Genomic DNA, 57,671 nt, shown 5'->3' with positions numbered 1-57,671 from the left:
GGACGCCCTGGCGGAGGCGGCCCGCGCCCTGGTCGGGGAACTGGCCGGCCCCGTCCAGGAGACCACGGGCCTCGACCTCGGCCCCGAGGTGCGCCTGGTGCTGGTGGACCCCGACGGGTTCGCGCAGCGCCGAGAGGCCTACGTGCGCCGCGTCTGCGAGACCGTCCTCGCGGGCGACGCCCTGGCGGCCGTCGCGGACCCGGCCAAGCGCGAGAAGGCCGAGGCGGCGCTGCGCAAGGGGTCGGCGTCGGCGGACTCCGACCGCAGGATCACCTGCGTGCCGTCCGGGCGGGTGGTCCAGGACGAGGACGGCCGGTGGGTCGTCCTGCTGGCCCCGGCGCTGCTGGCCGGCGCGCCCCAGCGGGCCCCGCTGCGGGCCGTGCTGACGCACCTGCTCACCCACCAGGCCCAGATCCGCGCGGGCGGCCCCCGGCCCGGCGCCGACGCGGTCGAGGCGCTCCTGCTGCACCGGACGTCCGGCGGCACCCGGGAGGACGACCCCGTCCTCGGCGCCCTGTGGGAGGGCCACGCCCGCTGGGCGACACGCCGCCTGCTGGCCCGCGACCAGGCGGGGGAGCGGCCGACGGCCCGGGCCGCCCGTCTGCTGTCCCGCCTGCCGGGCGTGCGCGCCGAGCCGGACACCCACGACCAGGCGGTGCGGTTCGTGCACAAGCTCGTCGACGCGGGCGGGACGGAGACGGTGAACCGGATCTGGACGGACCGCTCCCTCGTCCCGACCCGCCGCGAACTCACCGACCCCGACCGCTGGCTGACCCGCACCGGGCTGGAGCCGCGGGAGGACGGTTCGCGGGAGGACGGTCCGGAGGCTTGATCCAGGGGCGGTCCCGCAGCAGGTGCGTGGGCCCGTCGGCGAGGCCGCCGCGCCGACTGGCGTGGTCGTGCCCGCCGTTGAATCCGCGGTGCGTGAGGTCGCAGCCGCGCGCCGGGAGGGCGTCGCGCAGGTGGCGGCTCCGCGCGGGAGCTCCGCTCCTGAAGCCCCACCTCGACGCAGAACGGCGCCGCCCGGCGCTCGTCGGCCGCGGCCCTCCCCGCCCGCCGTCCGCCCTCGCGTGGCCGCCCCCGACCATCCCTCGCTCCGCCCGACGTGATGACCTGTTGCCCCGCCAGGCCGCGACGACGAGCTCGTTCACTCGTTCGATGGGTTTGGTTTCCGCAGGTCGGGAACTCCGGGCCCGGGGCGTCGGGTTGTCAGTGGGCCTCGCTACGTTCCTCCCATCGCTGACCGACAGGTGGGAGGAGAACGGCCGTGGCATGGGTGGAGACGAGTGCGGGCGGGTATCGCGTCGCGCTCGACGGGGACGGCACGGTGCTGTGCCGGAACGCGGCGGGGCGGCAGCTGAAGGCCGTGCCGCCGAAACTCGGCGACGACCCGGTGGTCACCCAGCTGCGGCAGCTCGCCGAGTGGCTGGGGGCGCACGAGCGGCGCTGCCTGGAGGACGTCGAGCGGTGGATGGTGCGCTCACTGCCCGTGCCCGCGGCCGTGGTCACCGCGGTCTGGGCCGACGAGGCCTGGCGCGGCGTCCTGCGGGACGTGGTCGTCACCGGGCCCGACGGCGTGGTCGCCGGCTTCCTGCGCGACGCCGACGCCGAGCGCGGGCTCGGGCTGGTCGACCCGGACGGCGACACCGTGCGCCTCACCGACAGCGAGATCCGGATACCCCACCCCGTCCTCCTCCCGGAGCTCGACGACCTGCGCGAGTTCGCCGTCGAACTCGGCGTCTCCCAGCGGGTCCAGCAGCTCTACCGGGAGGTCTGGCACCGGCCGGAGGAGGTCCCGGGCGGCACCGAGGTCACCACCTACGCGGGCGGGCGCTACAAGGAGCTGCGCGAGCTCGTCGGGCGCTGTGCCCGGCTCGGCTACCGGGTGCGCGGCGGCAGCGCCGTCGTGCCGGTGACGGAGGACGGCCGCACGGTCGAGGCCCGGCTCTGGGTCGGCGACTACTACGAGTACGACGCGTGCGAGACGGGCCCGCTCAGCTGGGCGGGGCCGGACGGCCGGGCGCTGCCGCTGGCGCAGGTCGGTCCGGTGGCCTGGTCCGAGGGCATGCGGATGGCCGCCGCACTGTACGCCGGCCGCACGATCGAAGGGGAGGAAGCGGCATGACCGCCAAGAGCCTGAACGCCCGACCGGACACCGACCTGCACGAGCGCCCGCACGAGCGGCTCCTCGACGCCGGCGCCGTCCTCCCGGCCGGCACCGTGCCCGGCGCGGGCCGGCCCGACAGCGCCGCGGACGTGCTCACCGCCCGCACCTACACCCACCCCGCGCTCGACGGGCGCCGGATCGTCCGCCTGGTGCCCGGCGCGCTCGGCCCCGCCGAGGACCTGGCCGTCGACTTCCTCGGACTCGCCCCGGACACCGAGCCCGCCGAGGTCGGCCAGGTGCGGCAGGAGGCGCTCGGCTTCCCCGCGTGGGCGCTGGTCCACGACCCGGCCAACGGGCACCACGCGCTGGCCCTGGTCAAGGAGCTGGAGCGGCTGGCCCGCCAGGCCCGGTCCAAGCCCGGCGCCGCCAAGGACGGCTTCGACGCGCTCGCCGGGCGCCTCGGCCGCGCCGTGCCGCACTTCCTGCCCACCTTCTGCGAGGAGGTCGGCCGGATCTTCCTCGGGGTCGGCAACCAGACCTACGCCGCGAGCTGGTTCGGCAAGGCCCGCGAGGCCGAGCGCACCCACGGCCTTGAGGTCGACGAGGAGCGGCTGCGCGCCGTCTTCCTGGAATTCGCCCTGGCCGGCGCGCTCACCGTCAAGTCCCTGCGCCAGTACGTGAAGTCGCTCGCTTCCCGGCTCGACCCGCCGACCGCCTGGCAGCGCTTCCGCCAGCTGTGCACCGAGCGCGCCGCCGCCGGCATGGCCCCCTACGCGGGGGTCGCCGAGGACGCCCGCGCACTCGTCAAGGCCGCCGGGCTGGACCGGGAGGAGCACGAACAGGCACTGCTCGCCGAGCTGTTGGCGGCGCCGGCGGCCAACCGCGCGCCCGTCGCGTTCTGGAAGTCCTGGCACGGCGCCCTCGTCGCCCTCGGCCAGCGCGACGAGGCGGTCCGGGTCCGCCTGCTGGAGCTGATGCCCACCGCGGGCGGCAACTCCGACGCGTCCGCGCACGACGCCGCCTGGCTCGCCGTGCTCGCCGCGACCGGCGCCGAGGCCCTGCTCACCGGCCCGCGCGACGAGGCCGCCGAGCACACCGCGGACACCGAGCCCGCCGCCTGGCTCCGCCGCTGGGCCGACCACCTCGGCCGCGGCTGGGGCTCCCCGCCCCCCTGCGCCGCCACGGTGGCCCTCGCGGGCCGGATGGCCGAGCGGCTGCGCGCCGATGGCGTCCCGGTCGACGTGTTCACCGGCATCCGCCACAGCACCACCCAACTCGACCTGCTGGAGCGGTTGCTGGCCGACGGCGTGCCCGTCGCCGACCCGCCGGCCGGGCTCGGCTTCGACCTCACCGGCTGGGCCCGCCACACCGGCTCCACCGGCCCCGGCCTCGCCGCCGTCGCGGCCGACCCCCGCTTCCGGCCCGTGCTGCGCGCCGCCACGCCCGCGGCGTGGGAGACGGCCGTCCAGCAGCAGGTGCCCGCCCTGCCGCTGCTGCGCGAGCTGTTCGCCGAATGGGCCGAGGAGCGCGCCGCCGAGGTGGTGGCCGCCCGCGGCCTGGCCGGCGCCGCCGACCTCGTGCGCATGCTCTCCCCGTACCGCACCGTGCTGCGGGCGATCGCCCCGGACGCCGCCGAGCGGATCGCGGGCCTCGACGTCGCCGGGCTGCTCGCCCGCGCGCTCGGCGCCGGCATCCTCGACGAGCTCGGCTGGCCCGCCCTGGAGGAGGCGCTCGACAAGCTCGCCGACCCGCCGACCTCCGGCACCGGCCAGGACGACCACCCGGAGAAGGCCCCCGGCGCCCGCACCCTCCAGGGCCTCATCATCGAGGACGCCTGGCCGCACCTGATCCTCGCCCGCCTGGACCGCGCGATCGTCGTCGGCCCGCAGGGCATCGTGCTGGAGCACACCCTGCGCCTGCCCAAACTCGAACGCTGGAACCGCCCCCGGCTGCGCTTCGTCGACGGTGAACTCCTCGTGGTCTGGCAGGAGGAGCGCAAGCAGCGGGCCTACTGGTCGGGCCGCCCGGCCGAGGTGTTCGAGCTCGGCGGCGAGACCATCGCCTGGTACTTCTACGGCGACCGGAATCCCGAAGCCCCGTCCCTCCCGCTGCCCGGCGGCGGACGGACCACCGGCGAGCGCCCACTGCACACCGGCGACACCCGGATGCCCGCCGAGCACCGCGTCCTCGGCGACGGCACCGGCCACTGGACACTGCGGCAGGGCCCCGAGGGCCCGGTGCTGCACGAGTTCGACCCGTCGACCGGCACCCTCGGCCGCACCGCCGAACCGCCGGTGATCGCCGCCTCGGCCGCCGCCGGCGCTCTCGACCTCGACCGCACACGGCTGCTGCCGGTCCAGCCCGGACTGGAGCACACCCCGCTCGGCACCGACGGCACCGTGCTCGGCAGCTGGGTGCGCGTCGATGCCGGGCGCACCGTCACCACCGTCACCGCCGACGGCCGGACGATCGTCCTGCCCCTGTACGGCGGCCACCCGAACGTCGTCCCCGTCGGCCGGCTCGCCCTGCCGGGCACGACTGGCGCGAACGCCCCCACCGGCGCGAACGGCACGCCGGGGGAGACCTCCGAGACCGCCGCGACGGGCCCGATCGTCACCAGGTCGATCCGCGACCACCTCGCCCTCGCCCTGCCCGACCTCGGCACCGACACCGGCGACACCGCCGACCGCGCCCGCACCGTCGACCTGAGTCCCTGCCGCCCGGGCGACCTCCAGGCCGCCGGCACCGGGCTCGTCCCGCCGCTCGACCACTGGCACGCGCTCCGCCCCCGCGACGAGGCCGGCTCACACGTGCTGCGCGCCGTCACCCCGGAGCAGGCCGCCGCGCTGATCGACATCGCCTGGCCCGCCGACATCGAGCCGGTCCCCGAGGCCGAGCAGCGCTGGATCACCGTCCAGGGCGTGCGCCGCAAGCTCGCCCACGGCAGCGGCGCCCGCCGCAGGCTGCCCGTCCACGCCGTCGGCGCCGCCCTGCCCGGCATCACCGACGCGCGGCTGCTCGCCGGGGTCGCCGGGCTCGCCCGGATCGCCGCCGAACTGCTCGACCGCGTCGCCCGGTTCGTCCCGCAGCCCGAGGCCGAGGCCCGCCCCTCCGCCGCTGCGCCCGCCGAGCACCGGCCCGACCACGGACGCGACGCCGAAGTCCAGGCCGCCGTCCGCGGCTGGGTGCCCGACGTCGACCGCTACGGCTCCTCGTGGGGCGCCCCCAGCACCTGGAAGGTGATGAACAACCTGCGTTCCGTCACCGCCGTCCTCGCCGACCCGCCCCCGGCCACCGCCGAGGGCTGGAGCAACCCCACCTCCGTCGACCTGAAGGGCGGCGACGTCCACCACGCGTGGCTGCTCCTGCTCGGCCGGCTCCACCTCCTCGCCCAGGCCGCGGCGTCCCCGCTCACCGAACCCGCCCACCGCTCCACCCTCGTGCTCCTGCTCGGCGAGCTCACCAAGGGCCCGCTCGCCGACCGCGGTGCCACCCTGCGCCAGATCGTCCTCAGCGAGCCCATCGAGCGCACCACCACCGGCCGACCCGCCACCCACCGCCAAGGCCAGGTGCTGCGCCATGGCAACCGCACCGTCGTCATCCTCGGCCACCGCAACAACCGTGGCGACCAAGCGCACTGGCTGGCCGTCGACCACGACCCGAGCGGCGAGTTCGGTCCGGTCGACCACTTCACCACCATCGAGGAGCGCGGCACCGAGGAGCGGCTCAGTGCCGCCTGGATCGCCAAGTTCTGGCGGGTCCTCGCCCTGCGCCGACCCGTCCCCGCCGACCCGGCCCGGGCCGCGGCCTTCGGCGAGCTCACCGGCATCGGCACGGCCCGGGCGGCCCTGGTCCTCGCCGCGGCGCCCGCCCTCTTCCAGTGGCACGGCCCGGTGCTGCCCGCCGACCGGCTCCAGGAGTTCGGCCTCAAGGCCGCCGAGGCCACCGCCGCCCGCGACTGGCTGCGCCGGCGCGAGCGTGCCGGGCTCGACCAGGTCTGGGCCGCGCTGCTGCCCGCCGACCCCAAGACGCTCTGGACCGACGGCCCCGAGCTCGCCGCCGGGGCCGAGGCCTGGATCCGGCACTTCGGACGGCTCGTCACCCTCCCCGACGACGCCCAGGCCACCGTCACCGGCGTCGACATCGAACACGTCGAGGTCGTCCTCAACCCCGACCGGACGCCCTGGCTCAGCCGCACCACCACCTTCCGCCTCACCACCACCCCCGACGGGTCGGCGAAGCAGATGGTCGCGGCCGACCCCTCCGCCGTCCCCGGCTTCGGCGTGCTGCGCGGAGCCATCGACGCCGTCCGCTGGCTCGTCTACCACCTGCCCGCCGACAGCCCGCTGCGCCCGCTGTTGCCGCGAGCCGCCACCGCTCTGCGCGAGCGCCTCGCCGACCCGGAGCTCCTGTTCGACTTCAACCTCTTCCAGACCGCCAAGGGCCAGTCGCTGGCCACCGTCCTGCGCTCCCACTTCGGCCTGCCCGCCGAGGGCGGCGCCGACGCCGACGGGCTGGTCCGCTGCGGCCCGGCCCTCGTCCTCGCCCCCAGCGGCGGCGGCATGGAGCGGGTCCTGCTGCGCCCCGCCGGGCTCACCGGTGCGAACGACCAGGTGCTCGAGCTGCTGGAGGGGCTGGGCGCGGGCTACGGCCTCGCCGACGAGCTCGCCGCCATCGCGGCCATCCTCGGCGGCGAACCGGAGAACCTGGCCGCCCGCACGGAGCCGGCCGGCTCCGCCGAGGGCGACGCGAGGTGGCTGCAGAACCCGCAGTTCTCCGTCCCCGCCCTCGTCACCGAGGCGGCCCGCACCCACGGCCTCGGCGAGGACGCCGCCGCGCTCTACCTCCAGCTACTCGCCCTGCCCGACCCCACCGACCGCAACGCCGCCCGCTGGACGGGCTGGAAGCCCGCCCGGCTCAAGCGCGCCCGCGCCGAACTCGCCGCCACCGACCTCGTCATGGAGGCCAAGCGGGCCCGGGCCGGCCGCACGCTCTTCCTGCCCTGCGGCTGGCAGGAGGCCCGGGCGCCCGCCCTTCCCGCCGAGACCTGGAAGGCCGCCTTCTACGAGCTGGCCTCCCACCGGCCCGCGCTGCCGCACCAGCCCGTCCCCGAGCTGTTCGCCCGGGCCTGGCAGCGGACCGTCGACGGCGACGCCCCCGGATACGAACAGCTCCAGACCGCCAAGCGCAGGAAGGCCCGCCGATGACTGCCGACACCACGACCGCCCCCGCCCGGCAGATCACGCCGCCCGAGGAGAAGTACGCCGCCGAACTGGAGTTCCTCGCCGCGCACGACTCCGGCCCGCGCCCGCCCGGCTGGCGGCTCACCCCGCGCGCCGTCGTCACCTTCGTCCTGGGCAGCGACGGCGAGAAGCTCAAGGCCGGCCGCAGGAGCCTCGCCATCGAGCGGAAGTTCGTCGGCGAGCGCGCCCTCGTCGAGCGCTGCGTCGTCACCCTCGCCGGAGAGCGCGGCCTGCTGCTCGTCGGCGAGCCCGGCACCGCCAAGTCGATGCTCTCCGAACTGCTCGCCGCCGCCGTGTGCGGCACCAGCGCGCTCACCGTCCAGGGCACCGCCGGCACCACCGAGGACCAGCTCAAGTACGGCTGGAACTACGCCCTCCTGCTCGCCAAGGGCCCCAGCCGGGAGGCCCTCGTGCCGTCCCCGGTGCTCACCGCGATGACGGCCGGTGCGGTCGCCCGGGTCGAGGAGGTCACCCGCTGCCTGCCCGAGGTGCAGGACGCCCTGGTCTCACTGCTCTCCGAACGGCGCGTCGCCGTCCCCGAGTTGGCGGGTACCCCGGACGCCCAGCTGCACGCCGCCCCCGGCTTCACCCTGATCGCCACCGCCAACCTGCGGGACAAGGGCGTCAGCGAGATGTCCGCGGCCCTCAAGCGGCGGTTCAACTTCGAGACGGTGGGCCCGATCGCGAGCCTCGCCGCCGAGGTCGACCTCGTCCGCCGCCAGTCCACCGCCGCCGTCGCCCGCGCGGGCGCCCCGTTCACGGTGGACGACGCCGTCCTCGACGCCCTCGTCACCGCCTTCCGCGACCTGCGCACCGGCCGCTCCACCGAGGGCTGGGACGTCGAACGCCCGTCCACCGTGATGAGCACCGCCGAGGCCGTCTCGGTCGCCACCGCCCTCGGCGTCACCGCCGCCTACCTGCCCGACGGCGGCGACCTGCTCGGCCGCCTGCCCGGTCAGCTGATCGGCGTCGTGCGCAAGGACGACCCGGCCGACGCGGCCCGCCTGCTCGGCTACTGGGACGGCCCGGTCCGCCGCCGCGCCGAACAGGGCGCCGCCACCTGGCGCACCCTGTGGGACCTGCGCCCGGCACTGGAGGCGTGAGGCCATGAGCAGCGCGGTGATGCCCGAAACCCCCGCCGGTGCCGGCGACTTCGACGGTCCCGGCGACCCCCGCCGGGCCGTCCAGGAGGCGGCGGCCCGCCTGGCCGCCGCCGGCACCGAACGGCCCGGGCCCTACCTGATCGGCGTGCGGCACCACGCGCCGTCCCTCAGCGCGGTCGTCCCCGCGCTGCTCGACGCCGCCCGGCCCGAGGCGGTGCTGGTCGAACTCCCGGCCGAGTTCCAGCCCTGGCTCGGCCACCTCGCGGACGAGGCCACCGAGGCCCCGGTCGCCCTCGCGGCTGCCCCGGCCGACCCGTCCGCCCCGGCCGACCCGTCCGCCGAGACCGCGGACGGGCTCGCCTTCTACCCGTTCGCCGACTTCTCCCCGGAACTCGCCGCCCTGCGCTGGGCCCGGCGCAACGGCGTCGAGGCCATCGCGTGCGACCTGCCGCTCGCCCACCGTGCCTCGGCACGCCGGTCCGAGGCCGGGCGCGACGTCGAACCCGGAGTCACCGACGCCCTGCGCCGGCGGCTCACCGGCCGCGACGGCGACGGCGACCTGTGGGACCGCCTCGTCGAGACCGCCGCCCCCGGCTCCACCCCGGAGGCCGTCCGCCGGGCCGCCCTGCTGGTCGGCTGGGCCATGCGCCGCGACGCCGAGACCGGGCCCGGCGTCGACCCGTACGACCTGCGGCGCGAGGCCTGGATGCGCACCCGGATCGCGGCGGCCAGGGCCGGCGGGCGGCGCGTCGCCGCCGTGATCGGCGCCTTCCACGCACCGGCGCTGCTCGACGGGCCGCACGCCACCGAGGAGTTGCCCGCCGCTGACACCCCCTCCCACGTCGTCTCCCTCATCCCGTACACCTACCCGCTCCTCGACGCCCGCTCCGGCTACCCGGCCGGCATCCGCGACCCCGAGTGGCAGCACACCGTCCTCGACGCGGACGGCGACCCGGACCGCCTCGCCGACGCCCTCACCACCACCGCCGTCCGCATCACCGAGGCCCTGCGCACCCAGGACCACCCCTGCGGCCCCGCCGACGCCCGCGAGATCGTCCGCCTCACCGGCGACCTGGCCCGCCTGCGCGGCCTCGCCGCCCCCGGCCGCGGCGAACTCGTCGAAGCCGTCCAGACCGTCCTCGCCCAGGGCGAACCCCTCGGCCGCGGCCGGGCCGTCGCCCGCGCCCTCGAACACGTCCTCGTCGGCACCCGCACGGGCCGCGCCACCCCCGCCGCACCGCGCAGCGGCCTCGCCCCCGCCGTCGAAACCCTCGTCGCGGCACTCGGCCTGCCCGGCCCCACCGACCCGGGTCCGCGCGAGCTGCGCCTCGACCCGCTGCGCAGCGCCCTCGACCGCCGCCGCGGGATCCTCCTGCACCGCCTCACCGCCTGCGGCGTCCCCTACGCCGACCCGGTCGACACGACGGGCCCGGACGGCACCGAAACCCTCGGCACCCGCTGGCGCCTCCACTGGACCCCGGCCACCGCCGCGATGCTCACCGTCGCCGGCACCCGCGGCGTCACCCCCGCACAAGCAGCCGAAGGCACCCTCCGCGACCGCCTCCGCCGCGAACAGCAAGCCGACGGTCCCACCCCGCACGACGTCATCCAGGGCTTCACCGAAGCCGCCGCCTGCGCCCTCCCCACCCTCACCGGCACCCGCCTCACCCAACTCGCCACCACCCTCCCCACATCCGGCACCCTCCCCGACCTCCTCGACGCCCTCACCACCCTGGACCGGCTGGCCGCCGGCCACTTCCCCGTCGCCCTCCCCCCGGCGGGCGACCGGTCCGGGCCCGCGGGGGAGCCCGCAACGGAGGCCTCACGACCGGCGACCGCCGGCGTGTCGCAGCCCGACGCCCACGCCTCGGGCCGTCTCCAGCTCGGGGGCACCGCGATTCCTGCTTCCGCCGACGGCCGTCGGCCGGGCAACACCTCGACCGAGACCGGCGCCCCCGGCAGCCTCCACACCTCGTCGGCTGCCGTCAGCGGGCTCCTGATCGCCGCTGCCGTCCGGCAGTTGGAGGGGCTGAGCGGCTCGGACGATCCGGCGGACGCGCGGGCGCTGGTGGAGCTGGCGCGGCGGGCGGACCTCGACGGCGGGGTGCGGCTCGCGTACGTGCTGCGCGAACTCGCCCACAGCGGAAGCCCGTTGGTGCGAGGCGCCGCCGGGGCCGTCCGGGTGCTGCTCGGGCAGGAGCCGGCCGTCGAGCTCGGCCGCCGGGCCGCGTCGTGGGTCGACGGGGCGACCGGGCCGCAGGCCCGCCACGCCCTCGGGCGGGCGCTGGCCGGGCTGTTGACGGCCGCCGAGGGGCTCTTCGCCACCGCGCCCGAGGCGCTCGAACCCGTCCTGGAACGGATCGTCTCCCTGCCCGACGAAGCCTTCCTCGACCGACTGCCCGCCCTGCGCGGCGGCTTCGACACGCTCAGCCCCGCCGCCCGCGACCGGCTGCTGGCGCTCGTCGAGGAGCGCCTCGGCACGCGCCTCGCCGCGCTGCCCGACACCGTCCCGCCCGCCGTCCTCGCGAGCTGGGCCCGAGCCGACCTCGCCGCCCGCACCGCACTCGGCGAACTCGGCCTGCTCCCGGCAGCGGCAACCCCACCGGTGGTCACCCCGACCGCCACCCCGGAGCCCCCGCTGCCCATCCCCGTCCCCACCCCCGCGGTCGACCACGCCCTCGCCCCCGCCGAGCGCTGGCGCCTGCTCCTCGGCCGCCCCGGCAATGCCGCTCGCACCGCCCGCTGCACCCGACTCGCCAGCGCCCTCGACGAGTTGTACGGCACCGGCCGCGGCGAGGGCGCCGGCCCCGACCTGGACGCGCGGAACCGCCGGGGCGGACGCGAGGCCCCCTACCCCGGCGTCCGCGAGTGGGCCGAGGAACTCGCGGCGCTGTTCGGCCCGGGCATCCGGGAGGAGGTCCTGGCGGCGGCCGTCGCCCAGGGCCGCACGGACGCCCTGGAGGCGCTCGACCCGGACGCCGTCCGCCCGTCCGTCGAGCTGCTGCGCACTGTCCTGGACCACGCCGGCGGCCTGCCGGAGGCCCGCGTGGCCGGCCTGCGCCCGCTGGTGCGGCGCCTGGTGGACGAGCTCACCCGCGAACTGGCCACGCGACTGCGCCCGGCGCTGACCGGCATCAGCGTGCCGCGCCCGAGCCGCCGCCCGGGCGGCGGGCTGGACCTCGACCGGACGATCCGCGCGAACCTCGCCACCGGCCGCCCGTCCCCGGACGGCGGCACCGTGATCGTGCCCGAGCGGCCGGTGTTCCGGACGCGGGCGCGGAAGTCGGCGGACTGGCGGCTGATCCTGGTGGTGGACGTCTCCGGTTCGATGGAGGCGTCGACGCTCTGGGCGGCGCTCACCGCCTCGATCCTGGCCGGGGTGCCCTCCCTGAGTACGCACTTCGTCGCGTTCTCCACCGAGATCGTCGATCTGACCGAGCGTGTGGAGGACCCGCTGAGCCTGCTGTTGGAGGTGCGGATCGGCGGCGGCACGAACATCGCGGCCGGCCTGCGCCACGCGCGGGGACTGGTGACGGTGCCGTCGCGCACGCTGGTCGCCGTGATCAGCGACTTCGAGGAGGGCGGCCCGATCGGCGCGTTGCTCGCGCAGACCCGGGCGCTCGTCGACTCCGGCGTGCACGTGCTCGGCTGCGCCGCACTGGACGACACGGGCACGGCCCGGTATTCGACGGCGGTCGCGGGCCAACTGGTGGCGGCCGGCATGCCGGTGGCGGCGCTGAGCCCGCTCGAACTGGCCCGCTGGGTGGGGGAGAAGGTGCGATGACGACACGGTCCATCAGTTGGCCGTCCGTGCGGCCGGAGGTGGTCGCCGAGGTGGTGGCCGCCCTGAGCGCCCGGCTGCAGAAGCGGCTGGACGGCGCGGCGGAGAAGCTGGCGGAGCGTCCGATGACGCGCTCCGGCGACGAGTGGCGGGTGGAGGTGGACGAGGAGACCGTGCTCGTCCTGCGCGCCCCGGGCGGGGTGCTCGCCGGTCCGTCCGACGTGCACTGCGGCTGCCTGCTCGCCCCGGCGTGCGTGCACCGGGCGGCGGCGGTCTCGCTCTGCCCGCTGGCCGATGCCACGGCCGAGCCCGAGCCGACCGAGCCGACCGCGTCGACGGCGCCGGCCGCACCGACCATGCCGACGGCGTCGACGGCGCCCTCCGAACCCGCCGCCCCCACCGAACAGGTGGCGGACGGCGACGCCCTCACCCCGGCGGAGCACTCCGCCGCCCGCCACCTCCACCGTGCCGCGTCCACCGTCCTGGCGGCGGGCGTGAGCGGGGCGGGAGCCGTGGCGCAGGCGGAGCTGCTGCGGGCGGCCCACGGGGCCCGCGTGGCGGGACTGTACCGCCCGGCCGCGGCGGCGGTCGCCGTGGCGACGCGACTGCGCGCGGCCCGCTCCGGTGCGCCGGACCACCGCCTCGCCGACCTCGTCGCCGACCTGCGCGAGCTCCTCACCCTCACCCACCGCCTCACCGCGGGCCCGGGCTCCGGCCACGCACGAGGCCCGGTCGCGGAGCTGCGCGGCACCGCCCGCCAGGCGTACCGCGACGCAGGTGCGCTGCGGCTCCACGGGCTGTTCGCCGAGCCGGTGCTGACGGCCACGCACGCGGGCGTTCTCAGCTGGGCGGTGGACGCGGACGGCCGGCTCAGCACCGTCGCCGAGGTGCTGCCGTACACGGACCCGGATTCGGACGCGGCCGCCGCGGAGGCCGTCGGGGCTGGCAACCGGGCGGTCCGGCTGGGCGACGCCTCGCTGAGCCACCGTGAGTTCACGCGCGCCGGGCTGGCCGTCCAGGGCGCCACCAGGTCGGCGAGCGGACGGCTCGGAGCGGGCGCCGCCGTCCGTGCGGTCCGGACCACGGGCGCGGCGTGGACGGCGGAGCCGGCCGCCGCCCTCTGGGCCGAACCGGTGGCCGCCCAGGTGGAGCGGGCACTCGCGGCACAGGCCCTGCCCTACGAGACCCGCCCGGCCGGGAGCGACCTCCTGTTCCTGGACGTCACCCTGCTGGGCCCGACAACCGCCGGCTCCGCCGCCGACGCCTCCCGCACGGACGCTCCCGGCGCAGCACCGCGCCTCCTGGCACGCTGCGGCGAGGACGGCCCGGTGGTCGCCCTGCGCGCAGCCCACGACCACCCGGGGCTCGCCCACCGCGCGAACCTGGCACTGCTCGCCGCCGCCCCCGGCCTGCGACTGCGCGTGATCGGCCGCCTGGAGCGCGCGGCCCGCCCCGAACTGCGCCTGCTCGCGATCGGCACACCCGCGGTCGGCACAGCCGCCGACACCCCGACCCTCACCCTGCCCGCCGACCGGGCCGGCCGCGTCAACCTCGGCCTCGAACGCCTCCAGGCCGCCGACGTCACCGCGGCCACCGCCACCCCCGACATCCCGTCCGCCCATCCCCTCGATCCACCCGTACACCTGCTCACCCGCCGGATCGAGCAGGCCGTCACGTCCGGCCGCAACGCCCTCGCCCCGAGCCCGGGCACGACCGCCGCCGACGGCGCCCGACTGCGCGAGGCCGGGCTGGCCACCGCCGCCGACCTCCTCGACGCACTGCGCGCCGCCGCGGCCGACCACCGCCGCGACGTCTTCGGCCGGGTGATCCCCGACGACCACGGCGCCTTCACCACCGCCTGGCTAGCCGCCGCCCGCTACGCCGAGTCCCTCGCCACCGCCCTCTGCCTCGCCGCCTGGAACCCGCCCGAGGCACACACATGACAAGTCCACCCACCCGCCCCGCCCGCATCTTCCGTACGCCTCGCACCGCCTGCGGCTCCCGGCCCTCCCGGCCCTCCCGCGACTCCCGGCCGGCCTGTGGCTCCTGCGTGTCCCGAATCGTCCGCGCCGGACATATAAGGGCAGGTAATTGCGCAGAGGGATAATCCGCGTCAGCTGCCATACTTGAACGAAGGAGACCGAACCGCGCGAGAGGGAGTCGAGCCATGGGGATCCGCGATGATGCCGCCGAGATCCGGGCCGGCGGCTGGCGCACGCTCGCCGCGCTGCACGGGTTGATCGACACGGCGCTGGAGAAGGCGCTCCAGGCGGGGCACCGGCTCTCGGTGGTCGAGTACACGGTGCTGGACGCGCTGTCGCGCCAGGACGGCTGGCACATGCGGATGCAGCAACTGGCCCGGGCGGCGGCGTTGAGCAGCAGCGCGACCACCCGACTGGTGACGCGCCTGGAGGACCGCGGGCTGCTCAGCCGCTATCTGTGCCCGGACGATCGCCGCGGGATCTACACCGAGTTGACGCCGGAGGGCCGGGAGCTGCTGACCGCCGCTCGCCCGGTGCACGACGCGACCCTGGAGGCGACGTTGGCGCAGGCGGCCGAGGTCCCGGAGCTGGCCCCGCTGGTCCGTGCACTCGCGGGCCTGGAGTCGTCCGGGCTCACGCCCTCTGCGCGCGCCTGATCGGGCAAGGACGCGGCCCGGGCGCCGACGCACCCGGAGCCGTCACCGCCGACCGGCGAGGGCGTCCTGGCGGACGCGGTCGAGCAGGGCGAGCAGCAGTTCCTTGCTGGACGCCCGTTCCCGGACGTCGCAGAGGACGACCGGCACCTCGGGGCCGAGGTCGAGGGCGTGGCGGACGTCCTCCGGGGTGGCCTCGCGGCGCCCGTGGAAGCAGTTGACGCCGATCGCGAACGGGATGCCCCGCTGCTCGAAGAAGTCGACCGCGGCGAAGCTGGTTTCGAGCCGCCGGGTGTCGGCGAGGACGATCGCGCCGAGGGCGCCGAGTGCGAGGTCGTCCCACATGAACCAGAACCGGAACTGCCCGGGCGTGCCGAAGAGGTAGAGCACCAGGTCGTCGCGGACGGTGATGCGCCCGAAGTCCATGGCCACGGTGGTGGTGGACTTGTCCTGGACGCCTTCCAGGCTGTCGACCCCGATGCTGGCGCGGGTCATCCGCTCCTCGGTCTGCAGGGGTTCGATCTCGCTGACCGAGCCGACCATGGTGGTCTTGCCGACGCCGAAGCCGCCGGCGACGAGGATCTTCACCGCGCCCGGAACGAGGCTCTGGGGCGTCAATTCGGCCTCCTGGGAGGGGAGTGGGAGTTGCGGGGTGAGGGGCCGCCGCCGGTTCAGAGCCGGCGGACCCCCTCGATCACGGCCTGGATCAGCGAGATGTCCGGTGCCTCGGCGAGCTGGACCGGGGCACGGGTGAGGATCAGCCGGGCCTCGGCCAGGTCGTCGAGGAGCACCTTGACCACGCTCACCGGGAGGTCGAGCGCGGCCGCGATCTCGGCCACGGCCAGCGGCCGTTCGCGGCACAGGTCGAGGATCGCGGCCGGTTCGGGGGGCAGCCGGCTGGTGTCGGTGCGGGGGTCGGCGGTGACCACGAGGGTGATCAGCGCGAAGCCGTCACGGACCGGGCCGGTGCGCCCGTTGGTGATCGCGTAGGGACGGACCAGATGGCCTGCGTCCTTGTCGAAGAACCAGGCCTCGTCGGCGTCGGCGGTCACGCACCGCCACCCGCGCCGACCTGGCCGGCGTCGCTGCGCGGCGCCGCGGTGAGGTACTGGCCGACCTGCTTGACCAGCATGTTGATCTCGTAGGCCATCAGCCCGGCGTCGACCTGCTCGCTGGTGAGCACGGCGAGGCGGGCTCCCTGCCCGGCCGTGGTGACGAACAGGAACAGCTGGTCCATCTCGATCACGGTCTGCCGGACCCGTCCGCCGTTGAACCGGTGGCCGGCGCCGCGGGCGAGGCTCTGCAGGCCGGAGGCGACGGCGGACAGGTGCTCGGCGTCGGCCCGGTCGAGGCCCTGGGACATGCCGACCAGCAGGCCGTCCTCGGAGAGGACGATGGCGTGCCGGGTCTCGGGTACCCGCGCCACCAGCTGGTCCAGCAGCCAGTTGAGGTCGCGCTGGGTGTCGGTGTGCTGCGTCATCACTGCTGTTCCTTGACTTCCTTGGCGGCGGGAGGCGCGGCTGGTGCGGAGGGTGTGGCGGGTGCGTTCGGCGCGTCCGGTTCGGGTTCGGCCGCTCGGGCGGTCCGGGTGCCGCGCTGGATGGCGGCCATGGTGGCGCGGGAGCGCTGCGGCGACGGGCCGTCGGCCTCACCGCGAACGCCGCCATCGCGAGCGCCGCCATCGCGAGCGCCATCACCGCGAGTGCCGTCGCCGTACCCGGTGTCGCCGTAAGCGCCGTAAGTGTCGTATTCGCCGTACCGGGGACCGGCCGGAGCGCCAGGGCGGGCGATTCCCGAGACGCCGCCGGGCGCGTTGGACTCCCGCAACTGCTCGGCGAGGCTGGCGTTGCGGACTCGCTGCGGCAGGACGCGCGGGGTGCGGAGCTCGCCGTCCGCGCCGCGCTCCAGGGGAGTCTCCTCCGCGCGCTCGTGGGTGGGCGCGGTCCGGTCGGCGGTCACGGTGCCGAGGTCGGTCTCGACCGCACTACCCCCGTCCCCCCGGCCACCGACGCCACCGAGGTTCTCGGCGAGGTTCTCGGCCATGTCGTCGTACGGGCGCGGGTAGACGGGTCGGGGGACGACGACGGCGCCGGGCAGGCCGGGTATCGAGGAGCCCACCGGCAGGCCGCCGTTGGCGGGCGGAGCGGCCTGCGCGTCGTCCCTGCCACCGTCCACGGGGTACTGGGCGAGGAGCTCGCTGATGACCGAGCCGGAGCCACCCGCGGCCGACACCACCGGAGGAGCCGCAGGCACCGGCGGAGCCGGGGGCAGCGCAGGAGCCTCGGGAACGACCGGAGCCGCACGCTCCACAGCACCCGAACCAGCACCCGAACCAGCCCCCGCAGCCTCCTCGCCGACCGGAAGGGCACCAAGTGCCTCCGCCAACTCCCCGTCCACCACGACGAGATCGTCCGCCGACGCCGGACGCGGCCCCGGCGCGGGCGTGCGCGTGACGCGCGCACCGGACGGCAGCCCGGGCACCGCGGCCGGCTGCTCGGCCTTCTCCAGCAGTACCGCCGGCACCAGCACCACGGCCCGGGTGCCGCCGTACGGCGAGGGCCGCAGGGTCACCTGGATCTCGTGCCGGGCGGCCAGGCGCGCGACGACGAACAGGCCGAGCCGCAGGTCGTCGCCGAGCGCGGAGACGTCCAGCTCGGGCGGGTTGGCGAGGTAGTCGTTGAGCCGCTCGTACTCCTCCTCGCTCATGCCGAGGCCGCGGTCCTCGACCTCGACCGCGAGCCCCTTCGGGACCTCCTGCGCGGAGACCTGCACCTGGGTGTACGGCGGGGAGAAGGTGGTGCCGTTCTCGATCAGCTCGGCGACGAGGTGGATGACGTCGGCGACGGCCTGCCCACTGAGCGAGGCGCGCGGCACGCCCTGGACGACGACGCGCGAGTAGTTCTCGGTCTCCGACACGGCGCTGCGCAGCACGTTGACGACGGGCACGGCGTTGCGCCAGCGCCGGGCGGGCAGCGCGCCGCCGAGGATGACCAGGTTCTCGGCGTTGCGCCGCATCCGGGTGGCGAGGTGGTCGACGGCGAACAGCTCGCGCAGCAGGTCGGGTTCCTCGTGCTCGCGCTCCAGCGCGTCCAGCATGCTGATCTGCCGGTGGATCAGGATCTGGGTGCGACGGGCGATGTTGAGGAAGACCTTCTTCGTGCCCTCACGGCCCTGGGCCTGGTGGACGATGGCGGCGACGGCGGCCTGGCGGACGGCGGCCAGGCCGTCGGCGATCTGCTGCGCCTCGTCGCCGGCCCGCCGGGACGGGGACCAGGTGGGTGGCACGGGCACGGGCTCGCCGGTGCGCAGCCGTCCGACGACGGCGGGCAGTTCCTGCTGGGCGAGGGCGAAGGTGTCGGCGCGGAGCCCGGTGAGGCGGGCCGACAGCGTGCGGGCCGTGCGGATGCCGTGGACCAGGCTGACCAGCAGGACCAGCGCGACGACGGCGGTGCCGGCGATGAGGGCGGTGTTCTGCCCGGCGTCGCGCAGCAGGTAGGCGGCGTAGCCCCAGGCGGCGGCGAGGCCCAGGCTGGGGACCAGCACGAGAACGAGGAGCGAGCTGCGAAGGGAGCCGGACCGGCCGGCGCGGTGGCCCGTGCGGGGGGCCGATATGCCTGGCATCTGATTCCTTGTTGCTGGGCCGGACGGCGGGTGTGGCCCGCGCGCGGTCCGGCCGGGGCTTCAGGGCGCCACGGCCGGGGGTGCCGGACGGGGGTGACGTGGTGTCAGTGTCCGGGCGGGGTGCAGCACGGCCGCCGACGGCAGGAACGCTACCAGCCCCAGGTGCCCTCGCCGCAACATCAACTGACGATATGTAAACAGCTCGTGGCGGTCGCGGAGTTCACTCGCCGAATTGTGCGACGACGGATCGTCGCAGGTGGAACGGCTTTGCCGGAAGCGGCGACGGCTCCCCGGGAGGTCGGGGGAGCCTCCCGGAGAGCCGTCAGGAACAGGTCAAACGTCGGTATGCCGAAGGGTCGGCAGCCGAGCGGCCAAGAGGCGAGCGGCCGAGAGTCGAGCGGCCGATTGCCGAGCGGCCGAGAGTCGGGCGGGCCGTGCGGACCGGCGAACAGGGGTGGTCGGTCCGATCAAGGCCGCCGGGGCTGTCGTCTGCGCTCCGCCGACCCGCTACCCCGCCAGCGGCATCGTGATCACCTCGCCACCGCGGCGCTCGGCCTCCTCCAGCTGGGCCTCCCGCTGCGCCAGTTCTGTCCACGCCCAGCTGGCCGGCCCGGACAGCTCCGCCGACCACTGCTTGCCGTACGTGCCCGAGGCGATCTGCCCGAGCCGCAGCCGCTGGATGTCCGAGGTGCCGGCCGGCGGGTAGACGTGGGTGGCGTCCCGCTGGTAGCGCTCGATGTTGAAGTCGGCGTGCAGGCCGCGGGCGGCGTGGATCTCCATGGCGTTGCGCGCCGAGTCGAGCGCGTACTCGGTGTTGATGAGCTTGGCGTTCATCAGCTCGGCGTCGCAGGCCTTGCCGTGGTCGAGCAGGTGGGAGGCGTGGTAGGCGGCGAGCTTGGCGGTCATCAGCCGGGACTGCATCTCGCCGAGCTTCAGCGCGATGTTGGGCAGCTGGTTCAGCGGCTTGCCGTACAGCATCCGCTCCTCGGCGAAGCGCGCGGTGTCCTCGACGATCGCGACGTGGATGCCGAGCGCGACGGCGGCGAGGTTGAGCCGCCCGTACAGCGTGGAGGAGGAGTAGGCGACGTCCAGGCCCTGGCCCTCGCGGCCGAGCCGGTTGGTCACCGGGACGCGGCAGTTCTCGAAGATGATCTCGCCGAAGCTGAAGCCGTGCAGCCCGCTCTGCGAACCGAGCGTGCCGGTGCGAAAGCCCGGGCGGTCGCTCTCGACGAGGAACGCGGACAGTCCCCGGCTGCCCTGGTCGGTGCGCAGGACGACGCCGTGCACGTCGCCGATGTGGGAGTTGCCCACGAACCACTTGCGCCCGTTGAGGACGTACTCGTCGCCCTCGCGGCGCGCGGTGCCCGCCATGCCGAGCACGTGGCCGCCGGACTCCGGCTCGGTGACGGCGATGGTGGGCAGCGACTCTCCGGAGGCGAACTTCGGGAGCCACTTGCGCCGTTGGGCGTCGGAGCCGTAGTGGAGGACCTTGGCGACGCCGAGCTGCGAGGCCTGTGCCATGGCGCCCATCGCGCCGCTGACGCGGGCCAACTCCTCGACGATGACCGTCTTGGCGAGGTGCCCGAGCCCCAGCCCGCCGAACACGTGCGGGATGGTCACGCCGATCCAGCCCCGGCGGGCGATCTCGCGCGAGAGCTCGAACTCCACCTGCCGGTCGGCCTCCATTCTGGCCACGTGCGGACGTATCTCCTTCTCCGCGAACTCGCGCACCTCCGCCCGGAGGCTCTCGTGACGCTCGTCGGTGAAGTAGTCCATGGTCATGCCGGGGTCCTCTCGTTTCGCGGGTGTCGTGCCCTCCGTCCGTGCCGTCGATGCCGCGCCGGCCGCCGCTGCGATGGGGTGTGGGGTGTGGGGTGGCGGCCGGTTGCCCCGTGTGCCCCCGTGCAACCGGTGCATGCGGAACTCCGGCCGGGCTCCCCGAGGGTTGGGGCTACCGTCCGTGTCTTCGGCAGGGCTCATTGTCATATGGGCATAAGGGCATCACCCAGAGCCGATCTTGGATTGGCGCGAAAAGGATCATCCGATATTCGTTTGGTTTTGCGGCGCCGTCGGATGGGAAGTGATCTTCGTCCATGCGGCAACCTGCTGAGCGGCCGTTCACATGCGGCTTTGACTGTCCATCAGCAACCACAAGGACCCGTCTCGGGGGCGCCGAACCCCCCGGATGTCTGATTACATGTGCGCCATGACTGATGTGATGAGCACTCAAGGCCAGTTCCCGGGTGCCGCCGGCGAGTCCGAGCGCACCCGCAGACTGCGCACCCTCGGTCTCAACGAACCCTCCGCGGACGAGGCCTTCGACCGCTTCGCCCACCTGGCGGCCAGCATCACCCGCGCCCCCATCGCGATGGTCAACTTCATCAACGACGAGCGCCAGATGTTCCGGGGGCTCTACATTCCGCCAAACTCCTCCGAAACCGCGTCCGACGACGGCGCGTCCTGGGCCGACCGGGGCATCGCCTTCGACCTCCCCACGCGCGAGATGCCGCTGAGCCACGGCTTCTGCCCCCACGTCGTGGCCCAGCGCTCCCCGCTCGCCCTCGACGACATCCTCGCCTACCCCCGCTTCGCCGGGAACCCGGTCGTCGACGAACTCGGCGTGCGGGCCTACCTCGGTGCCCCGCTCGTCGACGACACCAACACCGTCATCGGCACCGTCTGCGTCCTCGACCGCGAGCCCCGCCAGTGGGGCCGCGAGCGGCTGCGCGACATCCAGCACCTCGCCGAGGCGCTGCTCTCCGAGATCCGGCTGCGCGACACCCTGCTCGCCCAGCAGCAGGAGATGTTCGCCGCCTTCGACGGCTCGCCGTTCCCGATCATGCTCACCGACGGCCCCGGCCAGGAGATCCGCTACGCCAACGCCCAGCACGCCGAGACCTTCGGCGCCCCGGTGGCCTACGGCATGATCGGCGCGGCCTACCCGCAGCTCGGCGCGGCCGGCCTCCAGCAGGCCGTCGCCGAGGCCTACCACACCGGGCGCGCCACCGTCCTGGGCGACGTCCGGATCCAGTCAAGCCGTCCCGACAGCCAGCGCGGGCAGCAGATCTTCAGCTTCACCTGCACCCCGCTGCGCACCGCCCGCACCGGCCAGATCAACGGTGTCCTCACCGTCGGCATGGACGTCACCGCGCAGTCCCGCACCGAGGAGGAACTCGGCACGCTGGCCGCCCTGCTGGTCGACCGGCTCCAGCAGAGCGGATCCGCCGGCCGCCCGGGCATCGCCGGGGAGAGCGGAATGGTCCTGCCGGGCTGAGCGGCCGGCCGGCCGCTCGCGGCACCACCCACCCCACCAGCCCGCACCCGGCTGCGCGGTCGGACGTCCGGCTGGACGGACGCCCGGACGCACGACCGGACACCACGACGCACCACGCGTCACGAACGGCGGGACCACCGAGGCCGTCGAGGTCCTCGCGATCGCCGAGACCGTCGAGACCGGGCAGACCGCCGGCACCGCCGAGACCGTCCAGTGTGGCGGGGCGCCTCTCACCCCCGAGGAGAGGCTCCCCGCCACACTGCCGTCGCGATGGCCCCTCGGAAACGGCGAGCCGTCATTCGACACGGCAGGTCGAAAGGGGGCCCGGGCCGAAGCGAACGGCAGTCCCGCAGCTCCGGCAGAGCGATGGCGCCCGAGCCGCGCGGAGCGGCCGCCGCGCCCATGCGGGTGAACCAGCCGCCCTCGTTCAGCAGCCGCGCCCCGCCTCACGGCCGCCGATGGTAGGCATGGGCCGCGTGACTCCTCCCCAACGGCCGAAGCCGGGGGGCTTCAAGCCAGCCAACTGGACGGCCCCGGACAAGCCCTGCCCGCCGCGCGTCACGCAGGGCGTGAACCTACAAGGCGGCCGCCGGATCACGGGCACGACTTCCCGCGCTGACCGGGGCCGGTGGTTCTCCCGTACGGAGCCCTGATGGACTGGTTCGCCGCCCCCGACTACTGGCTGAGCCGGCTGCTCGTCCAGCGGATGCTCGCCGGCCTCTACCTGATCGGCTTCCTCGCCGCCGCCGCCCAGTTCCGGGCCCTCATCGGCGCCGACGGCATGCTCCCGGTGCCGCGCTTCACCGCCCGCGTCCCCTTCCGCCAAGCGCCCAGCCTGTTCCACTTCCACTACAGCGACCGCTACTTCGCCGCCGTCGCCTGGACCGGGGCCGCCGTGGCCGCCGCCCTCGTCGCCGGACTCGGCGACGCCGTCCCGCTCTGGGCCTCCCCGCTGCCGTGGGCCGTGCTCTGGGTGCTCTACCTCTCCATCGTCAACGTCGGCCAGACCTGGTACTCCTTCGGCTGGGAGTCCCTCCTCCTCGAAGCCGGCTTCCTCGCCGCCTTCCTCGGCAACGCCGACACCGCCCCGCCCGCCCCCGTCCTGTGGCTGATGCGCTGGCTCGTCTTCCGCGTCGAGTTCGGCGCCGGACTGATCAAGATCCGCGGCGACAGCTGCTGGCGCGACCTCACCTGCCTGCGCTACCACCACGAGACCCAGCCCATGCCCGGACCGCTCAGCTGGTTCTTCCACCACCTGCCCGACCCCCTCCACCGGGTCGAGGTCGCCGCCAACCACGTCGTCCAGCTCGTCGTCCCGCTCTGCCTCTTCCTCCCTCAACCGGTCGCCACCTACGCCGCCTGCCTGATCACCGCCACCCAGCTGTGGCTGATCGCCTCCGGCAACTTCGCCTGGCTCAACTGGCTCACCATCACCCTCGCCCTCGCCGCCGTCGACCCCGCCCGCCTCGGCCTGCCCGCCCACCCCCGCACCCACCCGGCCACCCCCGCCTGGTTCGAGGCTTTCGTCCTCGCGCTCACCGCCGCCGTCGCCGTCCTCAGCTACTGGCCCGCGCGCAACCTCCTCTCCCGCCGCCAGGTCATGAACCGCTCCTTCAACCGGATCCACCTCGTCAACACCTACGGCGCCTTCGGCAGCATCAACCGCGTCCGCCAGGAAGTCGTCGTCGAAGGCACCGACGAAACCGTCCTCACCCCCCACACCGTCTGGCGCGAGTACGGCTTCAAGGGCAAACCCGGCGACGTCCGCCGCCTGCCCCGCCAGTACGCCCCCTACCACCTGCGGCTCGACTGGCTCATGTGGTTCGCCGGCATCTCACCCGCCTACGCCCGCCCCTGGTTCCTGCCCTTCGCCGCCCGCCTCCTCACCGGCGACCCCGCCACCCTGCGCCTGCTGCGCCACAACCCCTTCCCCGACGCCCCGCCGACCCACGTCCGGGCGACCCTCCACCTCTACCGGTTCACCGATTGGCGCGAACTGCGGCGAACCGGTGCGTGGTGGCACCGCACCCCCTTGTACGAATACCTCGCGCCCGTCGACCTCGCCGCCCTCGCCCGCGTCGGCCACCGCCCGCCCCTCGGCCGGCGGACCCGCACCATCCCCCTTGGCTGGCTGCGTCACCCCGACGGCGGACACCACCACCCGCCCGGCCCCGCCGACGGCCACCCGCCCGGCCCTCCCCAGTAGCGCCCAGGCGGGCGGTATGGCACGCGACACCACCCCGTCGGACGGTGGGTGCGTGCAAGGCTCGAACGGGCACCCGTATTCTGGGCGTCCACAACCGGCGGCCCGACCGCGCGCCCCCGCCCCGGGGCACCCCGCGTACTGGTCCGCCGTCCCCTCGCCGCCAGCCCCGCCGTCGTCGCCCAGAACCGGACCTCACATGACAGTGCTTCACTCGCGCAACGCCGACGCAGCCGACCCGGCGGACGTCGCCGACGCCGCAGACGTCAAGGACCCCCAGGACGCCGCTGCGGAGCCCGACCTCCGCGAGGACCTCGGCCGCTACGCCGACCTCGGCGCCTTCACCCTCACCGCCGACACCCACGCTTGGTACGCGGCCCTCGACACCGTCGCCACCCCCGAGGACGCCCGCGCCGCCAGCAGCGCCCTCGCCGAGCTGCGCGGCCGCGACCTCACCCAGACCTGGGAAGCCGTCACCGCCCTCGCCGCCGACGCCAAGCTCGCCGAGCCCGACACCGTCGCCAAGACCGTGCTCCTCGTCGAACTCCTCCAGCGCGTCCACCGCACCTCCGCGACCCTCACCGGCGCCGCGTACGACGCCGACCTCGACGCCCTCGCCGCCGCCACCGCCGACGGCGCCTGGCGCCGCGAGCGCGGCATCAAGCTGTCCTGGCTGCGCGCCCGCGCCCTGCGCAAGCAGGCCGCCGCCCTCGCCACCGACCGCCGCACCCGCCGCGAGGACCTCCACGAGGCGCTCATCTCCGCCGAGATCGAGCGCCGCGCCTGGGCGGCCCTCGCCCTCCTCGGCACCCACCCGACCGTCCCCGCCGACGGCGCCCTGGTCGAGCGGACCGCGCAGACCTTCGACGCGATCAACGCCGGCCTGCACGAACTCGCCCGCGTCCTGCCCGAACACGACCTCGACGGCCTCCCCTTCGACGAGCTCATCGACCTCGTCGAGCGGCTCGCCGCCGACGAGGGCACCCTCTACCGCCTGCCCACCATCCGCAGCCTGCGCGCCACCCTGGAGGAGGCCGGCCTCGGCGACCTGCTCGCCGAACTCGCCGCTGCCAAGGCCGACCGCCGCGCCGCCGAAGCCGCCTACACCGCCCGCCAGGCCCTGGCCGGCGGCCAGCGCGACGGGCTGGCGGAGGAGGCCGCGGCTCCGGCTCCGGTTTCGGAGGACGTCGCCGAGGCGCCGTCCGCTGAGGCCGAGGCCGAGGCCGAGCCGTCCGTCGTCTCCCTCCCGGCCCCGTCCCCGGCGGCCGACGACCTCGTGGCCGCCGCCGCTGCGGCACTCGTCGAGGCCGAGGACGCGCCGGCCGAAGCCGAGGAGTCCGAGGCTGCGGTCGAGGTGATCGCCGAGGTCGAGGTGGCCGCCGAGGCGGCTGTTGAGGTGCCGGAGGCCGTCGAGGTCGAGGTGCCCGCCGAGGTGGTCGAGGAGGCGGCAGTTGAGGGCGAGGCTGTCGAGCTGGAGGTTGCCGAGGTCGAGGTGGCCGCCGAGGCGGCTGTTGAGGTGCCGGAGGCCGTCGAGGTCGAGGTGCCCGCCGAGGTGGTCGAGGAGACGGCAGTTGAGGCCGCTGCCGATGAACTCGCGGAGGCCGAGCCTGCTGGTGAGGCCGACGCCGAGGCCGCCGAGACGGAGGCCGTTGTCGGGGAGATCGCCGAGGTCGAGGCGCCTGCCGACCTCGCCGGGCCGGAGGCCGTGGCCGTCGTGGAGCCGGCCGCCGAGGCTCCCGCCCCGGTGGAGGAGGAGTCCGGCGTCGCGGCAGAAGCGGTCGAGGCGGACGCGCCCGTCGCCGTCGAGCCCGAGGCCGTCGCGCCGGAGGTCGCCGTCGAGGACGAGTCGACCGCCCACCCGACCGTCGAGCCGACCTCCGAGGTCGAGGCCCCTGCCGAGGCTCCGGCCGAGGTGACCGCCGAGACCCCGGAGGCGGTCGAGGCGACCGTGGCCGTCGAGGCCGAGGTGACGGAGGAGCCGGAGGCCGCCGTCGAGCCGGCCGTCGAGCCGGCCGCCGAGGCTCCTGCGCCGGTGGAGGAGGAGTCCGGCGTCGCGGCAGAAGCGGTCGAGCCGGAGCAGCCCGCCGAGACCGAGCAGCCCGCTGCGCCCGAGTCCGCCGGGCGCCCGGCGAAGCCGGACTTCACACCCGGGCGTCCCGTGACCGCCTACTCGGCGGAGGAACTGCTCGCGGTCGTCCGCTGGGTGGACGGCGACGGGGTCGAGCGCAGCGACGAGGAGCTGCTGCGCGCGGCGATGAAGGAGCTGGGCTTCGGCCGTCTCGGCCCGCGCATCAAGGAGGCGCTGGGCGCCGCCGTCACCGGCGCCCGAGGCTGACGGACACACCGCGACGCCCGAAGGGCCCGGAACGCCGGAGTGCGTTCCGGGCCCTTCGCCGTCAGCCCGCCCTGTTCCAGGGCTGGCCGGCCATGAGCGCCTTCACGTTGGCCACGTAGCCCGGGTTCGGGATGACGAGGCTGCCGACGGTCCCGCCGGTGGCCGGGTCGGTGGCGGTGTTGTAGTGGACGTTGCCCGCGCCCGCGTTGTAGGCGGAGATGACGAGGTCGAGCAGCGGCGTCTTCCCCGTGGCGGGGTCGGGCGAGAGATCGTACGTGCCGCCGAAGCCGGAGTCGCCGAAGTAGGCGACCAGCCAGTCGAGCAGCTGGGTGCCGAGCTGGACGTTGCCGGCCAGCGTCTTCGGGTCGGAGAGGGTGCCGAACTTGGTGTTCATCCAGCTGACGGTGTTCGGCATGACCTGCATGGAGCCGATCCCGCCGTCGCAGGCGAGGATGCCGGACTGCCAGCCGCTCTCCTGCCAGGCGATGGCCTTGACCAGGTTGACGGGCAGTGGCGGGAGTTTGTCGGTGCCTCCGCTGCTGAGGGTGAGCGTGCGGGCCTGGCCCGCCGCGGCGGTGAGTGCGGCGCCGACGGCGTCTTTGGGCTCGTCCGGCTGCGGCTTGCTCGGCTTGCAGCTGCTTTGCAACGGCGGGGTGTGCGGGCCCTCGGGCGCGGGTGGTGGCGGGGGTGCGACGGGGCCGGGCTTGGCGGTCGGCGCAGGGGCCGCGGCGACGGGGGCGGCTTGGGCGGGCGGCTTCTCCGCGCTCTCGGCGGACGGCTTGGCCGCGCCGGGCTTGGCGCTGCTCGCGCTCGGCGACGGGCTCGCCTTGGCCGACTTGCTCGCTGCCGTCGCACTCGGGCTGCCGGTGGCGCCGGCGCTCGCGGACGGCGACGGCGTCGCACTCGCGGACGGACTGACGGACACGCTCGCCGCGGCCGTGTCACCGGGCGAGGCGCTCGCGGCCACCGCCGTCGTGCCCGACGCCGCGTTGGTGCCGGTCGTCGCGGACTTGCTGCCGCACCCGGCCAGGACGGCCGTCGAGACGGCCGCAGCCGACACCATCACCAGCGCACGCCGGGATGTCCTTACTGCCATGTCTGGTTCCCCCACCTGATCGCCGGCGGTCCCGGCGAGTGGCGGTCATCCTACGGGGGCGTGATCCCGCCTTGTGCGAACGGGTGACCCAGCGCCTCGCCGAGCACCGCCGGGGCCTGCGCGAGCGAGGGTCCGTACCAGGTCAGGTGGCGCCCGCTGACCAGCGCCGTCGGCACTCCCGGGAACGCCTCGGGGCCGTCGTCGGCGGCGAATCGGTACGGCTCGTCCGGTAGGATCACCAAGTCAGGTGCGCAGGCGAGCAGTTCGGGCAGCGGGATGGCCGGGTAGCGTTCGGCGTGCCTGGAGTGGACGAGCCGCACGCCGAGGCGGCGGAGCACGTCCCCGGCGAAGGTGTCGCGGCCGAGGACCATCCACGGGCGGCGCCAGATGGGCACGATCGCCCGCGGACCGTCCGTCCCCCGCCACGTCACCTCCCGCCACGCCGCCTCCGCCCCGTCCAGCCAGCCCGGCCGCGGCAGGCCGCAGGCGACGGTCAGCAGCCGGTCCAGGGAGCGGAACGCGCCGTCGACGGTGCGGATGTCGGTGACCCACACGGGCACGCCGGCCGCCCGCAGCGCGTCGAGGTCCGGCCGCCGGTTCTCCTCGTCGTTGGCGAGGACGAGATCCGGGGCGAGCGAGAGGACCCGCGGCACGTCCGGGTTCTTGGTGCCGCCGATCCGCGGGACGGCCAGTCCGGCCGGGTGGGTGCACCAGTCGGTGGCGCCGGCCAGCAGCCCGGGGGCGGTGGCGGCGATCGACTCGGTCAGCGACGGCACCAGCGAGACGACCCGCCGCACCGGGCCCGGGGCGAGCCGGACGGGCAGGTCGAGATCGTCCCGCAGGACGGTGGGTTCGGCCATCCGGCCAGCCTATGCCCCGCCCCCGAACTCCCTGGACTCCTCCTGACTCTCGGACACCTCGGACTTCGCGAAGGTCGCCGAAGATGTGGCCGTCCGAGCCGATCAGGATCTGCACGCCGGGCTCGTGGAGCGCGCCGATCCCCGGTGAGGCGCGCGAGCTGGTCAGGGTGGCGCAGCAGGGTGATCTGGCGAGGGCGGGGCCGAGGGCGAAACCGCGGCTGCGGGAGAGCTGGACGGCGGAGCCGCGGTGGCCAGCCGTCCGGGCGGCGAGGCGGTCATCATCAGAGGCGAGCGCGCTGCACGCCGCGAAGCAGCCGACGGCCAGCAGGAGGGCCGAGGAGTGCCGACCTGATCCACCCACCGCCCGGCGGGCAACAGCAGTGCGACGAGGGGGAGTTGGTCACCCGGCGCGGCCCACTGGGCGTCCCCGGTGGAGACGTGCAGGCCGGCCGAGATGTCGGTGAGCGCCAGGTTGACCACGTTCATGTCGAGCATCGCGACGAACGAGAGCAGCCCGGCGGCCACGACGAGGCTCCAGCGGTCCACCGGCCTGCTTGCCCGGCCTGCTTGCCCGGCCTGCTCGCCGGGCCGGCCCTCGTCGCCGAGGGGAGGCGAACAACCGACAGATGACAGATGACAGATTTCGAAATCTGTCATCTGTCATCTGAAACCTGTCGGCTGTCGGCTGCCTCCTGTCAGCCCCCCGCCGGCACGCCGAGCTCAGCAGACCGCCGCCAGCCCCCCGCTGTCGGCCGCCCGCAGTCGGGCCATCAGCTCCTCCCGGGCCCGGGCGACCCGGGACCGGACGGTGCCGACCGGGCACCCCACCACCTCGGCTGCCTCGGCGTAGCTCAGGCCGACCACCTGCGTCAGCACGAACGCCTCCCGCCGCTGCGCGGGCACCCGGTCGAGCAGGTCGCCGAGCGCGATCCCGTCCTCGAATCCGGCCGCCGGCCCGGCCCCCTGTCGCTCCGCGGCCTCCTGCCAGTCCGGCAGCGCAGCCAGGCGCGGCCGGGCGGCTGCCGTCCGGTACCGGTCGATCACGGTGCGCCGGGCGATCGACAGCAGCCACGTGCGGGCCGAGGAGCGCCCGGCGAACCCGGGCAGGCTGCGCAGCGCCCGCAGGAACGTCTCCTGGGCGAGGTCGTCGGCGGACTGCACGTCGGTCAGGTGGGCGACGAACCGCCACACGTCCCGCTGGGTGGCGCGGATGAAGGCCTCGACATCCGGTGCCCGGCCGGCCCGGGCGGTCAGGGCGAGCGCGGTGAGCTGATCGTCATCCACGGCGGCCTCCGACCCGGCCGCGCCGACCGTCGAAGCTCTGGTGGACGATGGCCATATGAGATGCGCGCAGTTCCGTACCGCCCTGTCCGCCCGCCTCGACGGCGAGGCGGCCGGGCTCTCGGACGGCCGTCTGGACGGCCACGTCGCCCGCTGCGCGGGCTGCCGGGACTGGCTGGAGCGGGCGGAGCGGCTGCGCGGCCGGGTGGCGGAGGGCGCGGCCGACGGCCCGTCGGCGGAGTGGTCCGCGAGCCTGCTGGCCCGGCTGGAAGAGGACGGGCCGGGCGGCCCGCATCGGTAGGACGAGGGCGCCGGGCAAAGCCGGTGCGCCGCCGTAGTCAGGCATGAAGGGTCCTGAGGGAAGGGCTGGGAGCGGCGCCGCCCCGGGCGGCGCCGTCGGCGTCCATGGGTCGTCCGCGCCGCGCACCGAACCCGAGTGGAGGGACGGCGGCAGGTACGGGCCCGGGCCCTGGCGGCACGGCGGCGCAGCGCGCTCGGTCGGACGGCAGGGCGACCTGCCCGTCGCGGTGCCCCCGGCGGCGGTGGCCGGCCGGGTGAGGCGGATGGAACGTGGACGACGGGCGCGTCAGCAGGCGAGGGCGAGCGCGGGCGGCCCGCGTCGCACGACGGCGTGCGTGAGCAGCACCTGCCGCGGCAGCCGGGTCCGCCGGTCGGCGGGCCGGGGCGGGGTCGGCGGGCGGAAGCCGGAGGGGCGCGCGCAAAGAGCCAGCAGCGGGACCAGCAGCGTGACCGCGACGACGGCGCCGAGCAGTTCGAAGATCCGGACCAGCGCGGCGTCACCGCGCCAGAGCAGCAGTGCACAGGCCAACGCGGCCAGCACGTGGGCGGCGACCATCCCCACCGACATCCCGTGGGACATGCCGTGTGCCATCCCGTGGGCGGCCATGGCATGACCGGAGGCGTCGGTCGCGCCGGATGCGGAGGACATCCCAGGCATGCCAGGCATGTCGCCCATCCTGGTGATCCCGGCCATTCCGGTCAGGTCCGTCGCCATGCCGTCGCCGAGACCACCCCCCGAGGCCGCGGCAGAGCCGAGACCGTGCCGCAGCCCGGCGGCCGGTGGAGCGTCCGGGTCGAGTCCGGCCATCCTGGCCAGGTCGTCGGGCGACAACCCGCCCGGCACCCGGTCGGGGTTGCAGAGCAGCAGGGCCGCCCAGTCCGTGCCGGTGAGCCGGCCGAGCCCGCCGCCCGTGGGCGCGAGCGCCCCGGCGCGTTCGAACAGAAGGTGCAGCGCGGTCTGCGCCGCGACCATCCAGGCGCCGATCACCCCGAGCCCGCGCCGCCTCCCGGCGAGCAGCCAGGTCACGCCGAGGACCGCACCGCAGGCGCCGGTCAGGACCGGTGGCGACACCCCGGCTCCGCCCATGGCGACGTGCGCCGCGGCGGCCAGCGCCACGCACAGCGCGGCGAAGACCACGGCGCGCAGCGAGCGGATCCGGTCGGTCATCACGATGGCACTCATCGTCGCACCCGCCGGGCCGCGCTCGGACCGCACCCTCCGGTATTGGCCGGTTCCGTCTCGTGAGACCATGCCCGCCCGCGTCGCCGGAGCCCGTCACCGCGGCTGACCTGACCGGCCCGGCCTTGACTGACGCTGCCCGGCCGTTCCGGCCGGACCGGCCGACCGACGAGCCGGCCAGGCGCGCAGCTGCTCGTACGACCATCAGGGTGATTTGACATCACCCATCCTTCGGTTACTAAATGTGCACATCCACGTACGATGAGCACACCCCGGTGCCAGCGTCAGCGCTGCGGAACCACCAGGAGACCCGGCCATGGACACCACGACCGGCCCGGCTGCACCCGTCAAGGCCGGGTCCACCCTCGCCCCTGGTCCCGCACCCGACCTCGCCGGCCCGCGCTTCTGGCAGCTCCCCGCCCCCACCCGTGCCGCCGCCTTCGCCGAACTGCGCCGCCGCTCCACCCCCCTCTACGTCGGCGACCGCGCCGGCGGCCGCGGCTACCACGCCCTGGTCCGTCACGCCGACGTGGTCGAGGCCAGCCGCACCCCCGCCGTCTTCCGCAGCGCCCCCGGCGTCACCACTCCCGAACCGTCCCGCTGGGTCCGGGCCCTATTCGGCGACTCCATGGTCAACCTGGACGACCCCCGCCACGCCCAGCTGCGCCGAGTCGTCTCCCGCGCCTTCACCCCCCGCCTCCTCGCCAAGGCCGAGGACGACATCCGCCGCGTCGTCGTACGCCTCGTCGACGACGTCGAGCGGAACCGGCCCGAGGACTTCGTCACCGCAGTCGCCGCCGAACTCCCGTTCCAGGTGATCTGCAACATGATGGGCATCCCCGAGCGCCCCCGCCGCGCCGTCCTCGACCAGGTCAACCACGCCTCCGAACACACCGGCGTCGCCCGAGCGCTGCGCCGCCGCCTCCGGGTGCCCGGCCGCGGGCTGGCGGCGCTCGCCCGGATGCAGCTCATGGTCGCGGCGATCGGCCGTCGGCGCCGCCGCGCGCCCGCCGACGACCTTGTCACCGCCCTCGTCACTGCCGACGTCGACGGGCGCCGGCTCACCGGCCGCGAGCTCGGCGCCTTCTTCTCCCTGCTGCTCGTCGCCGGCGTCGAGACCACCCGCAACGCGCTCGCCCACGGCCTGCACCTGCTCACCGCCCACCCCGACCAGCGCGCCCTGCTCCTCGGCGACCTGGACGGGCGGCTCGGCGGCGCGGTCGACGAGATCGTCCGCCACGCCACCCCGATCATCCAGTTCCGCCGCACCCTGGCCGTCGACCACGAGCTCGGCGGCCCCGGCGGACCACTGCTGCGGGCGGGCGAGAAGGCCGTCCTCTTCTTCGGGTCGGCCAACCGCGACGAGACGGTCTTCACCAACCCGGAGGCCTTCGACATCACCCGCACCCCCAACCCCCACCTGGGCTTCGGCGGCGGCGGTCCGCACTACTGCCTCGGGGCGCACCTGGCCCGGCAGGAGATGAAGGTGCTGTTCCGGGAGCTGTTCACCCGCCTGCCCGGGCTGCGGTCGGTCGGCGAGCCGGATCTCGTCCCGTCCAGCTTCGACAACCGCATCCGGGCGCTGCGCTTCACCTTCTGATCACCTTCTGGGCCTTCTCGATCTTCTGGGTGTTCTGGGCGTACGCCTTTCGGCGTCGCGCCCGGCCGGTCCGCGAGGCGCCCGAGGCCCTAGCCGGCCGGCTCCCACACCGCGTTGTCGTGCGCGAACAGCACCCGGCGCGGCCCGCACGCGGTCAGCCGGTCCAGCCACCGCGGATAGTCGGGCAGCGGCTGTGCCACACCTTCGAGCGCCGCCCGCCGGGCGAGCACCGCCCCCGTGGGGGCGAGCACCGGTTCGGCCCGCGGCCGCGGGCCGCCCACCTCGGCGGCCGGCCGGACGAAGTAGCCCAGGTCGAGACGGCGGACCGCGTGCATTCAGGCCCCCTGTCCCCGTACGGGCGCCGCAGCGGCACCCCGGCCGCACCCTATCCGTCGGCCGTCCGCGCTCCATCCGCCGATCGGCACGGCCCGGTGGGGTGTTGGGACGGGACCGGGCCCACGGCGGACCGGAGACAGCCGGATGGCGGGCGGGTGGTGGGCGTCACGGCGGCAACCCGGGAACCGGAGCACAATGCCGTACATGACAGAGCGTCCGATACCCCCGGCCGAGCAGTTCCCTGCCGCCCAGACGTCCTCCGGACAGACGTTTCCCGCCCAGGGACCTTCCGCTCAGGCGTCCCCCGCCCGGACGTCCCCCACCCGGACGTCCCCCACCCGGACGTCCCCTGAGCAGGACTCGCCCGGGCGGCCGTCCGCCGAGCCCACGCCCGTCGACGGCCCCACCGCACACGCCTGGGCCGCCCTCGGCGGCTCCGCCGAACTGCTGGACCGGGTCTCCTTCCACGGCCCCGACACCGTTCTGCCCTCAGGACTGCCCGTGCGCCGCCTCGCCCGGGCCACTGTCGCCGCCTGCTCCCTCGCCGCCGCCGAACTCGCCGCCCACCGGGCAGGCGGCCCCGTCCCCGCCGTCCGGGTCGACCAGGGCGCCGTCGCCACTGCCTTCGTCAGCGAACGCCACCTGACCGTCGACGGCCGCGCGCCCGTCAGCTTCGCCCCGCACTCGGGCTTCTGGCGCACCGCCGACGGATGGGTCCGCACCCACGCCAACTACCCGCACCACCGCGCCCGGCTGCTCGCCGCCCTCGGCCTGCCCGAGGGCGCCGGGCCCGAGCAACTCGCCAAGGTGCTGAGCGAACAGCCCGCCGAACTGATCCAGGAACGCGCGTACGAGGCGGGGGCGCTCGCGGTGGCCGTTGCGCCGATGAGCGACACCGTGCACCCCCTGGTCGAGACCCGCATCATCGGCCCCGACGGCCCCGACGGCCCGGACGGCCCGGCATCCGCCACACCTCGCCCGCTCGGCCCTGACCCCCTGCCCGCCGCCGGCATCCGAATCCTCGACCTCACCCGGGTCATCGCCGGCCCGGTCGCCACCCGCACCCTCGCCCTCCTCGGCGCCGACGTGCTGCGGATCGACTCGCCCCACCTTCCCGAGGCCGACGACGCCCACGCCGACACCGGCTTCGGCAAGCGCACCGCACGCCTCGACCTCGCCGACCCCGCCGACCGCGCCACCTTCGAAGAACTCCTCGCCACCGCCGACGCCGTCATCACCGGCTACCGCCCCGGCGCCCTCGACGCCCACGGCCTCGCCCCCGACGCCCTCCTCGACCGCCGCTCCGGCCTGATCGTCGTCCAGCTCTGCGCCTGGGGCTGGACCGGGCCCTGGGCCGGACGCCGCGGCTTCGACAGCCTCGTCCAGGCCGGCGTCGGCATCGCCGCCCACGAGGCCGCCCCCGACGGCCGCCCCGGCGCCCTCCCCGCCCAGGCACTCGACCACGGCACCGGCTACCTCATCGCCGCCGCCGTCCTGCGCGCCCTCACCGACCAGCGCACCGGCCGCCCCGGCGGCCGGCACCTGCGCTTCTCCCTCGCCGGCACCGCCTCCTGGCTCCTCCACGACATCCGACTCGCCGAGGCAGCCGCCGCCGAACCCGCCGCGACCGGCACGCCTACGGAGACCGCCCCCTACGACCCGGCGCGGTACCTCACCGAGACCGACTCCGCCTACGGACGCCTGCGTCACGCCCTGCCGCCCATCGCCTACGACGGTGCGCCCACCAACTGGTCCCGCCCGCCCGGCCGCTGGGGAGCCGACCGGCCGACCTGGCTCTGACGGTGTCACAGCCGTCTGGCAGCATCGGCCCATGACCGCACACGCCACCGACTTCACATGGTTCGCCGAGAGCTACCCCCTGCTCGGCGAGGCCTACTGCCTGACACACGTCCAGGGCATCGGCACCGAAGAACTGCTGCGCCGCTTCGACGCCGCCCCGGGCCGGGAGGTCACCGGCCTGGGCGCGGTCGTCACCGCCTGGGAGACCTTCGACGACGGCGAGGACGAGGAGGCCGGGGCCCTGTTCGACGACGACGAGTACGCCGACCGGCTCCTCGTCGCCGTCACCGAACTTGACGGCTGGGCCCTCGCCGTCGAACCCTACGGGTACCTCGGCAGCCTCTGGGACCTCCTGCCCCGCCTCGCCGACGGCACCCGCGCCGTCTCGCACTTCCGCAACGTCAACGCCGTCGACCACTTCAACTGGTGGGAGGGCGCGGCCTGCCGGCTCCACTTCGAACCGCTCTTCCCCGCCCAGCGGGACGGCTCGGACGCCGACGCCCCAGGCATACCGGAGCTGCTGACGTCCTGCGGGTTCCGGCTCGACGACAAGAACACCGACCTCAACACCGAGTCCGCGTTCGCCCTCGCCGAGCGGCTCACGGACGTCCGGATCGGCGCCGACCGGCTGGAGGCCGCGACCTTCCGGATCGGCTACGCGCCCAGGCCGTAGCCAGGGCTGCGCCCGTCCGGCGAACGGCGGTCGCCCACCCGACGGGACCCGCTACACGCCGGAGGGGATCCGCTTCGCCCGGCTGCGCATCTGGAGCGCCGTCACGATCTCGATCAGGCCGAGGATCAGCAGCCAGCAACCTGCCAGGACCGCCAACGCGGCGATCGAACCAACCGGCCACACCATCAGCAGCACACCGGCCAGCGTGTTCGCCACGCCTGCGAACCCCTGCCAGCCGCGCGCGGGCATGTGCGGGTCGGAGAGGGCGGCGGCGAGCTGGGTGATGCCCCGGAACAGCCAGCCGATGCCGATCCAGAGCGCGAGCAGCAGCAGCGACTGCGCCGCGCTGCGGAAGCAGAGCAACCCCAGCAGCACGCAGATCGCGCCGCTGATGAACGCCAGCACCCGCAGCGCGGTGGTGGCGTGCGTGCCGAACGCCGCGACCAGCTGGACGATCCCGATGACCAGCAGGTACAGGCCGAACAGCACGCCCACCACCAGCAGGGTCTCGCGCGGCCAGGCGAAGACGACGACGCCGAGGCCGAGCGAGGCCAGCCCGGCGAGCAGCAGGACCTGCCAGGCGGCCTTGGCGAGCAGCCCGAGCGGGCCCTGGTCTGGGGAACCGTCGGGGGAGATGATCGGGGGAACCACGGTGGTGCCTCCTCGGGCGGGGAAGGGACGGGGGACGACACCCACCCTCGACGCACCGGTCACGAACCGCTCGTGCGATACCGCCGTTCGGGGGTGCGGCGATTCCCGGAACGACACCTTCCGAACACCTGTCGTCGATATCATCCGGCGGTATGACTTCAGAAGGGTGGGGGACCCCTCCGGTCGAACCGATCAGCCAGCACTTCGTCGTCTGCGGCGGGAACGCGCTGGCCCACCGGCTGATCCTGGAACTCGTCGAGCACTACGAGGTCCCGGTCGTCGTCCTGGTCGCGGACCGTGACCGCGACCACGCACCGCAGATCGAGCAACTGACCGGCGTCTCGGCCGTCGTCGAGTACGGCAGCATCACCGACGAGGCGCTGCGCGCGGTGTCCATCGAGACCGCGCGCGGCCTCGCCCTCGTCGAGGGCAACGACCAGGAGAACATCCACGCAGCGCTCAGCGCCCAGGGCCACAACCCGAACATCCGGATCGTCCTGCGGATGTTCAACCAGCGCCTCGGGGAGAACATCGAACGCCTCCTCAAGAACGGCGCCGCGCTCTCCGGGTCCGCCACCGCCGCACCCGCGTTCGCCGCGGCCGCGCTCGGCCGGCCCAACTCGGTCGCGGTCGGCGGGCGCTTCCTGCACATCGCCTTCGACGACGCGATCACCTCCGACCGGCTCTGCGTCGTCGCCGACCGCATCGACCGTCAGGACCTCAGCAAGATCCGGCTGATGCCCGAACAGGAGGGCGGCTCCGCCGAGTTCGTCCGGCTCGCGAGCGAGTTCGGGGACGACGGACCGGTGCGCGTCGGTGCCGGCGACGGTGCCAGTGGTGGTGTCGCCGGTGTCCCCGGTCCGCGCCGCCCGGCCGAAGCCGCTGAAGCCGCTGAGGCGGCCGAAGCGATGTCCGCGGTGGTCGACGACGAGGGCGGGATCGCCGCCCTCCAGGCGCTGCCGGTTGAACCGCGCGAACCGATCAGCTGGGCGCGGCGCCTGCGCTGGCGGCTGCTCGACACCGCCCGCTACTTCACCAGCGCCCGGATGCGGCTGATGCTGCTCATCGCGCTCGCCGCCGTGCTGATGTCCTTCGCGGTGCTCTGGTACCTGAGCCGGGACTTCGGCTGGACCGTCTACATCTCGCTGCTCGACCTCGCCGGCGCGGCCCAGCCCGACCAGCCCTCCGACATCGCGGCCGGGACGGGGACGGGCGGCGTATGGCAGCGGGCCGCGCAGGTGGTGATCACGCTCTGCGGCATCACGTTCGCGCCGGTCGCCACCGCGATCGTGGTCGAGGTGCTCGCCTCCGGGCGGCGCGGCCAGCCCCGCAACCCGAGCGCGGGTACCCGGGACCACGTGATCGTCGTCGGCCTCGGCAACGTCGGCACCCGCGTCGTCGGCCAACTCCACGAGCTGGGGGTCCCGGTGGTCTGCATGGAGCGCGACCCGCAGGCGCGCGGCATCGCCGCCGTCCGGGCGCTCGGCATCCCGGTCGTCCTCGGGGACGGCCCGTTCGAGGAGCAGCTGCGCAGGGCCCGCCTGAAGCACAGCCGGGCGGTGGTCGCGGTGAGCGGCGACGACGCCACCAACCTGGAGGCGGCGCTGGAGGCGCGCCACGGCAACCCCGACGTGCGGGTGGTGGTGCGGCTGTTCGACGACAACTTCGCCGGCCACTTCTACGCGACGCTGGACAACGCGGCGTCGCGTTCCGTGTCCTACCTGGCGGCGCCCGCGTTCGCCGCGGCCCTGATGGGGCGTGAGGTGTTGGGCACCCTCTCGGTGTTCCGGCACGTGCTGCTGATCGCGGAGCTGACGGTGGAGGACGGCAGCGGGCTGATCGGCATGAACCGTCACGACCTGGAGGACCCGGACGGCGTCCGGGTGATCGCCGCGCGGGTCGCCCGCAGCCCGCACCTGCAGTGGAACTACGCCGACCGCACCCGACGCCTCGGCCCGGGCGACCAGATCGTCGTCGCCGCGACCCGCAGCGGGTTCGCCCGCCTCAATACGGTGCTGGCGGAGGAAGCCTGACGGGGGACGGCGAACAGATGACAGATTTCATCATCTGTCATCTGTTCGGTGTCATCTGTTACCCGTCAATCGTCCGCCGTCCGTCTTTCCCCGTCCTCGCTCAGCGGTTGATGAACGCCGGCGGCCGCTTCTCGGCGAAGGCGTTCATGCCCTCCTTCTGGTCCGCGGTCGCGAACGCCGCATGGAAGAGGCGGCGCTCGAAGCGGACGCCCTCCGCCAGCGTGGTCTCGAAGGCGCGGTTGACGCTCTCCTTCATCATGATCGCCGCCGGCGTGGACATCGCCGCGACGGTCTCGGCGGTGGCCAGCGCCTCCGCCAGCAGCTGGTCGGCCGGGACGATCCGGGAGACCAGGCCGGCCCGTTCGGCCTCCTCGGCGCCCATCATCCGGCCGGTCAGGCACAGCTCCATCGCCTTCGCCTTGCCGATCGCCCGGGTCAGCCGCTGCGAGCCGCCGATGCCCGGGATCACACCGAGCTTGATCTCCGGCTGCCCGAACTTCGCGGTGTCCGCCGCCAGCAGGATGTCGCAAAGCATCGCCAGCTCGCAGCCGCCGCCGAGCGCGAAGCCGGCCACCGCCGCGACGACCGGCTTGCGCAGCTGACCGAGCCGGTCCCACGGGCCCAGCCAGTCGTCGAGGTAGACGTCCGGGAACTGGTTGCCCTGCATCTCCTTGATGTCGGCGCCCGCCGCGAAGGCCTTCTCCGACCCGGTGATCACCAGACAGCCGATCTCCGGGTCCCGGTCGAAGGCGGTGGCCGCCGCGACGACCTCGTTCATCAGCCGCGTGTTCAGCGCGTTGAGCGCCTTCGGCCGGTTGAGCGTGATCAGCCCCACCCGGCCCCTGCGCTCGACCAGGATCGTCTCGTAGGTCTCGGTCTCGGTCATCGCCGTCGACTCCCATTCCGCTGCTCGGCGCCGCACGGGCGCGCCTGACCACCCAACGATCTACGACGCGCCCCGCCTCGCGCCAGTCTTGGCATGCGAGACGGTCGTCACGGGTCCCACCCCGGGCCGCATCCAGTCGCTGACCGCCAGCCCCGGGCCCGGTGCCCCTACCAGCGCCCGGGTTACGCACGGGACCCGGGCTGCCGCGCATCGCAGCCCATCGCCTCGGCGCGGCTCCGTCCACGACGGCGCCGACCGCACGTCCGTCGCCACACCCCACTCCTCGCCCAACAGCCGCTGCGCCACCAGGGCCCAACGCACGGCCGCACCCGAGGCGAGCAGCTGGAACCGCGGTGCCTCGGCGGGTGTTGGCGACTCGGCGGCGCGGTACCGGTACAGGCCGCGCAGGATGCCTTCGGCGACGTCGTCGCCAGCGGGCAGGCGGGCCCGGTTGGGCTCGGCGTCGAGCAGCCCGAGGGCCTGCAGCGCGCGTAGGGCCTCGCGTGCCGGCGCCTGGCTGACGTTCAACTCGGCGGCAAATGCCGCTCGACGATCCGGTCGCCGGGTTGCCACCGCCCGCTTATCAGGCCCTCCAACACGAGCCCGTGCACCTGGTCGCCGAGCGGCACGGGGGACAGCGGATCGGTGTCCGGGGGCGGCAGCGGCGGGGCCGGGCGGTTCATGGCGGCTCTCGACGGGGCTCAACGGGCAGGCGGATCAGCGTATCCGGCGAGTGGTCGCGGTCCGGCCGGGTGCGCGGGTTAGGCCAGGCCGAGCTCGTCGCCCTCACGCGGGGCGAAGTGGCGTGCCACGTCGGCCCCCGTCACCTCGGCGAGCGAGGCAGGGGACCAGCGCGGGTTGCGGTCCTTGTCGATCACCTGGGCGCGGATGCCCTCGACCAGGTCGTGGCTGTCCAGCGCCGTGCACGAGACGCGGTACTCCTGGTCGAGCACCGCCTCCAGCGAGGGCAGCGACCGGGCCCGGCGCAGCGCGGCGAGGGCGGACTTGACCGCCGTCGGCGAGTTGGCGAGGACCAGCTCGGCGGCCTCCTTCGCCTCCGGCACCCCGGAGTCGACGAGGCGCTCGACGATCTCCTCGGCGGTGTCGGCGGCGTAGCAGGCGTCGATCCACTCGCGCTGGGCCGCGAGGGCGGAGGGCGGTGCGGGCTCGGCGTGCGCGGCGACAGCGGTGGCCACGTCCGGGGCCTCGGCGAGGGCGTCGAGCAGGGCCGGGAGCTTCGCGGACGGGACGAAGTGGTCCGCGAAGCCGCACAGCACGGCGTCGCCGGGGCCCATCGACGCGGAGGTGAGGCCGAGGTGGGTGCCCAACTCGCCCGGGGCATGGGCCAGCAGGCGGCTTCCGCCGACGTCCGGCACCAGGCCGATCCGGGTCTCGGGCATGGCGACGAGGGAGCGCTCGGTGACGATCCGCACCGCACCGTGGGCGGAGAGGCCGACGCCGCCACCCATCGTGATGCCGTCCATGACCGCCACGTACGGCTTGGGATAGCGGGCGATGAAGGCGTTCAGCCGGTACTCGTCGCGGAAGAACGCCCGGGCGCCGGCGCCGCCCGCCTTGGCGTCGTCGTGCAGGGCCCGGATGTCGGCGCCGGCGCAGAGCCCACGTTCGCCGGCTCCGGTCAGGACGACGGCGCGCACGGTGTCGTCCGCGGCCCACGCGTCCAGCGCCGCGTGGACGGCCGTGATCATGCCGTGGGTGAGGGAGTTGAGCGCCCTCGGCCGGTGCAGCGTGATCCGCCCGATCCCGCCGTCCTGGTGGACCTGCACCTCGTCACTCATCGGGCCCGCTCCCCTTCGTCGGTGTCGAAGATCCCTGTCCCTGCCGCCCACCGTACTAGGCCGAACGTACAACAGATGACAGCTGACAGAAGATGAAATCTGTCAGCTGTCATCTGTTGGTTGCTATCTGTCCGCCGCCCGTTAGGGCTCGACCTGCCCCGTGACCTCGCCGAACCCGACGACCGTCCCGTCCGGGCCCGGCGCCGTCGCCGTGATGGTCACCACGTCGCCGTCCTCCAGGAACGTCCGCGTCGTGCCGTCCGGCAGCTTCAGCGGCTCCTCGCCGTTCCAGGTCAGCTCGATCAGCGCACCCCGGGTGTCCGGTTCGGGCCCGCTGACCGTCCCCGAGGCGAACAGGTCACCCGTGCGCAGCGACGCGCCGTTGACCGTCATGTGGGTGAGCTGCTGCTGCGCCGTCCAGTACATCGACGCGAACGGCGGCCGGGAGACGAGGTGCCCGTTCAGGCGGACCTCCATCGCCAGGTCCAGGCCCCACGGCTCGCCACCGCGGTCGTCCAGGTACGGCAGCGGCTCGACGTCGCGCTCCGGCGGGCTGACCCGGGCGTGCTGGAGGGCGTCGAGCGGGACGATCCACGGCGAGACCGAGGTCGTGAAGGACTTGCCGAGGAACGGGCCGAGCGGCACGTACTCCCAGGCCTGGATGTCGCGCGCGGACCAGTCGTTGACCAGGCAGACGCCGAACACGTGCTCGCGGAAGTCGTCCAGGACGACCGGCCGCCCGAGCCGGGACGGCGCGCCGACGACGAAGCCGACCTCGGCCTCGATGTCCAGCCGGCGCGACGGGCCGAAGGACGGCGCCGCGTCGGCCGGCGCCTTGCGCTGCCCGTGCGGGCGCACCACGGGCGTGCCGGACACGACGACCGTGCCGGCCCGCCCGTGGTAACCGATCGGCAGGTGCTTCCAGTTGGGGGTGAGCGGCTCCGTGCCCGGGCGGAAGATCCGGCCCAGGTTGGTGGCGTGGTGCTCGCTCGCGTAGAAGTCGACGTAGTCCGCGACCTCGAACGGCAGGTGCAGTTCGACCTCGCCCACCGGCAGCAGCGCCAGCGACAGCGCCTCGCGGTAGGACTCGTCCGTCAGCCACAGCGTGAGGTCGGCCCGCACCTGCGTCCAGGCCGAACGCCCCGCCGCCATCAGCGGGTTGAGCGAGTCCGCGGCCAGCAGCGCCGACGGCGCCCCGGCGGAGCCGGCAGCCGCCCCGGCGTCGAGCACGAAGTCCCCGACGCGCACGCCGATCCGGCGCCGCCCGGGCTGGTCGGCGGCGGTGAAGACACCGTACGGCAGGTTGTGCACGCCGAACGGCGAGTCCTGGGCGCTGGCGAGCCAGCTGCGGGGGATGCTCAACGGTCCTCCTGGGCAAGTGGGCTGGGCGACAGCAGGCCGAGCACGGCCAGGTCGTCCAGGGGTTCGGCGATGCTGCAGGTGCCGAACGCGGTGAACGAGTTGCGGATCACCGTAACCTGATGGGCACTCAGGGCGCGGACGGCCTTGGCCAGCACGTCGCCGTCGCGCTCGGCCAGTACCTCGGCGGCCGTGGCGCGGTCCGTCTCCTGCGCGGCCAGGAGCACGTTGAGGAAGCCGTGGTGCTCGAAGCCGGTCACCGGATCGGTGTGCCGGACGGCGTTGTGCAGCCCGGCCGTGCACTTGTACGGCAGACCGCGCAGCGCGCAGCCGGTCAGGAACGCGGCCAGCTCGTCCTCGCCCGGGAAAGCCCCGGCGACGGTCCCGCCTGTGCGGAACTTCGCCCGGTAGGCGCTGTCGACCAAGGCGTCCAGCGTCTCGTCCAGCCCGTCCCCGCGCAGGAGTTCACGCGGCAGCTCGACCGCGGCGGGCACGTCCGGCGGCAGCAGCCGGTCCAGCTCGGCCACGGCCTCGTGCACGTCGAGGGTCGCGAGCTCGACGCCCGCGACCTCGAACGGCGCGGCGGCGTCGAGCGCCGGCCCGAGCTCGGCACTGCCCCCCGGCAGCACCAGCCCGATCCTGAGCGGCCCGCTGCCCTCCACTGCCGCGGCCAGCTCGCCCAACCGGCCCGCCCCGCAGAGGAAGGGGCCGACCGCGTCGGCGTACCAGGCCGCACGGTGGGCGCGGTGCGCGGGCACCGCTTCGACGACCGGAAGGTTCCCCGGCGGGAACACCGCCGCGTCGTCGAAGAGTCCGCGGAACAGTTCCGGGACCGAGGAGCCGGTGGCGCTCATCGCCCGGGCCCCCGCCCCGCCCACGTCCACGCGTAGTCGGCGTCCTCGCTCGCCCGGCCGCCCTCGCCCAGCTCCAGCGGGCGGAACGTGTCCACCATGACCGCGAGCTCGTCGAAGAACTCCACGCCGATGCTGCGCTCGTACGCGCCCGGCTGCGGGCCGTGGGTGTGCCCGCCCGGGTGCAGCGAGATCGAACCCTGGGCGATGCCCGAGCCCTTGCGGGCCGCGTAGTCGCCCCCGCAGTAGAACATGACCTCGTCGCTGTCCACGTTGGCGTGGTAGTACGGCACCGGGATCGACAGCGGGTGGTAATCCACCTTGCGGGGAACGAAGTTGCAGATCACGAATCCGTTGCCCTCGAACACCTGGTGGGCCGGCGGCGGCTGGTGGATCCGCCCGGTGATCGGTTCGAAGTCCCGGATGTTGAACACGTACGGGTACAGGCAGCCGTCCCAGCCCACCACGTCGAACGGGTGGTGCGGCACGGTGTAGCGGGTGCCCGAGATCCCGTTCGGGCCGCGGTGCTTGACCAGCACGTCGACGTCCCCGGGGGCATCGACCACGAGCGGCCCGACCGGCCCGCGGAAGTCCCGCTCGCAGTAGGGCGCGTGCTCCAGCAGCTGCCCGTACTTGGAGAGGTAACGCTTCACCGGCGTGATGTGGCTGTTCGCCTCGATGCAGTACGCCCGCAGCGGCTCGTCCCCGGACGGCACCCAGCGGTGCGTGGTCGCCCGCGGGATGATCACGTAGTCGCCCTGGCCGACCTCCAGCGAACCGAACACCGTCTCCACCGTGCCGGAGCCGGACTCCACGTACACGCACTCGTCGCCGAGCCCGTTGCGGTACAGCTCACTCGGCGCCCCGGCCGCGACGTACGAGATCCGCACGTCGCCGTTGCCGAGGACCAGGCGCCGGCCGCTCACCACGTCCGCGGCCTTCCACTCCTGGCCGGCGAACAGCTCGTGGAGCTTGAGGTGGCGGGGGAGCAGGGGATGGTTGGGCACCGTGGACTGGTCCGGCAGCTCCCACGGCACCGCGTTCACCACGGCGGACGGGATGCCCCGGTGGTAGAGCAGCGATGAATCGGAGGAGAACCCCTCCTCGCCCATCAACTCCTCGTAGTACAGCCCGCCTTCGGGTGTGCGGTGCTGGGTGTGCCGCTTGGGCGGGATGCTGCCCAGCTGCCGGTAGTACGCCATCTCCCTGCTCCTCCTCGACCGTGCTCAGCCGCTCGTGCCCACGGTACGCCGACCGTGCCCAGAGTCTCGCGACTCAGAGTTCCGCGACGCTCACAGGTTGCCGCGGCGCTCCTGCTCGCGCTCGATCGACTCGAACAGCGCCTTGAAGTTGCCCTTGCCGAAGCCGAGCGAACCGTGGCGCTCGATGAACTCGTAGAACACGGTGGGGCGGTCGCCGATCGGCTTGGTGAAGATCTGCAGCAGGTAGCCGTCCTCGTCGCGGTCGACCAGGATGCCGCGCTTCTTCAGATCCTCGATCGGCACGCGCACCTTGCCGATCCGGGCGCGCAGCTCCGGGTCGTCGTAGTACGCGTCCGGGGTGTTGAGGAACTCCACGCCGCGCGCACGCAGCACGTCGACCGTGGTGAGGATGTCGTTGGTGGCGAGCGCCATGTGCTGGCAGCCCGGACCGGTGTAGAACTCGAGGTACTCGTCGATCTGGGACTTCTTCTTGGCGATCGCCGGCTCGTTGAGGGGGAACTTCACCCGGTGGTTGCCGCTCGCGACGACCTTCGACATCAGCGCGGAGTAGTCGGTGGCGATGTCGTCGCCGACGAACTCGGCCATGTTCACGAAGCCCATGACCCGGTTGTAGAACGAGACCCACTCGTCCATCTTGCCGAGCTCGACGTTGCCGACCGCGTGGTCGAGCGCCTGGAACAGCCGCTTCGGCGAGCCCTCGGGGTGCTTGACCCTGCTCTCGGCCACGACGTAGCCCGGCAGGTACGGGCCGTGGTAGCGGGAGCGGTCGATCAGGGTGTGCCGGGTCTCGCCGTAGGTGGCGATCGCCGCACGGCGCACGGTGCCGTTCTCGTCCGAGATGTCGTTCGGCTCCTCCAGGACGGTGGCGCCGGTCGCGCGGGCGTGCTCGATGCACTTGTCGACGTCCGGCACCTCGAGGGCCAGGTCGACGACACCGTCGCCGTGGCGGCGGTGGTGGTCCAGCAGCGGGCTGTCCGGCTGGACGCCGCCCTTGATCACGAAGCGGCACGAGCCGGAGCGGAGCACGAAGGACTTGCGGTCGCGGCGGCCGGTCTCCGGGCCGGAGTAGGCGACCAGTTCCATGCCGAACACGGCCTGGTAGAACTGGGCCGTCTGGGTGGCGTTGCCGACCACGAACACGACCGCGTCCTGCGCGGTCACGGGGAACGGGTCGGTGGCCGGGTCGTGCTCGACGAGGCCGACGAGGCGGCGCAGCTGGTCGGCGTCGAGACCGGCCTCGCGCTCCTCGGGGGTCAGCTCAAGGGCGTGGGACTGCGGGGTCATCGGTCTTCCTCCACTTTGGGCCTCGGCTCCGAGGCGTCCGCTTGAGGCGGCCGCTTGAAGGCGGCCGCGCCGCTGATGGGGGTGGCGGTGCGGCTGAGCGGAGAGCTTGCTCCTGTCCGGAAGGTTGGGCAACAGGTCGGTTTTTCACTGTTCAATGTGTACAAGCTGATCAGAAAATCCCGCGTCCAGCTGCGCAATATGCGCTGCTGAACGGGGCCGATTCACGAAGTCTGCGTAACCGGCTCGGAAGGGTCGCTCGGTGTGTGGAGACGGTGCCGGAACCAGTCCCCGGCCAGCTCCGCGACCCGGTCCAACGTGCCCGGCTCCTCGAACAGGTGGCCCGCGTGGGGGACCACCGCGAGTTCACTCTCGCAGCGCAGCCGGGCCCGCGCCTGCCGGTTGAGGTCGATCACGATGCCGTCGAGGGCCCCGACGATGAGCAGCGTGGGAGCGGTGACCCGGCCCAGCGCGTCCGGCCCGGCCAGATCGGGGCGGCCCCCGCGGGACACCACGGCGCCGACGGCGGGCCCGAGGGCGGCGGCGGTGTGCAGTGCGGCGGCGGCGCCCGTGCTCGCGCCGAAGAGGCCGAGGGGGAGTGCGAGGGTCGCGTCGAGGGCGGGCAACCGCTCGGCGACGGCGGTCAGGCGGGAGCCGAGCAGGTCGACATCGAACACCTTGCGGCGGTCCGGCTCCTCGTCCTCGGTGAGCAGGTCGAACAGCAGCGTGGCCAGGCCGGTCCGGTTGAGGTGGCGGGCGACGTGCCGGTTGCGGGGGCTGTGGCGGCTGCTGCCGCTGCCGTGCGCGAAGACGACGATGCCGCGCGCGCCGGCGGGGACGGTCAGGTGGCCGGCCAGGCGGACGCCGCCGGCGGGGAGCTCCACCTCGCGGTCGACGGCGACGGGCGCGGACGGGTGCTCGCCGCGGGCCCTGGCCAGCAGGCTCAGGACCTCGTCGTCGCCGGTCTGGGAGAAGTCGTCGTAGAACTCGCCGATCGCGAAGAACGGGGACGGGGTGGCGACGCAGACCAGCTCGTCGGCGACGTCGGTCAGGCGCTCGGTCCAGTCTCGGGGCGCCACGGGGACGGCGAGCACCACGCGGGCGGCGCCGCGGGCGCGGACGATCCGGCAGGCGGCGCGGGCGGTGGAGCCGGTGGCGATGCCGTCGTCGACGACGATGACGGTCCGGCCGCGCAGGTCGGCGGGCGGGCGGTCGCCCCGGTAGCGGCGGGCGCGGCGCTCCAGCTCGGCGCGCTCGTGCCGCTCCACGTCGGCCAATTGGTCGGCGGTGATCCCGCCGAGGCGCATCACCTGGTCGTTCAGCACCCGGACGCCGTCCTCGCCGATCGCGCCCATGCCGAGCTCGGGCTGGTAGGGCACGCCGAGCTTGCGGATCACGCAGATGTCCAGGGGCGCGCCGAGCGCCGTCGAGACCTGCGCGGCCACGGGCACCCCGCCGCGTGGCAGGGCGACCACGACCGTGCCGGGGCCGCCCAGGTGCCCCAGGCGGGCGGCCAGCCGTCGGCCCGCGTCGGTGCGGTCGGTGAAGTGGGTTCCGGTGACGTGCATCGCGCAGCCTCCGAGTTCCACCGTACGTCGGGTGGGCGGTGTGGGGCGGATGAACAACTAACAACTGACAGATGACAGATTTCGAAATCTGTCTTCTGTCAGTTGTTTGCTGTCGACTGTCGGCGGTCGCCCGCCCGCCCGTCCCGCTCCCCGTGGGGGAGTCGGACGGGACCCAGTTCCCGTGAGGCGGGACAGCGGGCGGCAGGCGGTGATGTCGAAGGCGGGCCGCCGGAGCCCACCGGAGACCGAGGGGGCCCGACATGCCGAGCTCCCGCTCCCCGTCGACCGCTGCGCCACCCCTTGACGGTCCGGGGGCCCGGCTAGATCCTCATGAACGCGTCAACCTCGCGATCGTGACTCCGCTCCACTCGTTCTGCCCGGAGCCCCCGACTCCGTCGTGCGTCCGCGAGGTTCCGCCTTTCCGTTCTGCCCCGCCGGAACCTGGAGCCTCCCGTGCCCGAGCGCACCCCGCGCGACCTCCGCCTGTGCAGTGCAGTCCTGCCGGCAGCCCTGGCCGGCCTGCTCGCAGCCGTCCTGTGGCATGGTCGGCTCTCGGAACTACGTCAACGGCCTTTCTGTCACCGACCGTTCGGCGATCGACACGTACCTGAACTTCGACATGATCGGCTCGCCCAACCCCGGCTACTTCACCTATCGCCAGGACCCCGCCCTGGACGCCCTGTTCAGCGACTGGTTCGCCGCCCGGGGCATCGTCACCGAGCAGGACTTCGAGGGCGACGGGCGCTCCGACCACGCGCCCTTCCAGGAAGCCGGGATCAGGGTCGGCGGACTGTTCAGCGGCTCCGACTACATCAAGACGGCCGACCAGGCCGCCAAGTGGGGCGGCACTGCAGGTCAGGCGTTCGACGCCTGCTACCACGCCGCCTGCGACACGAACGCCAACATCGACGACACGGTGCTGGGTCGGATGACCGACGCCATCGCCCACGCGATCTGGACCCTGTCGGCTTCTGGCGGTTGACCTGCCTCGCCTGGTAGTTGATCTGCCTCGCCGGGGAAGCCGCCAGAAGAGAGCAACCGGGGGTGCCGGTCCGCCGACCGGCACCCCCGGGGTCCTTCGAAGCCGTCCGATGAACTACGGCTGCAACGGGTAGTGCGGCCGTTACGGCTGCATCGCGTACGCGCCCGACAGTGCCTCGACGCGCGCCCAGACCTTCGCCGCCCGCTCGGCGTCGGCCACCGGCCGGCGCAGGTTCGCGAGCGCCCAGGCCGCCTGCTCCTCCGTCGCCGAGGCCTTGCCGTGCAGCTCGGTCGCGTGCGCGGAGAAGTCGCGGACCAGCGCGTCGAAGATCTGGTCCAGCACGTCCGTCTCCAGGCCGGTCAACTCGGCCTGCTCCAGCACCAGCTGGCCGTAGACGATCAGCGCGAAGAGCTGGCCGATCTCCAGCAGGAAGTCGAGGTCCGCCTGCTGTTCCTTGCCCGGCGCGTGCTTGAGCAGCAACTCGCAGAAGCCGTCCGCCTGTTCGCGGAAACGGGCGACGTTCGGCAGGTGCGCGTGCCGATCGTAGGCGGTGCGCCAGTCGTGGAAGCGGATCGAGCCGAGGCCGCGGGCGGGGCCCTGGCGGAACAGGAAGACGTCGTCGGCGGCGTCCAGGCGGGTCGGCACGGGCGCGTAATCGGTCGGGGCGAACAGGTAGTTGGCCATGAACTTGAGGATCAGCGCCAGGTTGACGTGGACGGTGCCCTCCAGCTTCGGCAGGCCGCGGATGTCCTTCGCCGCCTTGTCGAAGTAGGTGTCCGCCTCGAAGCCCTTGGCCGCGATGACGTCCCACATCAGGTCGATGACCTTCTCGCCCTCGGTGGTGACCTTCATCTTGGTCATCGGGTTGAACAGCAGGTAGCGGCGGTCCTCCGGGGAGGCGGTGCGGAAGTAGTCCACGGCCCGTGCGCTGAACAGCTTCATCGCCACGAGGCGGGCGTACGCGTCGGTCAGCTCGCGGCGCACGTGCGGGAAGTCGGTGACCTTCCGGCCGTACAGGACGCGGTTGTGGGCATGCGTGACCGCCTCGTACATGGCGTGCTCGCAGATGCCGACCGAGGCCGTGCACAGGTTGAACTTGCCGACGTTCACGGTGTTCAGCGCGGCGTCGAACGCGGCCTGCCCGGTGTGCAGCACGTCCTCGGCGCGCACCGGGTACTCGTCGAGCCGGAACTCGCTGACGTACATCTGGCTGTTCACGACGTTCTTGACCAGGTGGTACGCCTCGTGGCGGCTGTCGGCGGCGAAGAAGACGTAGCCCTCGGGGCCCTCGACATCCGTGCGGCGGCCGAACACCGAGACCAGGCCGGCCACGTTGCCGTTGCCGATGTAGTACTTGGAGCCGGTCGCGGTGAATCCGCCCTCGCCGTCCGGGGTGAGGATCATGTCGGTGGAGTAGATGTCCGCGCCGTGGGTGCGCTCGGAGAGGCCGAACGCCATGACGTGCCCCTCCGCCAGGAGGCGGGCGGCGCGGGCCCGGACAGCCTCGTTCTCGCTCTGCCACACCGGGCCGAGGCCGAGGATGGTGACCTGCCAGGTGTACCAGTAGCCGAGGCCGTAGAAGCCGAGGATCTCGTTCAGCTCGGCGATCCGGGCGGTGTCCCAGCGCTTGTCCGGGTCGGCCGCCGACGGGGTCAGGAACTCCGCGAACAGGCCTTCCTTGGCGGCGAATTCGAGGAAGTCGCCGTACCAGGTGCGGTCGATGTAGGTGTCGATGAGCGCCTTCTTGCCGCGCGACTCGAACCAGTCGACGGTCGCGCGCAGCAGCCGGCGGGTCGGCTCGTCGAACTGCGCGGGGTCGTACGTACGCGGGTTGAAGAGCATCACGGGCTCCCGGGTGTCGAGGGTGTGGAGTGGGTGGGGCGAGGGGGCGATGGGCGGGCGACGGCGGACAAACGACAGATGACAGGCGACAGATTTCAAACTCTGTTATCTGTCATCTGTCGGTTGTTATCTGTCCGCCGTCGCCCGTCGCCCGTCGCCTGTCGCGTCGTCAGGGCCGCCGCCGTCGGCGGCGAGGCGGTGCAGGGTGGCGAGCACGTCGTCCAGCCAGGCGAGGGTCATGCGCTCGTACTCGATGCCGCCGCGCAGCACCACGTGCTGGAGTTCCTGGGCGGTGTCGAGCGCGGTGAGGTCGGGGAAGTCGCGCTGCTCGCCGTGGAGGTAGCGAGTGAGCAGGGCGGCGTGGCCGTCGCGGTGGCGCTCGACCTCGGAGATCAGCGCGGCCGGGTCGTCGAACGCGGCCGCGCGGATCTTCACCGCGAGCTCGTGCCGGACGGTCTCCGGCTCGACCGGTTCGCGCAGCCAGCTCGCGAGCGCGGCCCGTCCGGGTCCGGCCGCCGAGTAGACCTTCTTGTCCGGTCGGCCGTCCTGGGTGACTTCCTCGGAGGCGATCCAGCCGTTCGCCTCCATGCGCCGCAGCACCCGGTAGATCTGCTGGTGGGTGGCGGTCCAGAAGCGGCCGATCGAGCGGTCGAAGCGCCGGGCCAGCTCGTAGCCGGAGCCGGGCTGCTCCAGCAGTGAGACGAGGATCGCGTGCTCCAGTGCCATGACCGCATCCTGCTATGCAACGAGTTGCATAGGCAATGGCGCGCCGGAGCGGTGAGACACAGGTCACCGCCGTGATCGGATGGTTATCGATCATTTCGTGCTATTAGGTGCAAAACCTTTGGAAAGCGCCAGAATGGGTACGGGGCAAGCGCCTTCCACGATCCGAACCACAGGAGGTGGTATCGGTGTCAACCCACACCCCGATGGGCATAGAGCACCATCCGGACATCGTCGAACTACGCGAACACTACGAGCGGATCACCTCGACCCCGCGCGCCCAGGGTGTCGAGGCCCTGGCCGTGCTGGCGGGACTGTTCCTGGCCGCGTCGCCCTGGATCGTCGGCTTCACCGCCTTCAGCACCCTCACCGTGACCTGCCTGATCGTGGGTCTGGCCTACACCCTGCTGATGGCGGGCTACGGGTCGGCCTACGAGCGCACGCACGCGAGGGCCTGGGCGGCCGCCGCGCTCGGCATCTGGACGATCATCTCCCCCTGGGCCGTCTCCGGATCGGTCGCGCAGGGCAAGAACATCGTCACCTGTGTCATCGCCGGCGCCGTGATGTTCCTGCTCGGCCTCGCGGCGCTCTCGATGGCCACGATCACGGCGAACGGAGCAGCGATGCGGCTCGGCCGGGCCGGCCGCGCCAAGGGCTGACCTCTTCCGCAGCCCGTGTCCGGGGCACGGAACGGCGGTCCGCCGCCCTCCGCGCCCCGGCGCACGCCCGCAGTCGCGCATGGAGGCCCGCGGCTCCGCGCAGAACCGCCGCCGCTACGGGCGGGTCATGCGCAGTACGTCCAGCGCCTCGTCGAGCTGCTCCTTCGTGAGCTTCCCCTCCTCCACGTACCCGCGCTCCAGCACCACCTGACGGATGGTCTTGCGCTCCGCCAGCGCCTGCTTGGCGACCTTCGCCGCCTCCTCGTACCCGATGTACCGGTTCAGCGGGGTGACCACCGACGGTGAGGACTCCGCGTACTCCCGGGCCCGTTCGACGTTGGCGGTGATGCCGTCGACCGTCCGGTCGGCCAGCAGCCGGGCGCTGTTGGCGAGCAGCCGCACCGACTCCAGCACGTTGCGGGCGATGACCGGGAGCATCACGTTCAGCTCGAAGTTGCCGCTCGCGCCGGCCAGCGTGACGGTCGCGTCGTTGCCGACCACCTGCGCCGCGACCATCAGCACCACCTCGGGCAGCACCGGGTTCACCTTGCCCGGCATGATCGACGAACCGGGCTGCAGGTCCGGCAGGTTGATCTCGCCGAGGCCGGTGCGCGGGCCCGAGCCCATCCACCGCAGGTCGTTCGCGATCTTGGTGAATCCGACCGCGACGGTGCGCAGTTGGCCGCTCAGCTCGACCAGGGCGTCGCGCGCGCCCTGCGCCTCGAAGTGGTCGCGGGCCTCGGTCAGCGGCAGCCCGGTGGCGCGGGCCACCTCCTCGATCACGGCCGCCGGGAAGCCGGGCGGCGTGTTGATGCCGGTGCCCACCGCCGTCCCGCCGAGTGGCAGTTCGGCGACCCGGGGGAGCGTCGCGAGCAGCCGCTCGCGCCCGTTCCGCACCTGGGCGGCGTAGCCGCCGAACTCCTGGCCCAGGGTGACGGGAGTGGCGTCCATCAGGTGCGTGCGGCCCGACTTGACCACTCGCGCGAACCCGGCCGCCTTGCGCTCCAGCGCCTCCGCCAGGTGTTCGAGCGCCGGGATCAGGTCGTGCGTGACGGCGGCGGTGGCGGCGATGTGGATCGAGGACGGGAAGACGTCGTTGGACGACTGGCTGGCGTTGACGTGGTCGTTCGGGTGCACCGGCCGGCCCAGCCGCTCGGCGGCGAGGGTCGCGATCACCTCGTTGGCGTTCATGTTGGACGAGGTGCCCGAGCCGGTCTGGAACACGTCCACCGGGAACTCGGAGTCCCAGTGGCCCTCCGCGACCTCCTCGGCCGCCGCCGCGATGGCCGCCGCCGTCTCCTCCTCCAGCACGCCGAGCCGGGCGTTCACCCGCGCCGCCGCCGCCTTGATCCGGGCCAGCGCCGCGATGTGCGCGCGCTCCAGACGCTGCCCGGACACCGGGAAGTTCTCCACCGCCCGCTGCGTCTGCGCCTGCCACTTGGCGGCCGCGGGCACGCGGACCTCGCCCATCGAGTCGTGCTCGATCCGGTAGCCCTGGCCGGCCCGCTGTCCGTGGTCCCGCTGATCACCCATCGCGTGCTGCACCTCCTGAACGGTCCGGGACGGCGGCTCCGTCACGGTCTCCGATCTCGACAGCCGCGCGCGAACCCCGGGTATTTCCGGCGGCCCGCGCGTTCACCCCCAGGGGTTACGGCAGTTCGGCGCGGACCAGCTCGCCGGGCGCGGTGCCGGCCTGGGCGACCTGCGTGCCGCCCGGTGCCCAGAAGCCCGGACCGCCCGAGGTGGCCGGGTATTCGCCGCTGGCCCCGGCACTGGTGGAGAGCACGCTCCAGACACCGTGGGCGGCGGCCCGGTCCCGGAAGTACTCGTCGCGGCTGGGGGCGGATTCGGCCGAGGCGTTGTACAGGGTGGACGCGACGTACGCGTCGATGCCGAGCGCCGCGGTCTCCTCGGCGTGCGTGGGGTCGGCGGCGTCCGCGCAGACCGCGAGGCCGAGCCTGACTCCCCACCTCCAGGACGACCGGCTTGTCCCCGGGGGCGAAACGGTTCAGCTCGTCGCCGTGCAGACGCATCTTCCGGTAGGCGACGGAAGCGCCCTCGCCGGTGACCGCGAGCGTTGCGATGTACTCGCGCCCGTCGGTGTCCGCGGCAGGAGCCCCGGCCAGCGCGGTGGTGCCCGTCTCGGCGCAGGCGGTGACCAGCGGCGCGAGGCGGGCGTCCGCCGGGTCGACGGCCGGCGCGGCGAGGTCGTAGCCGGTCAGCGACAGCTCGGGGAACACCACCAGGCGCGTTCCGGCCGCCCGGACGGCCTCGCCGTGCCGCGCTGACGGCCTGGGCCGCGCTGACGCCCGGCTCGCGTGGTGGCACCCACGTGGTGGCGTACGCCGCGATCACTCGTACGGGTGAATGAGCGGCTGGAACGCTTCAAACGACCGTGCGCCGCTTCGTACGCTCCTGCCCGGACCCGGGGCGGACACCCGGGCGACGAACTCGGGGGGCGGGACGGTTGACCTCAGGACGGTGGCGCGGGGCCGACGGCGGCCGGGACGGTGAAGCGGCGCGGGAGACGGAGTCCGCAGCCGCCCACGGAGCCGTCCACGGAACAGTTCAAGGAGCCGGCCGCGGGGCCGCTCAAGGAACCGCCCGTGAAGGCGCCCACGGCGGCGGCCTGACCAGGCGGCAGATGCTCGGCGCGTCGGCGGCGCTCGGCGCGGGGGCCTGGCTGCTGCGCGGCACCGTCGGCCCGGACAGCGCCGAGGCCGCGGCGCCCGTCCCGCCCGGACTGCCCGCCGGCACCGAGCTGTACCAGCGGGTCTTCCAGAACTGGTCCGGTGAGATCCGCACCGACCAGCTGTGGACGTGCGCGCCCCGCACCCCCGAGGAGGTCCCCGCCCTCGCCGACTGGGCGCGCGCCAGCGGCTGGCGCCTGCGCGCCACCGGCTACCGCCACACCTGGGCGCCGCTCACCGTCGCCAACGGGACGCCCGACAGCGCCCGCGTGCTCCTGGTCGACACCAGCCGCCACCTCACCGCGATCACCGCCGACTCGCCGACGACCGTCCGCGTCCAGACCGGCGCCACCATGGAGGACCTGCTCGCCCACCTGGCCGGCCGGGGCCTCGGCCTCACCGCCTGCCCGGCGCCCGGCGAGCTCACGGTCGGCGGTGTACTCGCCATCGGTGGCCACGGCACCGCCGTCCCGGCCGCCGGCGAGACCCGCCCGGACGGGCACGGCTACGGCTCGGTCAGCAACCAGGTCACCCGGTTCACCGCCGTCGTCCTCGACCCGGTCACCGACCGCTACACCCTGCGCACCTTCGACCGCGCCGAGGCCGACAGCGCCGCGTTCCTGGTCCACCTCGGCCGGGCGTTCCTCACCGAGGTCGTCCTGCGGGCCGGCGCCGACCGGCCGTTGCGCTGCGTCAGCCGCCTCGACATCCCGGCGAGCGAGCTCTTCGCCCGCCCCGGCGACACCGGTGGCGGCGGCCTCCTGGGCGGCCTGCTCAGTGGTGGCGGACCTCGCACCTTCGCCGACTTCGTCGACCGCGACGGCCGCGCCGAAGCCATCTGGTTCGCCTACACCGAGTACCCCTGGCTCAAGACCTGGAGCGTCGCCCCGGGCAAGCCGCTCGCCGCCCGTGCCGTCGACCAGCCCTACAACTACCCCTTCTCGGACAGCGTTCCGGAACCCGTCGCCCGGCTCGCCGGCCAAATCGTGTCCGGCGCCTGGGCATTGGCCCCGCTCTTCGGCAAACTCCAGTACCTCGTCACCAAGGTGGGGCTCACCGGCGACCTCACGGACGTCCTCCTCTCCGGCGGCCTGCTGCGCGACCTGCTCACCGGCGACCTCCTCACCCACCTCCTGGCCGACGGACTGCGCTCCGACCTCTGGGGCCCGTCCCGCACCCTGCTGCAGTACGTCCGCCCCACCACCCTGAGGGTCACCGCCAACGGCTACGCGGTCCTCTGCAAGCGCGCCGACCTGCAGTGGGTCGTGAGCGAATTCGCGGCCCGGTACCGGCAGTTGCTCGCCGAGTACCAGGCCCGCGGAGAGTTCCCGGTGAACGGCGCGGTCGAGATCCGCGTCACCGGCCTGGACGACCCCGCCTACGCCGGGGTCCCCGGCGCCCGGCCGCCGCTGCTCTCCGCGCTGCGCCCGCGCCCGGACCGCCCCGCATGGGACACCGCCGTCTGGCTCGACGTCCTCGCCCTCCCCGGCACCCCGGGCCTCGAACGCTTCGCCCGCGACCTCGAACAGTGGCTGCTGCGTACCTTCGACGGCACCCGGGCAGGTCTGCGCGTCGAGTGGTCCAAGGGCTGGGCCTACACCGCCGACGCTGCCTGGGCCGACCCGGACATGCTCGGCCGGGCCATCCCCGCGAGTCTGCGCGACGGCGGCGGGCCCGGCTGGGACGAGGCGGTCGCCGTCCTGAACAAGCACGACCCGCACCGGGTGTTCGGAAACCCTTTCCTGGACGGGCTGTTGAAGTAGCCGGAACAGCACGGGGTTCGATGACGTGGCGGTGCGTCAGATGTGTTCCATGACGATCACCGCCAGGGTGTCCGGGGCGAGCGCGCGGAACACGTGCGGGGCGTCGCCCGGGTAGCTCACGTAGTCGCCCGGGCCCAGCTCGACCGGGGCCTCCGTCGGCCCGGCCAGCGCCCGGCCGGCGCCCAGCATCACGTGCTCGACCGTGCCGGGCATGTGCGGGTCGGACGCCCGGGTCTCGCCGGGCTGCGCCTCGATGCGGTAGATGTCGCGCCGGGCGTTCGGCGGGCAGGAGGACAGCACGGTGGCCGCGTAGTCGGCCCGCTCCGAGTGCGTGACCGGGCCCTCGCCCGCCCGGATCACCCGCACCGCCGGGCGCGGCGGGTCGACCAGCCGGCTGAACGGCACGTTCAGTGCCACGCCGAGCGCCCAGAGCGTCTCCACGCTCGGGTTGCCCGCACCCGATTCCAGCTGCGAGAGCGTGGACTTGGCGATCCCCGCCCGTCGGGCCAGTTCGGCCATCGACAGGCCGCTGCGCTCGCGCTCGCGCCGGATCGACGCGGCGATGAGGCCGATCAGCTCCGTGCCGGAGCCGGTGGAGCGGGTGGGGGTCGGGTCACTCATGCTGTCCACTCACGCTTTCTCGCGCCTCCTGCCGTCCCTTGCGCCTTTCAGTCGCGCCCATGTTCCCACGCCCGCCGTTCGGCGTGTCGGTCCGAAGGTTCGCCTTGACGAACGACTTGCTTCCGTTCACTCTAATGGACATGCGTTCGCTCCTCCGAACACTGGAGTCTGCCACTCTTCGTGACATCGCTCTGGTCTGCCTGGCCGACGCCCTCGTCGGCGCGTCATTCGGCGCGATCAGCGTCTCCGGCGGCCTGCCCGTGTGGGTGCCGGTCGTCATGTCCCTCGTCGTCTTCGCGGGCGGGTCCCAGTTCGCGGCCGTCGGCGTGGTGCTCTCCGGCGGCGGCGCGCTCGCCGCCGTCGCCACCGGACTGGTGCTCAACGCCCGCCTGCTGCCCTTCGGCTTCACCGTGGCCGACGTGCTCGAAGGTCCTTGGTGGCGGCGGCTGTTCGGCGCTCAGCTCATCACCGACGAAACCGCCGCATTCGCGCTGCGGCAGTCCGACGGGCGCCGCCGCCGGGCCGCGTTCTGGCTGTGCGGGACCGCGCTGTTCGTGGTGTGGAACGTCTCCGTCGTGCTCGGCGCGGTCGCGGGCGGGCTGATCGGCGACACGGACGCGCTCGGCCTGGACTCCGCCTTCCCGGCGGTGCTGCTCGCCCTCGTGCTGCCCTCGCTCGACGACCGCCGGACGCGCGCTGCCGCTGCGGTGGGCGCGGTCGTCGCGGTCGCGGCGACGCCGTACCTGCCGGCCGGGCTGCCCGTACTGCTGTCGCTCGTCGGGCTGCTGTTCGCAGGGTGGCCCGGCGGGATGGCGGGGGGTGGGGGCGTCGTCGGCGCCGAGAGTCGGCCCAGCGCCGTTGAGGCCGTTAAGGCCGCTGAGGCCGTTGAGGAGGAAGTCCGTTGATGCCGCTGTACGCCGTCCTGCTGCTGGCGGCAGGCACGTACGCCTACCGCCTTGCCGGGCCACTGCTCGGACACCGGCTCGCACTGTCCCAGCGGCTGCGGCACCTGCTGGCCGTGGCTGCGGCCGTCCTGCTGGTCGCCCTGGTCGCCACCGGCGCGCTCACCCAGGGGCACGGCTTCGCCGGGTGGGCCCGCCCTGTGGGCGTCCTGGTCGCCGGTGTCCTCGCGCTGCGCCGCGCGCCGTTTCCGGCCGTCGTCGTGGCAGGGGCGGCGACGACCGCGGTGCTGCGGCTGTGCGGGGTGGGCTGAGGGCTTGCAAGTGGCGGCGAACGCAAACGAATCACTGCTCCCAGTCGGACGGGCCCCGCCCGAGGAACGGCACGGACGAGCAGGGCGGAAGCGGGCGGC

General features: G+C 74.1%; 44 protein-coding genes and 4 pseudogenes (1 of these 48 running past the window's edge). 21 read left to right on the top strand and 27 right to left on the bottom strand.

Going from position 1 to position 57,671, the window contains the following annotated elements; genetic code table 11:
- From ACWCXH_RS15655 to ACWCXH_RS15625, 7 genes are all read left to right on the top strand, one after another.
- On the top strand, window positions 1-832 hold the 3' portion of the coding sequence (locus ACWCXH_RS15655) for a zinc-dependent metalloprotease (RefSeq protein ID WP_449801969.1). Its footprint begins 47 nt before the window's first position; only the last 832 of its 879 coding nucleotides appear in the window; its start codon lies beyond the left edge, outside the window; the stop codon is at window positions 830-832.
- Between the two features lie 435 nt (window positions 833-1,267).
- A complete protein-coding gene (locus ACWCXH_RS15650) occupies window positions 1,268-2,125 on the top strand; it encodes a DUF4132 domain-containing protein (RefSeq protein WP_449801968.1) in 858 nt (285 codons plus the stop codon).
- On the top strand, window positions 2,122-7,314 hold the full coding sequence (locus ACWCXH_RS15645) for a hypothetical protein (RefSeq protein WP_449801967.1): 5,193 nt from the start codon (window positions 2,122-2,124) through the stop codon (window positions 7,312-7,314). Before ACWCXH_RS15650 ends, ACWCXH_RS15645 begins: the two co-directional genes overlap by 4 nt.
- Window positions 7,311-8,453, top strand: a complete 1,143-nt coding sequence (locus tag ACWCXH_RS15640) for an ATP-binding protein (RefSeq protein WP_449801966.1) — start codon at window positions 7,311-7,313, stop codon at window positions 8,451-8,453. The genes ACWCXH_RS15645 and ACWCXH_RS15640 overlap by 4 nt, the downstream gene beginning before the upstream one ends.
- Window positions 8,454-8,457: 4 nt before the next feature.
- Window positions 8,458-12,237 (top strand): vWA domain-containing protein, encoded by a 3,780-nt coding sequence (locus tag ACWCXH_RS15635; protein WP_449801965.1) that lies wholly within the window; start codon window positions 8,458-8,460, stop codon window positions 12,235-12,237.
- The gene (locus tag ACWCXH_RS15630) at window positions 12,234-14,177 is read left to right on the top strand and encodes a hypothetical protein (protein ID WP_449801964.1); all 1,944 of its coding nucleotides are present in this window, start codon (window positions 12,234-12,236) and stop codon (window positions 14,175-14,177) included. Before ACWCXH_RS15635 ends, ACWCXH_RS15630 begins: the two co-directional genes overlap by 4 nt.
- A gap of 224 nt (window positions 14,178-14,401) precedes the next feature.
- On the top strand, window positions 14,402-14,872 hold the full coding sequence (locus ACWCXH_RS15625; RefSeq protein WP_449801963.1) for a MarR family winged helix-turn-helix transcriptional regulator: 471 nt from the start codon (window positions 14,402-14,404) through the stop codon (window positions 14,870-14,872).
- A gap of 42 nt (window positions 14,873-14,914) precedes the next feature.
- Here the strand turns inward: ACWCXH_RS15625 and ACWCXH_RS15620 are convergent, their stop codons facing one another.
- From ACWCXH_RS15620 to ACWCXH_RS15600, 5 genes are all read right to left on the bottom strand, one after another.
- Window positions 14,915-15,487 (bottom strand): GTP-binding protein, encoded by a 573-nt coding sequence (locus tag ACWCXH_RS15620; protein ID WP_449801962.1) that lies wholly within the window; start codon window positions 15,485-15,487, stop codon window positions 14,915-14,917.
- Window positions 15,488-15,540: 53 nt separating this feature from the next.
- Entirely contained in the window at window positions 15,541-15,921 is a 381-nt protein-coding gene (locus ACWCXH_RS15615; RefSeq protein ID WP_449801961.1) for a DUF742 domain-containing protein, read from the bottom strand.
- Window positions 15,918-16,349, bottom strand: a complete 432-nt coding sequence (locus tag ACWCXH_RS15610) for a roadblock/LC7 domain-containing protein (protein ID WP_449801960.1) — start codon at window positions 16,347-16,349, stop codon at window positions 15,918-15,920. Before ACWCXH_RS15610 ends, ACWCXH_RS15615 begins: the two co-directional genes overlap by 4 nt.
- Window positions 16,349-18,412, bottom strand: coding sequence for a sensor histidine kinase (locus ACWCXH_RS15605; RefSeq protein WP_449801959.1), 2,064 nt, complete (start codon window positions 18,410-18,412; stop codon window positions 16,349-16,351). The genes ACWCXH_RS15610 and ACWCXH_RS15605 overlap by 1 nt, the downstream gene beginning before the upstream one ends.
- A 585-nt stretch (window positions 18,413-18,997) precedes the next feature.
- Entirely contained in the window at window positions 18,998-20,272 is a 1,275-nt protein-coding gene (locus tag ACWCXH_RS15600; RefSeq protein WP_449801958.1) for an acyl-CoA dehydrogenase family protein, read from the bottom strand.
- Between the two features lie 436 nt (window positions 20,273-20,708).
- Here ACWCXH_RS15600 and ACWCXH_RS15595 point away from each other — a divergent pair, with 436 nt between their 5' ends.
- From ACWCXH_RS15595 to ACWCXH_RS15585, 3 genes are all read left to right on the top strand, one after another.
- Entirely contained in the window at window positions 20,709-21,764 is a 1,056-nt protein-coding gene (locus ACWCXH_RS15595; protein WP_449801957.1) for a GAF domain-containing protein, read from the top strand.
- A 652-nt stretch (window positions 21,765-22,416) separates the two neighbouring features.
- Window positions 22,417-23,970, top strand: a complete 1,554-nt coding sequence (locus ACWCXH_RS15590; RefSeq protein WP_449801956.1) for a lipase maturation factor family protein — start codon at window positions 22,417-22,419, stop codon at window positions 23,968-23,970.
- A 196-nt stretch (window positions 23,971-24,166) separates the two neighbouring features.
- A complete protein-coding gene (locus ACWCXH_RS15585; RefSeq protein ID WP_449801955.1) occupies window positions 24,167-26,302 on the top strand; it encodes a hypothetical protein in 2,136 nt (711 codons plus the stop codon).
- 61 nt (window positions 26,303-26,363) lie between these two features.
- Here ACWCXH_RS15585 and ACWCXH_RS15580 read toward each other — a convergent pair whose 3' ends face one another.
- From ACWCXH_RS15580 to ACWCXH_RS15565, 4 genes are all read right to left on the bottom strand, one after another.
- Window positions 26,364-27,398, bottom strand: a complete 1,035-nt coding sequence (locus ACWCXH_RS15580) for a transglycosylase SLT domain-containing protein (RefSeq protein WP_449801954.1) — start codon at window positions 27,396-27,398, stop codon at window positions 26,364-26,366.
- 50 nt (window positions 27,399-27,448) lie between these two features.
- Window positions 27,449-28,258 (bottom strand): helical backbone metal receptor, encoded by an 810-nt coding sequence (locus ACWCXH_RS15575; protein WP_449801953.1) that lies wholly within the window; start codon window positions 28,256-28,258, stop codon window positions 27,449-27,451.
- A 162-nt stretch (window positions 28,259-28,420) separates the two neighbouring features.
- Window positions 28,421-28,804, bottom strand: a complete 384-nt coding sequence (locus ACWCXH_RS15570) for a hypothetical protein (protein WP_449801952.1) — start codon at window positions 28,802-28,804, stop codon at window positions 28,421-28,423.
- A gap of 174 nt (window positions 28,805-28,978) precedes the next feature.
- Entirely contained in the window at window positions 28,979-29,542 is a 564-nt protein-coding gene (locus tag ACWCXH_RS15565; protein ID WP_449801951.1) for a sigma-70 family RNA polymerase sigma factor, read from the bottom strand.
- A 55-nt stretch (window positions 29,543-29,597) separates the two neighbouring features.
- Here ACWCXH_RS15565 and ACWCXH_RS15560 point away from each other — a divergent pair, with 55 nt between their 5' ends.
- Entirely contained in the window at window positions 29,598-29,840 is a 243-nt protein-coding gene (locus ACWCXH_RS15560; RefSeq protein WP_449801950.1) for a zf-HC2 domain-containing protein, read from the top strand.
- A gap of 285 nt (window positions 29,841-30,125) precedes the next feature.
- Here ACWCXH_RS15560 and ACWCXH_RS15555 read toward each other — a convergent pair whose 3' ends face one another.
- Window positions 30,126-31,022: a hypothetical protein gene (locus ACWCXH_RS15555; RefSeq protein WP_449801949.1), complete on the bottom strand. Its 897-nt coding sequence runs from the start codon at window positions 31,020-31,022 to the stop codon at window positions 30,126-30,128.
- A 313-nt stretch (window positions 31,023-31,335) separates the two neighbouring features.
- Between ACWCXH_RS15555 and ACWCXH_RS15550 the strand changes: the two genes are divergently transcribed.
- Entirely contained in the window at window positions 31,336-32,619 is a 1,284-nt protein-coding gene (locus tag ACWCXH_RS15550; protein ID WP_449801948.1) for a cytochrome P450, read from the top strand.
- A gap of 89 nt (window positions 32,620-32,708) precedes the next feature.
- On the opposite strand, the pseudogene ACWCXH_RS15545 reads toward ACWCXH_RS15550, so the two are convergent.
- Window positions 32,709-32,846, bottom strand: a pseudogene (locus ACWCXH_RS15545) (N-acyl homoserine lactonase family protein); the annotation flags it as partial.
- Between the two features lie 553 nt (window positions 32,847-33,399).
- Here ACWCXH_RS15545 and ACWCXH_RS15540 point away from each other — a divergent pair.
- Both ACWCXH_RS15540 and ACWCXH_RS15535 read left to right on the top strand, forming a co-directional pair.
- The gene (locus ACWCXH_RS15540) at window positions 33,400-34,755 is read left to right on the top strand and encodes a CoA transferase (protein ID WP_449802097.1); all 1,356 of its coding nucleotides are present in this window, start codon (window positions 33,400-33,402) and stop codon (window positions 34,753-34,755) included.
- Between the two features lie 31 nt (window positions 34,756-34,786).
- Window positions 34,787-35,428 (top strand): DUF6461 domain-containing protein, encoded by a 642-nt coding sequence (locus tag ACWCXH_RS15535; protein ID WP_449801947.1) that lies wholly within the window; start codon window positions 34,787-34,789, stop codon window positions 35,426-35,428.
- Window positions 35,429-35,479: 51 nt separating this feature from the next.
- Here the strand turns inward: ACWCXH_RS15535 and ACWCXH_RS15530 are convergent, their stop codons facing one another.
- Window positions 35,480-36,079, bottom strand: a complete 600-nt coding sequence (locus ACWCXH_RS15530; RefSeq protein ID WP_449801946.1) for an HdeD family acid-resistance protein — start codon at window positions 36,077-36,079, stop codon at window positions 35,480-35,482.
- Between the two features lie 152 nt (window positions 36,080-36,231).
- Between ACWCXH_RS15530 and ACWCXH_RS15525 the strand changes: the two genes are divergently transcribed.
- On the top strand, window positions 36,232-38,112 hold the full coding sequence (locus ACWCXH_RS15525) for an NAD-binding protein (protein WP_449801945.1): 1,881 nt from the start codon (window positions 36,232-36,234) through the stop codon (window positions 38,110-38,112).
- Between the two features lie 100 nt (window positions 38,113-38,212).
- On the opposite strand, the gene ACWCXH_RS15520 is transcribed toward ACWCXH_RS15525, so the two are convergent.
- From ACWCXH_RS15520 to hppD, 8 genes and pseudogenes are all read right to left on the bottom strand, one after another.
- A complete protein-coding gene (locus ACWCXH_RS15520; protein ID WP_449801944.1) occupies window positions 38,213-38,998 on the bottom strand; it encodes an enoyl-CoA hydratase in 786 nt (261 codons plus the stop codon).
- Window positions 38,999-39,124: 126 nt separating this feature from the next.
- Window positions 39,125-39,439: pseudogene (locus ACWCXH_RS15515) on the bottom strand (transketolase-like TK C-terminal-containing protein); the annotation flags it as partial.
- 83 nt (window positions 39,440-39,522) lie between these two features.
- A complete protein-coding gene (locus ACWCXH_RS15510) occupies window positions 39,523-39,681 on the bottom strand; it encodes a hypothetical protein (protein ID WP_449801943.1) in 159 nt (52 codons plus the stop codon).
- A 78-nt stretch (window positions 39,682-39,759) separates the two neighbouring features.
- Window positions 39,760-40,797: an enoyl-CoA hydratase/isomerase family protein gene (locus tag ACWCXH_RS15505; RefSeq protein ID WP_449801942.1), complete on the bottom strand. Its 1,038-nt coding sequence runs from the start codon at window positions 40,795-40,797 to the stop codon at window positions 39,760-39,762.
- Between the two features lie 141 nt (window positions 40,798-40,938).
- A complete protein-coding gene (gene fahA / locus ACWCXH_RS15500) occupies window positions 40,939-42,159 on the bottom strand; it encodes a fumarylacetoacetase (protein ID WP_449801941.1) in 1,221 nt (406 codons plus the stop codon).
- The gene (locus ACWCXH_RS15495) at window positions 42,156-43,010 is read right to left on the bottom strand and encodes a hypothetical protein (protein WP_449801940.1); all 855 of its coding nucleotides are present in this window, start codon (window positions 43,008-43,010) and stop codon (window positions 42,156-42,158) included. The genes fahA and ACWCXH_RS15495 overlap by 4 nt, the downstream gene beginning before the upstream one ends.
- Window positions 43,007-44,209 (bottom strand): cupin domain-containing protein, encoded by a 1,203-nt coding sequence (locus ACWCXH_RS15490; RefSeq protein WP_449801939.1) that lies wholly within the window; start codon window positions 44,207-44,209, stop codon window positions 43,007-43,009. Before ACWCXH_RS15490 ends, ACWCXH_RS15495 begins: the two co-directional genes overlap by 4 nt.
- A gap of 90 nt (window positions 44,210-44,299) precedes the next feature.
- Entirely contained in the window at window positions 44,300-45,514 is a 1,215-nt protein-coding gene (hppD, locus tag ACWCXH_RS15485) for a 4-hydroxyphenylpyruvate dioxygenase (protein ID WP_449801938.1), read from the bottom strand.
- Between the two features lie 54 nt (window positions 45,515-45,568).
- Between hppD and ACWCXH_RS15480 the strand changes: the two genes are divergently transcribed.
- On the top strand, window positions 45,569-45,724 hold the full coding sequence (locus tag ACWCXH_RS15480) for a hypothetical protein (RefSeq protein ID WP_449801937.1): 156 nt from the start codon (window positions 45,569-45,571) through the stop codon (window positions 45,722-45,724).
- 11 nt (window positions 45,725-45,735) lie between these two features.
- Here ACWCXH_RS15480 and ACWCXH_RS15475 read toward each other — a convergent pair whose 3' ends face one another.
- Window positions 45,736-47,079, bottom strand: a complete 1,344-nt coding sequence (locus ACWCXH_RS15475; RefSeq protein ID WP_449801936.1) for a phosphoribosyltransferase family protein — start codon at window positions 47,077-47,079, stop codon at window positions 45,736-45,738.
- A 538-nt stretch (window positions 47,080-47,617) separates the two neighbouring features.
- Here ACWCXH_RS15475 and ACWCXH_RS15470 point away from each other — a divergent pair.
- Window positions 47,618-48,061, top strand: a pseudogene (locus tag ACWCXH_RS15470) (M28 family peptidase); the annotation flags it as partial.
- Window positions 48,062-48,202: 141 nt separating this feature from the next.
- Here ACWCXH_RS15470 and ACWCXH_RS15465 read toward each other — a convergent pair.
- Both ACWCXH_RS15465 and ACWCXH_RS15460 read right to left on the bottom strand, forming a co-directional pair.
- The gene (locus tag ACWCXH_RS15465; protein WP_449801935.1) at window positions 48,203-49,903 is read right to left on the bottom strand and encodes an acyl-CoA dehydrogenase family protein; all 1,701 of its coding nucleotides are present in this window, start codon (window positions 49,901-49,903) and stop codon (window positions 48,203-48,205) included.
- A gap of 126 nt (window positions 49,904-50,029) precedes the next feature.
- Window positions 50,030-50,629 (bottom strand): PadR family transcriptional regulator, encoded by a 600-nt coding sequence (locus tag ACWCXH_RS15460; RefSeq protein ID WP_449801934.1) that lies wholly within the window; start codon window positions 50,627-50,629, stop codon window positions 50,030-50,032.
- A gap of 185 nt (window positions 50,630-50,814) precedes the next feature.
- On the opposite strand from ACWCXH_RS15460, the gene ACWCXH_RS15455 reads away from it, so the two are divergent.
- Window positions 50,815-51,285 (top strand): SPW repeat protein, encoded by a 471-nt coding sequence (locus tag ACWCXH_RS15455; protein WP_449801933.1) that lies wholly within the window; start codon window positions 50,815-50,817, stop codon window positions 51,283-51,285.
- 114 nt (window positions 51,286-51,399) lie between these two features.
- Here the strand turns inward: ACWCXH_RS15455 and ACWCXH_RS15450 are convergent, their stop codons facing one another.
- From ACWCXH_RS15450 to ACWCXH_RS15440, 3 genes and pseudogenes are all read right to left on the bottom strand, one after another.
- Window positions 51,400-52,818 carry a class II fumarate hydratase gene (locus ACWCXH_RS15450; protein WP_449801932.1) on the bottom strand — a complete coding sequence of 473 codons (1,419 nt, stop codon included), beginning with the start codon at window positions 52,816-52,818 and terminating at the stop codon, window positions 51,400-51,402.
- Between the two features lie 115 nt (window positions 52,819-52,933).
- Window positions 52,934-53,071, bottom strand: a complete 138-nt coding sequence (locus ACWCXH_RS15445) for a hypothetical protein (RefSeq protein WP_449802101.1) — start codon at window positions 53,069-53,071, stop codon at window positions 52,934-52,936.
- A 289-nt stretch (window positions 53,072-53,360) separates the two neighbouring features.
- A pseudogene (locus ACWCXH_RS15440) lies at window positions 53,361-53,525 on the bottom strand (hypothetical protein); the annotation flags it as partial.
- A gap of 404 nt (window positions 53,526-53,929) precedes the next feature.
- Here ACWCXH_RS15440 and ACWCXH_RS15435 point away from each other — a divergent pair.
- Window positions 53,930-55,738: a cholesterol oxidase substrate-binding domain-containing protein gene (locus tag ACWCXH_RS15435; RefSeq protein WP_449801931.1), complete on the top strand. Its 1,809-nt coding sequence runs from the start codon at window positions 53,930-53,932 to the stop codon at window positions 55,736-55,738.
- A gap of 36 nt (window positions 55,739-55,774) precedes the next feature.
- On the opposite strand, the gene ACWCXH_RS15430 is transcribed toward ACWCXH_RS15435, so the two are convergent.
- Window positions 55,775-56,359, bottom strand: coding sequence for a helix-turn-helix domain-containing protein (locus tag ACWCXH_RS15430; protein WP_449801930.1), 585 nt, complete (start codon window positions 56,357-56,359; stop codon window positions 55,775-55,777).
- Between the two features lie 140 nt (window positions 56,360-56,499).
- On the opposite strand from ACWCXH_RS15430, the gene ACWCXH_RS15425 reads away from it, so the two are divergent.
- Window positions 56,500-57,264 (top strand): AzlC family ABC transporter permease, encoded by a 765-nt coding sequence (locus ACWCXH_RS15425; protein WP_449801929.1) that lies wholly within the window; start codon window positions 56,500-56,502, stop codon window positions 57,262-57,264.
- The gene (locus ACWCXH_RS15420) at window positions 57,264-57,572 is read left to right on the top strand and encodes an AzlD domain-containing protein (protein WP_449801928.1); all 309 of its coding nucleotides are present in this window, start codon (window positions 57,264-57,266) and stop codon (window positions 57,570-57,572) included. Before ACWCXH_RS15425 ends, ACWCXH_RS15420 begins: the two co-directional genes overlap by 1 nt.
- The last annotated feature ends 99 nt before the right edge of the window (window positions 57,573-57,671 follow it).

The sequence above is a fragment of the Kitasatospora sp. NPDC001660 genome (assembly GCF_053596725.1).
The sequence above is the reverse complement of the archived record's forward strand: the minus strand, read 5'-3'. Positions and strand labels throughout refer to the sequence as shown.

Coding starts and splice junctions, on each gene's coding strand:
- ACWCXH_RS15465 (WP_449801935.1), bottom strand. CDS start 49,903: ATGCTCTTCAACCCGCGTACGTACGACCCCGCGCAGTTCGACGAGCCG.
- ACWCXH_RS15450 (WP_449801932.1), bottom strand. CDS start 52,818: ATGGGTGATCAGCGGGACCACGGACAGCGGGCCGGCCAGGGCTACCGG.
- ACWCXH_RS15460 (WP_449801934.1), bottom strand. CDS start 50,629: ATGGCACTGGAGCACGCGATCCTCGTCTCACTGCTGGAGCAGCCCGGC.
- ACWCXH_RS15535 (WP_449801947.1), top strand. CDS start 34,787: ATGACCGCACACGCCACCGACTTCACATGGTTCGCCGAGAGCTACCCC.
- ACWCXH_RS15425 (WP_449801929.1), top strand. CDS start 56,500: ATGCGTTCGCTCCTCCGAACACTGGAGTCTGCCACTCTTCGTGACATC.
- ACWCXH_RS15630 (WP_449801964.1), top strand. CDS start 12,234: ATGACGACACGGTCCATCAGTTGGCCGTCCGTGCGGCCGGAGGTGGTC.
- ACWCXH_RS15580 (WP_449801954.1), bottom strand. CDS start 27,398: ATGGCAGTAAGGACATCCCGGCGTGCGCTGGTGATGGTGTCGGCTGCG.
- ACWCXH_RS15575 (WP_449801953.1), bottom strand. CDS start 28,258: ATGGCCGAACCCACCGTCCTGCGGGACGATCTCGACCTGCCCGTCCGG.
- ACWCXH_RS15550 (WP_449801948.1), top strand. CDS start 31,336: ATGGACACCACGACCGGCCCGGCTGCACCCGTCAAGGCCGGGTCCACC.
- ACWCXH_RS15435 (WP_449801931.1), top strand. CDS start 53,930: ATGCTCGGCGCGTCGGCGGCGCTCGGCGCGGGGGCCTGGCTGCTGCGC.
- ACWCXH_RS15590 (WP_449801956.1), top strand. CDS start 22,417: ATGGACTGGTTCGCCGCCCCCGACTACTGGCTGAGCCGGCTGCTCGTC.
- ACWCXH_RS15475 (WP_449801936.1), bottom strand. CDS start 47,079: ATGCACGTCACCGGAACCCACTTCACCGACCGCACCGACGCGGGCCGA.
- ACWCXH_RS15625 (WP_449801963.1), top strand. CDS start 14,402: ATGGGGATCCGCGATGATGCCGCCGAGATCCGGGCCGGCGGCTGGCGC.
- ACWCXH_RS15640 (WP_449801966.1), top strand. CDS start 7,311: ATGACTGCCGACACCACGACCGCCCCCGCCCGGCAGATCACGCCGCCC.
- ACWCXH_RS15430 (WP_449801930.1), bottom strand. CDS start 56,359: ATGAGTGACCCGACCCCCACCCGCTCCACCGGCTCCGGCACGGAGCTG.
- ACWCXH_RS15555 (WP_449801949.1), bottom strand. CDS start 31,022: ATGAGTGCCATCGTGATGACCGACCGGATCCGCTCGCTGCGCGCCGTG.
- ACWCXH_RS15635 (WP_449801965.1), top strand. CDS start 8,458: ATGAGCAGCGCGGTGATGCCCGAAACCCCCGCCGGTGCCGGCGACTTC.
- ACWCXH_RS15595 (WP_449801957.1), top strand. CDS start 20,709: ATGAGCACTCAAGGCCAGTTCCCGGGTGCCGCCGGCGAGTCCGAGCGC.
- ACWCXH_RS15600 (WP_449801958.1), bottom strand. CDS start 20,272: ATGACCATGGACTACTTCACCGACGAGCGTCACGAGAGCCTCCGGGCG.
- ACWCXH_RS15420 (WP_449801928.1), top strand. CDS start 57,264: ATGCCGCTGTACGCCGTCCTGCTGCTGGCGGCAGGCACGTACGCCTAC.
- ACWCXH_RS15585 (WP_449801955.1), top strand. CDS start 24,167: ATGACAGTGCTTCACTCGCGCAACGCCGACGCAGCCGACCCGGCGGAC.
- ACWCXH_RS15645 (WP_449801967.1), top strand. CDS start 2,122: ATGACCGCCAAGAGCCTGAACGCCCGACCGGACACCGACCTGCACGAG.
- ACWCXH_RS15525 (WP_449801945.1), top strand. CDS start 36,232: ATGACTTCAGAAGGGTGGGGGACCCCTCCGGTCGAACCGATCAGCCAG.
- ACWCXH_RS15510 (WP_449801943.1), bottom strand. CDS start 39,681: ATGAACCGCCCGGCCCCGCCGCTGCCGCCCCCGGACACCGATCCGCTG.
- ACWCXH_RS15520 (WP_449801944.1), bottom strand. CDS start 38,998: ATGACCGAGACCGAGACCTACGAGACGATCCTGGTCGAGCGCAGGGGC.
- hppD (WP_449801938.1), bottom strand. CDS start 45,514: ATGACCCCGCAGTCCCACGCCCTTGAGCTGACCCCCGAGGAGCGCGAG.
- ACWCXH_RS15610 (WP_449801960.1), bottom strand. CDS start 16,349: ATGACGCAGCACACCGACACCCAGCGCGACCTCAACTGGCTGCTGGAC.
- ACWCXH_RS15505 (WP_449801942.1), bottom strand. CDS start 40,797: ATGAGTGACGAGGTGCAGGTCCACCAGGACGGCGGGATCGGGCGGATC.
- ACWCXH_RS15560 (WP_449801950.1), top strand. CDS start 29,598: ATGAGATGCGCGCAGTTCCGTACCGCCCTGTCCGCCCGCCTCGACGGC.
- ACWCXH_RS15490 (WP_449801939.1), bottom strand. CDS start 44,209: ATGGCGTACTACCGGCAGCTGGGCAGCATCCCGCCCAAGCGGCACACC.
- ACWCXH_RS15495 (WP_449801940.1), bottom strand. CDS start 43,010: ATGAGCGCCACCGGCTCCTCGGTCCCGGAACTGTTCCGCGGACTCTTC.